The following is a 55,206-nucleotide window of genomic DNA, read 5'->3' as shown; positions in this document are numbered from 1 at the left end:
CGAGCCGCGCGGCATGGCGAGCCCCGTCGCCTCCTCGAAGTCCTGCAGGTTGAGGCGCCCGTCGAGTCCGTCGTCGGCAGAGATGAACACCTCGGCGTCGTACTCGTCGAAGATCTCGCCGACGACCTCCTCCACGAGGTCTTCCAGGGTGACCAGGCCGTCGGTGCCGCCGTATTCGTCGACGACGACGGCGATGTGGTGCCCCTCCGCGCGCATCCGGGTCAGGGCCGGCAGTACCCGGGCGGACGACGGGATGTAGGGGATCTCGCGCATGAGCGCGCTCAGCGGACGGGTCGGGTCGTCGGATGCGGCCTCGAACAGGTCGCGGACATGCACGAATCCGGTGATGTCGTCGATCGAGGTCTCCGAGACGGGGTAGCGCGAGTACGGAAGGTCTCGCACCTGGGCCAGCACCTCGCCGACTCTCGCGGTCTCGTCGAGGGCGACGACCTCGGGGCGCGGTCGCATGACCTCGCTGACCTGCCGGCCCCGCAAGGAGAGAACATCGTCGAGGATCCGTCGCTCGTCGTCCGGCAGTCCCTGATGGCTGGCCACGATGTCGCGCACCTCCTCGTCGGTCATCTCGTCGCTGGTCTTGTGCGGGTCACCGCCGAGCAGCCGCACGAGGGCGTTCGTCGACACCGAGAGCAGCCAGATCACCGGGCGCATGACCGTGGCGAAGCCGTTGAGGGCAGGAGCCACCGCATACGCGAACTGCGCGTTGCGCTGGATCGCGAGCCGCTTGGGCACGAGCTCTCCGAGCACCAGCGACAGGTAGGCGATGACGAGCGTGAGCACGAGCGTCGCGATCGTGAGGGCGAGGGCAGGCGCGAGCCCCCACGACACCAGCACGGGTGCCAGCGACGGCGCTATCGAGGTCGCTCCGTAGGCGGCCGAGGCGAAGCCCGCGACGGTCACGCCGATCTGCACAGCGGAGAGGAAGGTGTTCGGGTTGCGGGCGAGGTCCGCGACCTTCGCCCCTCGGCGTCCGCGCTGGCCGATCGCGTTGATCTGGCTCTCGCGCAGCGTGACGAGTGCCATCTCCGTGGCGGCGAAGACACCGCCGATGAGCACGAACGCGAAGACGAGGGCGATGTTCCAGAGGAGATCGCCCATCAGCGGGCCGCCTCGTCTGTGGTGGGGTGGGCGCCCGGGATGAACCGGGCGCTCGTACTGTCGGAGTCCGAAGAGTCAGAACAGCGCTGCGCGCTCAAGAGTGCTCCTTCTGAGTGATGGTGGGGGTGGTGTCGGTGGGCGTGGCGACGGCATCCGGGGCACGACGCGTCTTGATGAGACTCGCCGCCGTGGCCACCGCGATGGTGGCGCCGATGAACAGCAGCGAGAACCAGATCGGGATCTCCGGCGCCCACTCGACGCCCTGACCGCCGTTGATGAACGGCAGCTCGTTGACGTGCAGCGCGTGCAGGACGAGCTTGACGCCGATGAACCCGAGGATGACCGCGAGTCCCTGGGCCAGGTAGACGAGCCGCTCGAGCAGTCCGCCGATGAGGAAGTACAGCTGGCGCAGACCCATGAGCGCGAAGGCGTTGGCGGTGAAGACGATGTACGCCTGGTCGGTGAGCCCGTAGATCGCGGGGATCGAATCGACGGCGAACACCAGGTCGATGAACCCGATCGCGATGATCGTCAGCAGCATCGGCGTGACGAAGCGCTTGCCGTTCTTGACGACGGTCAGCTTGTCGTCGTTGTACTCATCGCTGACGGGCAGGTGCCGACGGACGAACGTCATGAAGCGTCCGTTCGCCGGGTTGCTCTCGTGGTTGCTGAACGCCTGACGGTAGGCCAACACGAGCAGCAGCGCGCCGAACAGGTAGAAGATCCAGGAGAAGTTCTCGATGAGCGTCGCGCCGACGGCGATGAAGATGCCGCGCAGGATCAGCGCGATCACGATGCCGATCATCAGCACCTTCTGCTGATAGATCTTCGGCACCGCGAAGCCGGTCATCACGATGAGGAAGACGAACAGGTTGTCGATCGACAGCGCCTTCTCGGTCAGGTAGCCGGCGAAGTACTCGCCGCCGAAGGTCCAGCCGGAGAAGACGCCGATGCCGACGCCGAACAGCAGCGCGAGGCTGATGTAGAAGATCGACCAGCGCGCCGACTCCGCGATCGTCGGCTCATGAGGCGTGCGCACGTGCGCGAAGAACTCGTAGACGAAGAAGGCGATCGTGACCGCGATCGTGATGATCCAGATCAGGGGGGTGATATCCAAACGGGTACTCCAGACTCGGGGCGCGAAAGCGCCGCCAAAGTCTTCTCCATTCCTGAACAGGAACCGGTGGCCCGGGATGCGACGTGCATCCGTAATGACGACCCGACCGTATCGGAGTACTCCCCTTGGTTTCTCCAGGCTAGGAGACGACCCTTTGCGGTTCCTGTGGGTTCGCCTGGAACGGCGTGGCTCGGCCGAGTGGGGCTCCTCCGCGGGCGCGCCGGTTCAGCGCGCCCGCGGAGGCCGCCGTCAGTTCAGGGTGAACGTGACCGTCTTCGTGTTGCCCGCCACGTCCCTGACCACCATCGTGTTCAGTCCGGCTACCGCACCGAACACCCCGGGCTTCAGGAAGTTCACGTCGGACCAGGTGTTGTCGACGAGGTCCTTCATGACGCCGTTGATCGTGACGGACGCGACCTTGCCCGCGTCGAAGAGCTTGTAGCTCACCCGGTCGTACGCACCGTCGGCACCCACGGTGAAGGAGGCGCCTTCCTTGATCGTCGCGGTCGGCGCGGTCGTGTCGCCGGGCGCTGCCGCCTGGCCCAGTGCGACCCGGTCGACGACCCAGAACGCGCTGTTGGTGCCGGTGTAGTGGAAGCGGAACTGCGCGGTGCGCGCGCCGGCCGGAACCTCGAACGCGAGCTGCTCGTTCGTGTTCGTGTTCGCGGTGTACGCCTTCAACGACTGCGCCTGGCCGCCGTCGAAGCTCACGAGCACCTCTGCCGACTGCGGGCCGTCTATGAAGTAGTTCGTGGCGTATGACAGGGTCGCCGTCTTCGCGCCGGTGAGCGGGAATGCCGGGCTCACGAGCGTCGAGTCGAACGCCCCGGCGGAGTGCGCCTTGTCGTCCCACTCGTCGGAATCGGCCACCGCGAAGACGTCGCGAGCACGCACCGAGGTCTCCCGACGTTGGCCGAGTTCGACATTCGTCCAGAATTCGTCGGTCGCGAAGGACCAGCCGGACCACTCCTTCACACCACCCGCCGGCATGCGCGAATTGTCGATGCTCCACCCCTCGGGCGCCGCATGGGTCCAGCCGAGCACGTCCGCCCCCGGGCGCGTCTCGTCGGCGCGCGTCTGCAGCGAAGGCCGCAGCGAGTCGAAGGCATCGGGTTTGAGCGACGGCACCGCCGTACCGTCGAGCTTCCACGTCGGGTCGGCGGCGATGCCGACTGCGGAGAGCACGGTAGGCGCGATATCGGAGATCTTCACGTCGTGACGCACACCGGGCTCGATCCCGGGTCCTGCGGCGACCACGAACACCTCGCGCTCCGCCGGGCTGCTGCCGCCGTGTCCGCCCGTCGGGGTGTGGCCGTGGTCGGCGGTCACGACGACCAGCCACTCCTCGTCGTCCGGCCGGGCCTCGACGGCGGCGAGGATCTGCCCGAGCTCCCCGTCTGCCTTCGCCAGTGCGCGCCCGTATGCGGCGGCATTCGTTCCTCCGCTGTGGCCGGCACCGTCGACCTCGTCGAGGTGCACGAACACGTCGTCCGCCCCTGCGGCGATCGTCTCGACTGCCTTGGCCGCCGTGCCGGCATCGCTGCCACCCTGGACACGCGAGTCCACGGCTGAACCGAACACCGTGGTCGCGATCGGAGCCCAGGTGGCGACGACGGCCGTGGAGCGCGCCGGTCGGGAAGCCTCGATGCGCGTGAGGTAGTCGGGGTACAGGTCGTAGCGCGGCGAGGAGAAGTTGTTGTCGACAACGTTGTGCTTGTCGGGCCAGACACCCGTCGCGATGGTCGACCAGCCGGGCCCGGAGATGGTTCCGGCCATCGGCGTTCCGTACAGGTTGCTCGACGAGACCATGCCGCGCGCCATGAGGGCGTCGAGGTTCGGCATGTCCGCATCGTCGAGGAAGTCGAACGCAGCACCGTCGATGCCGACGACCAGCGTCTTGACGGGCGGGGCGTCGGCGGCGACAGCGGCGGGCACGACTGAGAGGGAGGACACGAGACAGGCGGCTGCAGTTGTCACGACAACCGCTCGCTTGCGGAACGAGGACATTTGATCTCCGAGACTGTGGGGTTCACCGGCATGGGGAGGTCCATGCCCGGAGCCCAGTCTCGAACGTCGATCGCCGGCGCTCGCCCTTTCAGACGAAGGTGTCAATACAAGTTGGCACGCCGTTCACTCACGTGTGCCGACGGAGGTACTCATCTCTATGAACGCCGGGAGATGGCGGCGCTCTCGCGGAACTTCAGTCCTCGTTGACCTCGGCGAGACCGGCAGCTTCAGCACGGTCGATCGTCGCGGGGAGCACCTCGTCGAAGAGCGTGACGAGGACGGCCCGGGTCTTGACGGCGTCGCGGGCGATCATCGCATCGCGCATTGCCACGGTGAACGCCTCGACGGCATCCCAGTCGAAGGCGTCTCGCGAGTGCTGACTGAAGCGCCGGATCTGCGGTCCGAGACGTTCGATGATGATCGCACGCGCGGCGTTTCCCTCGATGCGGGCGAACCCGGTGGCGATGGAACGGAGAGCGATGCCGAACCCTGCGACGTCGCGCGTCTTGACCGACCTCGACATCTCGTCGGCGAGATCCGAGAGGTACGCGATGTCGTCGTCCTGGATCACCGGCATGACGTGGCGTACGGAGCCGATCCAGATGTCGCCGAAGAGGTCGACCGCGTTGCGAACTCGATCGAGATCGATCGGCGCCACCCGCGTGTAGCGGTTGCGCTGCATCTCGACCAGGCCGTGATCGGCCAACCGGTCGAGCGCGTGACGGATGGGAGTCTTCGAGGTGCCCAGTCGCTCGGCGAGCTCGTAGTCCCGCAGACGCTCTCCCGGACGCAGCTCGCCGTTGATGATCGCATCCTGCAACCGGGCATATGCCTCGTCGCTCATCGATCTGCGCTCGAGGGGTCCGCCTGAGAGTGCCAATTTTCCTCCACTGAGCCTGAAGCAACGTAGAGCCTGAAGTTCTACCTACCATGCAATGTATCGCATCCAGAGCGGTGTCCCGTGTAAAACCCTCGTTCGATTGTGCGTCGATAGCTGAGAGCGCACGCAGGTTCGCGGCGTAGCCTGACGCTGAACCCACCAGCGAGGGCCGCTTTCGACGACGACCGGGAATCGCTGAGGATCGGTTCGCACAACGGTGCCGCCGTCGAGGTCGGCGCCGGAGAAGAGGTCATCATGGACGGCATCCGTCCGACCATCCGCACTCGCCCGCGTGACAGCGCACCGCGTGCATCGAGTGCCTTCACCGAGTTGGCGCAGCAGGTCCGCAGTCGCGGGCTGCTGCGCCGTCGGTACGGCTACTACTGGACCAAGCTCATCGCCGCCCCCGTGCTCCTGGGCGCCTGCCTCCTCGCCTTCGTCTGGATCGGCGACACCTGGTGGCAGCTGTTCACGGCCGCCGTCCTGGCGGTGGTGTTCACCCAGATCGCTTTCCTCGGGCACGATGCTGCGCACCGGCAGATCTTCGTGTCGGGTCGCTGGAACGACTGGATCAGCCTGATCCTCGGCGACCTCCTCGTCGGAATGAGCTACGGCTGGTGGCAGCACAAGCACACCCGCCACCACGCGAACCCGAACAAGCTGGGCTCCGATCCCGACATCGAACTCCCGGTGATCGCCGTCTCCGCCGAGGCCGCGGCCCGGCACCATGGCCCGGTCATCACCTGGCTGCGCGGACACCAGGGAGTGCTGTTCTTCCCGATCCTGCTCCTCGAGGGGCTGTCGTTGCACGCGTCGAGCGTGCGGCGCATGTTCGCACGCGGGCGGCTGGAACGCCGGTGGGCGGAGATCGTCTTCCTCAGCATCCGCATGATCGGGTACCTGGTGCTGGTGTTCATCGTACTCTCCCCCGGTATCGCGTTCGTCTTCCTCGCAGTGCAACTGGGGCTGTTCGGGTTCTACATGGGCATCGCCTTCGCCCCGAACCACAAAGGGATGCCGGTGGTACCGAGGGAGATGACCCTCGACTTCCTCCGCCGGCAGGTGCTGATGAGTCGCAACGTCCGTGGGAGTCGCTTCCTCGACATCGCGATGGGCGGCCTCAACTATCAGGTCGAACACCACCTGTTCCCGTCGATGCCACGTCCGCACCTGCGCCGGGCCGCCCCGCTCATCGCCGAGTACTGCCGGGCCCACGGGGTGGCCTACACACAGGTCGGCTTGTTCGCCTCGTACGCGATCGTCGTGCGCTACATCAACCGCGTCGGACTCGGCGAGCGCGACGTGTTCGCCTGCCCGCTCGCGGAGCAGCGGCTCGCGATCGGCGTGCCTGTCCGATCCTGAAACTTCCGTGACCAAACCGTTGCATTCGTTATCTCGCCGTTATACAGTGATCACACGGTGAATGTTTGCTGTGGCATACACCGCATGTGATTGCAGGACACTCTTGGTGCAAGGGACAAGGGCCGGTCGGGAGCCTCTCCGACCGGCCCTTTACTGTTCCCACTATTCTGTGAGGATGACCGATCGCAAGCTCGCCCTGGAGGCCTGGGAGAGCCTGTTCCGCGCGCAGCACGAGCTGTTCACCGAGATGATGACGGACTTCGAGCACAGCGACCTGGCTCAGGCCGAGTACGACGTCCTGCTGACCGTGACCCGCTCCCCCGGCATGACCGCGCGGCTGCGAGACATCACCGCGAACATGCTGATCAGCCAGCCGAGCGTCTCGCGCCTGGTCGACCGTATGGTCACGCGCGGGCTCGTGGCGAAGTGCGCCGACCCCGACGACGGCCGCGGCGCCCTGATCCGCGCGACGGATGAAGGTGCACGGGCGTTCCGCTCGCTCGCCACCGTGCACGGACGCTCGATCGCCGACCGGATGTCGCGCCTCGACGACGACGAGCTGCGTGCGCTGCGCGACCTCGCGGAGAAGCTCCGCACCCGCTGACGCACTGCTACGACGCTCCGGCTCGTCCCCGTCGGGAGGAGATCTCGGCGTCGGGCGGAACTATTGCTGCGGAATCTCCTCCTCATCGCGAGTTCTCCGCCCATCAGGAGGCCGCGGGAACGACCCGCTTCCGTTTCTGGCAGGGTGGGGGCGTACGCCTGCACCGCCGCGGGCACGTCAGACCGCCCCCTCGGGGGGAACCAGGGAGGTCATCCATGGAGATCGCCGGAATCGTCGGCATCCTCGTCATCGTCGGTATCGCAGTCGTCGTCGCCGTCGTCCTGCTGCTCATCCTGCTGTTGTTCGCGCGCAGCTGGATCAAGGTCGCCCGAGCCGACGAGGCACTCGTCATCTCGGGGCGCAAGCAGAAGATCCAGCGCGCCGTCATCGCCGCCGACGGGACGACCAGTTCCGAGATGGCCGAATCGCCGGTCACGGTCATCGTGAACGGCAAGTCGCTGGTCAATCCGATCACGCAGCGCCACGAGATCATCTCCCTGCGCTCGCGCCAGGTCTCCCTCAACGCCGAAGCGCAGTCCCTCGACAGCGTGACGCTGAACGTCGACGGCGTCGCGATCGTGAAGATCGGCTCCGACCCCCTTTACGTCCGCCGTGCCGCCGAGCGCTTCGCCTCGCAGGACAAGGCCATCGAGCAGTTCACCACCGAGCAGCTCGAAGGCGCTCTCCGTGGAATCGTCGCGACCCTGTCGGTCGTTGAGCTGATGCGCGAGCGGAAGAAGTTCTCCGACCAGATCGCCGCCGATGTCTCGCAGGAGCTCGCGGAGCAGGGTCTGATCCTGGACTCCTTCCAGATCAAGGGCATCACCGACAAGGTCGGCTACATCCAGTCCCTCGGCGCCCCCGAGATCCAGGCGAAGCGTCAGGCAGCCGAGATCTCGCAGACCAACGCCGACCGCGCGATCAACCAGAAGAACATCGCCAACAAGGAAGCCAACCTGATCGAGCAGACCGCGCTCGACACGAACACGGCGAACTCCGATTCCGGAATCGGTCGTGCCCGCGCCGAGGCGGAGCAGGCCGAGGCCCTCGCCCGCGCCCAGGCCGAGCAGGCCGTTCTGCAGCAGCAGGCAGAGAACAAGCAGGCCCAGCTCGACGCCGACGTCAAGCGCGTCGCCGACGCGCAGCGGTACGAGGCCGAGACCCGCGCACAGGCCGAGCTCTACACGCGCGAGCGCGCCGCCGAGGCAGCCGCGATCGAGCAGGTCAAGCAGGCCGAGGCCCGCACCCGCATCGCCGAGCAGCAGGCACAGGCCGACAAGGCCCGCGCCGACGGTGAGGCCGCGGCCGCGATCGCGAAGGCCAGCGGTGAGGCGAACGCCCTGCGCGCCCAGGCCGAAGCCGAAGCCGAGGCCCGCCGACTGCGTGCCAGCGCCGAAGCCGACGCCATCCGTGCCGAGGGTGATGCCCGTGCTGCAGCACTCGAGGCAGAAGCCAAGGCCATCGCCTCGAACCAGGATGCCTTCCTCTCGCAGCGTGTGCTCGAGGTGCTGCCGTCGATCATGGCCGAGTTCTCGAAGGGCTATGCGGCGATCGGCAACGTGTCGATCATCGGCAGCTCCGGCGAGGACGGCGCCTCCAACGTCGTCGGCGCCGACAGCGCCAAGGCACTGCGCTCGGTGTTCGACAGCGTCCACTCGGCCACGGGGCTCGACCTCGCCGGCATCATCCAGGGGCAGGCCGTCGGCCGCGGCTTCGGGGCCGGAGTCGCGGAAGCCACGCCAGCGGCACCCGCGCCGCGCGTGTCGACGCCGACCACCCCGCCGCCGCCCGCACCGCAGGCTCCCGCAGCGGAGTAGTCGCACCTTCACGACAGCGGATGCCGCGGCCGATCTCGGTCGCGGCATCCGCTGTTTCGTCGGCACGACCGGGCAGACTGGACGGATGACGTCCGCCGCCTTCGACCTCGCCGCCATCGGCGCGGGGCTGTCGTTCGCGGCCGCACTCGACGAGCTGTCGGCGGCACTCGATGCGAGCGGATCGGTCGTCGTCACCGCCCCACCCGGCACGGGCAAGACCACCCTCGTGCCACCGCTCCTCGCCTCACGGAGCACCGGTCGCGTGATCGTCACCCAGCCGCGCCGTGTCGCCGCCCGTGCGGCCGCCCGACGCCTCGCCCACCTCGACGGGTCGCCCCTCGGCTCGCGCGTGGGCTTCACCGTCCGCGGCGAGCGATCGGCAGGGCGCGAGACGCGGGTCGAGTTCGTCACGGCCGGAGTCCTGCTTCGACGGATGCTCGACGACCCGGGGCTCGACGGTGTGGATGCCGTGATCCTCGACGAGGTGCACGAGCGCGCGCTCGAGACAGACCTCCTGATCGGGCTGCTGTCGGAGGTGCGTGAGCTGCGGGACGACCTGGTGGTGATCGCCATGTCGGCCACCCTCGACGCCGCGCGCATCGCCGCCGTGATCGGCACAGACGACTCCCCCGCACCGGTCGTCGACCACGACGTCCCCGCCTTCCCGCTCACCGAGCGCTGGGTCCCGAGCCCCGTGCCGCGCCTCGACGAGCGTGGAGTCACGTGGGGGTTCCTCGATCATGTCGCGCGAGTCACGACATCCGCGGCCCAGGAACTGGTGCGCGAAGACCCCGAGGCGGACGTGCTGGTCTTCGCGCCGGGTGCGCGCGAGGTGTCGGAGATCGCCCGCCGCGTCCGTGATGCGACCGACGCCTTCGATGTGCGGGAACTGCACGGCCAGATCCCGCCGGCCGAGCAGGATGCCGTGATCCGCGGCCGCACACCGCGGGACCTTCCGCGCATCATCGTCACGACATCGCTCGCCGAGTCCTCCCTCACCGTGCCGGGGGTGCGCCTGGTCGTGGACAGCTGCCTGTCGCGGCACCCGCGGCGCGACGCCGTCCGCGGCATGACGGGCCTGGTCACCACCGCGGCCTCGCGTTCGTCGTGCGTGCAGCGGGCGGGACGCGGCACCCGTCAGGGGCCCGGTACGGTCATCCGCTGCGTCGACGAGCGCACCTACGCAGCGGCGCCCGCTCGACAGGTGCCCGAGATCGCGGTGATCGACCTCGCGGATGCCGCGCTGCTTCTCGCCTGCTGGGGCGCCCCGAGCGGCATCGGACTGCGGATGATCGATCCGCTGCCCGCCGAGAACCTGGCCGATGCGATCTCGGTGCTCCGTGGTCTCGGCGCGATCGACGACGAGGGTCGCGCCACCGCCGAGGGCCGCATCCTGGCACGGATTCCGACCGATCCTCGACTCGCCCGGGCGCTCCGTGACGGCAGCCCGGTCGTCGGCAGCCGGCTCGCGGCGGAGGTCGTCGCCCTCCTGGGTGGTGACGTGCGAATCGCGGATGCCGATGTCGCGCAAGCTCTCATCGCGCTGCGAGGCGGTCGGAGCCCGGAGACCCGCCGATGGCGCGACGATGCGAACCGCCTGGAGCGCATGGTCGCGGCGACACCTGGCGTCCGCTCGGACCTCGACGGAGTCGGGCTCGTGATCGCGCTGGCGTTCCCAGAGAGGATCGCGCGTCGCGTCGAGCGCACCGCCGACGGAGCGACGTTCCTGCTGGCATCCGGGACCCGGGCGGGGGTGCGGGGCACGCTCGCCGCAGTGGAATGGCTCGCCGTCGCCGACGTCGCGCGCGCCACCGCGCGCGCGGCAGCCGGGTCCGGCGCGATCATCCGCGCCGCAGCGGTGCTCACCGAAGCGCAGCTGGAGCAGGCCGCGAGCCACCTGATGACCGACCGCGTCGAGGCGGAGTTCGTCGGAGGTCGCGTCCAGGCCCGACGCGAACGGCGCATCGGCGCCATCCTTCGGTCCGCTGCCCCCGTGAAGGCATCGGCGCAGGAGGGCCGCGACGCCGTGCGCCGAGCCCTCCGCCGCGACGGGCTCGGCATGTTCACCTGGTCCGACACCGCAGACGCGCTGCGCCGGAGACTGGCACTGCTGCGGCGGGAGCTCGGCGACCCCTGGCCCGATGTCTCGGACGCTGGGCTGGTCGACTCCCTCGACGCGTGGCTGGCACCTGAGCTCGACCGCCTCGCGGCCGGAACCCCGCCGCACGGCTGGAGCTGTCATCGCCTCTTCGCCGTCTGCTGCCGTGGCCCGAGGCAGCGCGCCTCGATGAGCTCGTACCGGAACGGCTCGAGGTGCCCAGCGGATCCCGCATCCGCATCGCCTATCCGGAGCCCGACGGTGACCCGCACGCACGGCCGGTCGTCGCCGTGAAGCTGCAGGAGTGCTTCGGGTGGGCCGCGACTCCGCGGCTCGTCGACGGACGGGTGCCGGTCCTCTTCCACCTGCTGTCCCCCGCGGGGCGTCCGCTCGCGGTCACCGACGACCTCGCCTCCTTCTGGTCCGGTCCCTACAGCCAGGTGCGCGCCGAGATGCGTGGGCGCTATCCCCGGCATCCGTGGCCCGACGACCCGTGGGCCGCCGTGCCGACCAAGCACACGAAGAACCGCGCGGCGCGCTGAGCCGCGACCGGAGTCGGAGACTCAGCGCGTGCGCCGCCGCAGCGTCAGCGACGCGAGCACGAGGGCGCCCACCGCGAAGGCGACGACGATCAGCAGTGGACCGAACACGTCCCAGCCCTCGTCACCCGCAGCCACCGCGTTGATCGTGTCGATCGCGTAGCTCAACGGGAGCCAGTCCGAGATGGCGTACAGCACATCCGGCATCTGGTCTCGAGGCATGAACAGGCCGCCGAGGATGATCTGCGGGAACACCAGCAGCGGCATGAACTGCACCGCCTGGAACTCGGTCTGCGCGAAGGCACTGGCGAGCAGTCCGAGCGCCGTGCCGAGCAGAGCGTCGACGACCGCGACGAGCCCCAGCTGCCACAGCGGCCCGTCGACGTCGAGCCCGCACACCCCGACCGCGAACGACACCGTGATCGCCGCCTGCAGCAGGGCCATCAGCCCGAACGCGAGCGCATAACCGAGGATGAAGTCGGCCTTCTCGAGGGGCGTCGTCATCAGGCGCTCGAGGGTTCCCGAGCGACGCTCGCGCAGGGTCGTGATCGACGTGATGAGGAACATCACGATGAACGGGAACAGCGCCAGGATCGCGCCGCCGAACTGGTCGAACACCCCCTCCTGGTCGCTGAACAGCCAGGCGAAGAGCCCGACCAGCAGACTCGGCGCGACGAGCATCAGGGCGATCGACCGCGGATCGTGCCGCAGCTGGGCGAGCACGCGCCCCGCGGTGGCGAGCATCCGGCGGCCGTTCATTCTGCGGCCCCCTCGCGGTGTTCCCGCGCTTCACGACGTGTTCGTGGGGTGTCCGCGTCACCGTTGCGGTCCCGCTCTATCAGCGCCAGGAACGCGGACTCGGCGTCGGTCGTGCCGGTGTCGGCCAGGAGCGACGACGGCGTGGTGTCGGCGATGATCCGCCCTTCCCGCATCAGCAACAGCCGGTCGCAGCGGACCGCCTCGTCCATGACGTGGCTGGAGACGATGAGCGTCACTCCGCGGTCGGCGAGACCCCGGAACAGTGCCCACAGCTCGGCGCGCAGCACGGGGTCGAGGCCGACGGTCGGTTCGTCGAGCACGACCAGCTCGGGCGAGCCGATGAGCGCGACCGCGAGCGACACGCGCGTCGCCTGGCCGCCGCTGAGCGCGTCGACGAGCTGCCCCGCCTGGGCCCGCAGCCCGACCTCATCGATGACCCGGTCGACGTCCCCCTTCGGCGCCTTCAGCAGCGAGGCGAAGTACGAGAGGTTCTGGCGCACGCTGAGGTCGCCGTACACTGCGGCCCCTTGCGTGCCGTAGGCGACGCGGTGGCGGAGCTTCCGGGCGCCGCCGGGCTCTCCGAGAACCGTGAGGTCTCCCCCGGCGATCCGCTGCACGCCGACGATCGAGCGCATGAGGGTGGTCTTGCCGCACCCCGACGGCCCGAGCAGACCCGTGATCTGTCCGCGCGGGATCGTGAGGTCGATCCCGTCGAAGACCTGCACTGCTCCACGGTGCACGCGCAGCTGCGCGATCTCGACGGCCGAGTTATTCATCATGTGATGAATTATGCGCCCGCGGATCTATCGCGTCAACGGGATACGCGGGGATCCCACCCCCGCCCGTGCCCACGCTCCGCCCCCGCACAACTTCGGAGATCGGAGCCGACACGCCGGCTGGTCGACCGCCTGCCCCGCGTGTCGGCCGGGGAATCCGAAGTTGTGTCGGCAGATGCCGGGGGAGGGCGGATGCCGGGGGGAGGGCAGATGCCGGAAGAGGGCGGATGCCGGGGGGAGGATGCCGGGGGCCGGCGCGGCGGATCCCGGGGCTGGTCAGTCGAAGAGGTAGCGCTGTACGGTCGGGCCGACGCGGGTGACGAGCTCGTCGACCGACGCCGCGGCGAGCGCGGGGAGCCGCAGCACGTAGCGGGCGATCAGCAGCCCGGCGATCTGCGACGCCACGAGCGATGCCCGTAGATCGGCGTCGTCTGCATCGAGGCTGCGGGCGACACGGGAGAGCAGCTCGCGCGAGAGGAACCCCGCCAGCAACGGGGTCGTGAGACGGCTCCCCAGGGCGGTGCGTATCAGCATGACTCCTCGTCGACGGACCTCCGGCTGTTCGAACGCCTCGAGCACGTAGCGGATCAGCCGCTCACCGACCTCCTCACGCGGACCCGCGAGGATCTTCGGCACGTCGACGTCGGGTCGCAGCGGGATGCCCACAGCCTCCGCGAAGAGATCGGCCTTGGTGCCGAAGTAGTGGTGCACGAGTGCCGAGTCCACGCCGGCTCTAGCGGCGATCGAGCGGACCGTCGCCCCGTCGTACCCCTTCTCGGCGAAGTCGTCGACCGCCGACGCGATGATGCGCGCCCTCGAGTCAGAGCCGCCCCGGGGGCGCCCTCGCCGGCGCGGCGCCTTCTGCTCGGTCATGACCGCCAGCCTATGACGCGTGCCGACGGCGCGGGGCTCGGCCCTCAGTCGAGCAGATGACGCAGGTAGCGCGTCGGATGCTCGAGGAACGAGCGCCAGTGGTTCACGATCTCGAGGTCGCCCCACTCGGCCGGACGGACGCCCCACTCCCCCACCTCGAGGATCTTCGCGCCGGGCAGGGCCGCGAGCACCGGCGAGTGCGTCGCACACAGCACCTGGCCGCCTTCGTCGGCGATGCGTCGGAGCACCGCGATCAGGGCGAGCGTCGAGTTGAACGACAGCGCCGCCTCGGGCTCATCGAGACAGTAGAAACCGGGCTCGTCGAACCGGCTCTCCAACAGCGCCAGGAAGGACTCGCCGTGGCTCATCTCGTGGAACGCGACATCGCCCCGGGGTGAGGGGTTCTCCTCCAGGTAGGTGTAGAAGGAGTGCATCGTCTCGGCGCGGAGGAAGAAGCCCCACCGGTTCGCTCCCACGCCCCGCTGCAGCCGCAGCCAGTCCGACAGCGGAGACTCGGTCGCGCGCGTGGTGTGCCGCGCCTGCCGAGAACCGCCCTCCGGAGAGAGGCCGTAGGCGAGCGCGACCCCTTCGACGAGGGTGGACTTGCCGCTGCCGTTCTCACCCACGAGGAACGTGACCCCGGGGTCGAGATCGATCCCCTCCCGCAGCACCTGGGCGACGGCGGGAATGTTCGTCGGCCATCCCGCTCCGGGCGTCGGTGCGTCGTCGTTCGGGCGCACCGCCACGACCGGCTGCTGCCGTCGGCGCCGAGAGGTCGGCTCCCAGAACTCATCCATCGTGATTCCTCCGCGCACTTCTCGTGGAGGTTACCGGCATCCGCCGACACGGGATCGCGCGGGACCCATCCCCGCGCGGCCGACCCGGCCCTTCATGTGCGAACGGCCCTTCTGCGTGCGTACTCAAGGGGGCGGGTCGCACGCAACGGGGCCGCTCGGCCGACGGGGTGAGGAGGGAGGGGAGAAAGGAAGGAGGGGAGAAAGGATGGAGGTGTCAGCACTCGATGACGTTGACCGCGAGGCCGCCCTCGCTGGTCTCCTTGTACTTGGTCGACATGTCAGCCCCCGTCTGGCGCATCGTCTCGACGACGGCATCCAGCGAGACGTAGTGGCTGCCGTCTCCGCGCAGTGCGAGACGAGCGGCCGTCACCGCCGTCGATGCCGCGATCGCGTTGCGTTCGATGCAGGGGATCTGCACGAGACCGCCGATCGGGTCGCAGGTGAGCCCCAGATGGTGTTCCATCGCGATCTCGGCTGCGTTCTCGATCTGACGGTTCGTTCCGCCCATCACCGCTGTGAGTCCACCGGCCGCCATCGCGCAGGCCGAGCCGACCTCGGCCTGGCACCCGCCCTCGGCTCCCGAGATCGACGCGTTCGCCTTGAACAGCGATCCGAGCGCGGTCGCGGTCAGCAAGAAGCGTCGGATGCCGCGGCGACGGTTGGCCTCGGCGGTCTGCTCCTCGTCGAGGTCGCTCGCGGCATCCAGAGCCCGCACGTCCGGCTCGAACCCCAGCAGCGCACTGCCGACCAGCTCGCCGTACGGGGTGACGGCATTCCCCGCGCCGAGCCCCGAGTCGGCGAGGAACCGCCACCAGTACATGGCGACGGCGGGGAGGATGCCGGCGGCACCGTTCGTCGGCGCGGTGACGACTCGTCCGCCCGCCGCGTTCTCTTCGTTGACGGCCAGCGCGAAGGCGCCGAGCCATTCGCCCGGCAGTTCGCGATGTCCCTCGGCCTCGACCGCTTCGAGCTGGCCGCGGATCACTCCGGCCCGCCGCTTGACCTTGAGGATGCCGGGAAGCGTGCCGTCGGCGTGCAGACCGGCCTCGACGCATCCCGACATCGCGTCCCAGATCGCATCGAGCCCGGCCGCGACCTCCTCCTCGCCGCGGAGCGAGGTCTCGTTGAGCCGCGCGACCTCGGCGATCGACAGTCCGTTCTCGTCGCACAGGGCGAGCAGCGAGGCCGCGTCCCGGTACGAGTAGGGGAACCCCGCGGTCGTGAGCTTCGCGTCCTCCCCGTCCCTGCGGATGAAGCCGCCGCCGACCGAGTAGTAGGTCTCCTCGGCGACGATCCGCCCCTCGGGATCCCACGCCGTGATCGTCATGGCGTTGGGGTGCCCGGGCAGCCGGGTGCGCGGCGCGAAGACGATGTCATCCTTCGCGAACGGGACGTCATGGATGCCGTCGATGGACAGCGCACCACCCGCAGGGAAGTCCGTCCACGCCGACCTCACCTCGGCGGGATCGCACGTCTCCGGTGCGAGTCCGCGGAGCCCGGCGACGACCGCATCCGGTGTGCCGTGGCCGATGCCGGTCGCACCGAGCGACCCGTACAGCGTGCTGCCGACGCGTGCCACGTGCGAGAGGGTGCCGGTCGCGGTGAGCCGTCGCGCGAAGTCGAGGGCCGCCCGCATCGGTCCGACCGTATGGGAGCTCGACGGCCCCACTCCGATGGAGAACAGGTCGAAAGCCGAGACGTACGCAGTCACCCCTCCAGGCTACGCCGCATCCGCGTCCTCGGTTCACCTCGATTAACTCGGCGCCGCGTCAAGCCCCTTCAGCCACAGCAGCCGACGAGGCATCCTGAGCGGACGACACCATGAAAGGGGCCATCATGACAAACGCCACCCCCGGCCAGGATCCCGCCGACGAACTCTCGCCCGAGGCGCAGACCCCGACCCCCACTCCAGCCTCCGACACGAGCGAGGGCGAGGCGACGACCCCCGCCGAGGCCGAATCGCCCGAAGACGCCGACCCGAGCGAGGTGCCCAGCACCGAGGAGCTCGAGGAGCCGAGCACCGAGAAGGACCCCGGGCAGGAGCCGAAGGCGCCGAAGCGCGAAGAGCCCGAGCCCGACCACGAGGCCGTCGGCATCGGCGTGATCGACACGGAGGAACCGCAGGCCGACTGAGCACCTCGCTGAGACCCCGGGTCACCGCCGAGACCCCGCCCTGCAGACATCAGCAGGGCGGGGTCTCGGCGCGAAGTCGGGGTCTCGGCGGAGCTACTCGACGAGCTTGCCCTCGGTGTCGACCTCACGCATGAGCTCGGCGATCTCGGGCGAGATCTCGGGAATCTCCTCGCGCGTGACGCCCGCCGTCGGCGACCACACCAGGTTCACCTGCAGGGTCGGGTCGGTGTCGGGGAAGTCACTGCGGTTGTGGCATCCGCGCGTCTCCCGGCGCTCCAGCGCGGCCTCGAGCGTGGCACGAGCGGCGAGCGCCGAGGCCTTGAGGTCGAACGCGTGGGCGAGGTCCTGGAACCCGGCGATGTCCGGGTGGATCCCCACGTCTTCCATGCGCCCCTCGATCATGTCGAGGTCGGCGAGTCCGGCGCGCAGCCCGTCTTCCGAGCGGACGACACCCGCGTACTCGGTCATGAGGTTGCGGATGGCACGCTGCAGGGCGCGGACGTTCTCGCGCCCTTCCGCGGCGAGAAGGTCGTCGATCTCGGCGCGTGCGGCGGCGACGGCCTCCGCCGACCGGCGCTGTGCGTCGAGACCGGCCGCGTGCTCCATGGCCGCCTGCCCGACGATGCGCCCGTAGACCAGCAACTCGATGAGCGAGTTGCCGCCGAGCCGGTTCGCTCCGTGCAGCCCGCTCGAGGCCTCGCCGATCGCGTACAGCCCTTCGACGTCGGTCTGGTGATCCTCCGGGCGAACCCACACGCCACCCATCGAGTAGTGCGCGGTGGGGGCGATCTCGATCGGGTCGGTGGTGATGTCGAGCATCTGCAGCTCCATCATCGTCTGGTAGACGCGCGGCAGCCGGGTCATGATCGTCTCGCGCGGCAGGTGCGACACGTCGAGCCAGACGCCGCCGTTCTCGGTGCCGCGTCCTTCCTTGATCTCGGTGTACGCGGCGAGCGCGACGCGGTCGCGGGTCGACAGCTCCATGCGCTCGGGGTCGTACTTCTCCATGAACCGCTCACCGAGGGCGTTGCGGAGGATGCCGCCCTCCCCGCGTGCCGCCTCGGAGATCAAGGTGCCGGCGGCGTTCTCCGGCTCGATGATGCCCGACGGGTGGAACTGCACGAGCTCGGGGTCGCGCAGGCGTGCGCCGGCGTCGACCGCGAGACGGAAGGAGTCGCCGGTGTTCTCGTCGCGACGGGACGACGTGCGGCGCCAGATGCGGTTGTGCCCGCCGGCTGCGAGGATCACCGCATCCGCGTGGATCAGATAGCGGGTGCCATCGGCCTGGTCGAAGCCGTACGCGCCGAACACGACGTTGTCGCGCACGAGCAGACGGGTGATGTAGACGTGATCGAGGATCGGGACCTCGAGCTGCTCGGCCTTGCGCACGAGGGTGCGCTGGATCTCGAGGCCGGTGTAGTCGCCGGCGAACGCGGTGCGGCGGAAGGTGTGCGCACCGAAGAACCGCTGCGAGATGCGGCCGTCGTCTTCGCGGGCGAAGTCCATGCCCCACCGCTCGAGGTCGCGGATGCCGCGCTCGGCGCCCTGGGTGACGATCTCGACCGTGTGCGGGTTGGCGAGCAGGTAGCTCTCCTTGATGGTGTCGGCCGCGTGCTGTTGCCAGCTGTCCTCCGCGTCCATGGTGCCCAGTGCCGCGTTGATGCCGCCGGCCGCGAGGGACGTATGAGCGTCTTGACGCGGGCGCTTGCCGACGGCGAGCACGTCGACGCCGTGTTCGGCGATCTCGATCGCCGCGCGCAGGCCGGAGCCGCCGGTTCCGATGACGAGGACGGTGGTGGATATCTGACGTTCGGGGGTAGACATACGATTCACGCTAATTAGGCGACCCTAATAACTCCAATGCATAGTTCGAGTGGAAACGATGCCGGTAGGCTATGGGCCATGAACCTCGAGCAGCTCCGCGGGTTCGTCGAGGTCGCACGCCTCGGACACTTCACCCGCGCCTCCGAGCACCTGCACCTGGCACAGCCGTCGCTGAGCCGCCAGATCTCGACCCTCGAGCGCGAACTCGGCGCCGAACTGTTCCACCGCGCACGCGGCCACATCGCGCTCACCGCCGCAGGAGAGACCCTCCTCCCCCGCGCTCAGCGCATGCTCGCCGAAGCCGACGCCATCAAGGACGAGATGGGCGAGCTGGCCGGCCTCCGCCGGGGACGGGTGCGGCTGGGCGCGCCGCCGACCCTCTGCATCAGCCTCGTCGCCGAGGCGATCAGCGTGTTCCATTCGAGCCATCCCGGCGTCGATCTGCACCTGACCGAGAGCGGCTCCCGTCGACTCGTCGAGCAGTTGGCCGTGGGCGCCGTCGACATCGCCCTCATCACCGAGTCCGACGGTCCGCCGCCGTCGGGCTTCAGCCTCACGCGCATGCCGCTGCTCGCCGAAGAGCTCGTCGTCATCTCGGCCGCGACAGAGCCGCCCGTCTCGACCATGCCCGCGATGAGCCTCGCCCACCTGGCCACACTCCCGCTCATCGCTCTCGACGAGACATACGAACTCCGCGCGACCACCGACGCCGCCTTCCGCGCGGAGGGCCTCGTGCCCACCCACGTGCTCGAGGGGGCCGAAATGGATGCCGTGCTGCGCTTCGTCGAGCGTGGTGTCGGCGTCGCGGTGGTGCCGGCGATGGTGCTGCTCGATCGTCCCGCGCTGCGGTCGGTCCGACTGACGCACCCGATGATGACCCGCACCGTGAGCCTCGCCCACCGGGCGGACGTCACTCCCGCGGTCGCAGTCGCGGCCATCCGCGAGGTCATCGTGGCCACGGCCGCGGAGGTCGCCCGTCGCGACCCCGCGATCACGAGCCTGCTCTGAGCGGAGCGGATACGGTGACGTCATGAACTCCCGCACCTCCGCCCCGACGAGCATCATCGGTCTCTTTCTCGTTTTCGGATTGACCGGATGCCAGTTCGGCGAGTACACCATGTACGCGGATTGTGAAGCGCTCTCCGAAGAGGTCAGCGACGTGGTGCGCAGCACACTGGATGTCGAGCCGGAGATCGATGAGTTCTGGGCGGGTGAGAGCGAGTACTGGTGCTCGTTCGTCGTGGTCACGGATCTCGATCTGGACAGCACGGATGTGATGCGCCAGGACGTCGGTGATCAGATCGACATACTCCTCGAACCGCATGGGCGAGGCATCGACATCCGCGTGACGTACAACGATCAATCGGACCCGTTCTCGACCGGCCTCGGACCCGGCTACTGACCCTGCGGCGACGAGTGCGCGACGGCGTGCCACCTCGAACGCCGCCCGCTTTCACCGGTGCGTGCACAACGCAGAAACGGCCCCCACCGAAGTGGAAGCCGTTTCTCACTGTCTCAACACAGTGTGCGCCCGAAGGGACTCGAACCCCTAACCTTCTGATCCGTAGTCAGATGCTCTATCCATTGAGCTACGGGCGCCCAGCCCGCTCAGCGGGCCGTGGAACAGCCTACAACAGTCCTGACGCGAAAGCGAAACGAGCGCTCAGTCGCTCGCCGCCTCGGCTTTCTGCTGCTTCTTGCGCCGCTTGGCCTTCGCACGCTGCTCGGACGAGAGCGCCTGCAGGTCGACGAGTCGCAGGGCCTGCATGCGTGCTTCGCGCATGCGGTTGTAGTCGGGATCCTGATCGGGACGCATGCCCTCGACCCGCAGTCGACGGTCGAGATTGTGGCGCACGTCGGCCCAGGCGGCGTCGCGCGCCTCTTCGACGATCTGCGCCAGACGTTCCCGGTCTTCCATCATCTCGCGCAGGCGCTGGCCGACTCCGGTGGACTGCTTGGCCCGGCGGCGCAGGTTTCGCACATCGCGGTCGCGGTAGTCGTGCGTGCCCACGGGATCGGAGTGTCTGCCCCTCGCCCGCTTGCGCAGCGCGGTGACGTTGGCGGCCGCCTCTTCCGACTCCTCGGCCATCGCGCGCAGCGCCTCCCGCGCGTCGTCGATGTACTTCTCCATGTCGAAGACGCCGTCTTCGGCGATGGTGCCGATGAGGATGTGATTCTTCACCGCGAGGCGCGCGGCAGCCGTCGCGATCGCGACACCTTCGGCGATGGCATCCGCTGTCCGTCCCACCGGCACCTCCTCTCCACGAGCGTACCGGTATCACTGGGGCCCGGTGTCGGCCAGAATGGTTCCGGATCAGCATGCCCCACCCCTCCGACATCCGCCCCCACGGCCCCGGATCGCGCACCGCAGGAGACTCATGAAACACCTCGATCTCGCCGGCAGCACCACCGTGATCACGGGAGCGGCGAACGGCATGGGCGCCGACATCGCCCGACTGCTGACAGCCCGCGGCACGCACCTCGCGCTGATCGATCACGACGGCGCCGCGCTCGCGCGCATCGCCGCGGAACTGGACGGCTCGACGGTCACCACGCACGTGGTCGATCTCCGCGACGACGACGCCGTGTTCGCCGCAACCGACGAGATCACCTCGGCGCATCCGCGGATCAACGCCCTGATCACCTGCGCGGGGTCGTCGATGCTCGGGAACCTCGACCAGCTCACGATGGAGGAGATGCGCTGGCTCACCGACGTGAACCTCTGGGGCACGGTGTCGATCACCAAGGCGCTGCTCCCCGCCCTGCGCGCCGCGCCCGCCGCACACATCACCCACTTCGCGAGCGTGTACGCGCTCGCCGCTCCGGCGGGGCGCATCCCCTACGCGATGAGCAAGTTCGCCGTGCGGGGGTTCTCCGAGGCGCTGCGGCACGAGCTGGAGGGCACCACGGTCAGCGTCGGCGCCGTCTACCCGGCCGGCGTCCGCACCGGCATCATCCTGCACGGCCGCTACGCTGCCGCGATCGATCCGGACGTCGCTGCTCGTGCCGCCGCGGCACAGGCCGCGATGTACCACACCGATCCGGCGGATGCCGCGGCCCGGATCGTCCGAGCGACCGAGCGAAGGGCTGCGCGCACGATGGTCGGACGCGAGGCGCGGCTGATCGACGTGCTCACGCGCATCGCCCCGTCGTCGTACTGGCGCGTGATGCGGCGCCCGCTGCGCGCGGCCGTCGACACGACCACACCGGTCGCCTGACCGCACCGGGGCGGCGTCAGCGGACCGCGCCCACCCAGATGCCCGAGGCCCAGGCCTGCTGATCGCCGTTGCACCCGACCGAGCCGGGGTAGCCGCGGACGACGGCCATGCAGTTGGCGAGGAACTCCGGGTCGCTGCCGAACATCGAGGCGTATGCGCTCGACGACGTGAGAGCGCCCCAGACCCGGAACTGGTAGATATGCGCGAGCTCGTGCGCCATGGCCCAGTTCAACCGACCGGCGCTCCAGTTCACGATGTCGGCGCGGTACTTGATGTAGCCGTTGCTGTTGGCGCAGGCCGGTGCGTTGCCACCCGCGCACGAGGACGACTCGTACAGCCCGACGCCCCCGCCGCCGACGAGGTCGAGCGCCGCCCGCACCCGCGCGTAGCCTTCGGGCCCGCTCGATGACCAGGCCGGGCCGCCCGGTCCTGCGCTCTGCGCGGCCTGCACGGAGGCGACCTGGGTGCCGACCTTCTCGGCGAGTGCGTGCACCGTGGCCGTCGCCGCGGTGACGACCGCGGGGTCGTCCGACTCGGCCAGAACGGTCTGCTGCGCCGACAGCGCGGCCGCCCGATGCGCGGCGGTGTCGACCATCCCCTCCGCGTTGTCGAAGGCACGGCTCAGCGCGGCAATCTCGGCGACGAACGCCGGACGGACGGCGAGCACCGAGGCGCGATCAGCGGTGACCTGCTCCGCCTGCTCGATCGTCGCCTGGAGATATTCGGTGCGCTGGGTGGCCGCGTGGTACTGCTGCGAAAGGGTGCCGAACTCCGCCACGACCGCGATGCGCTCCCGTTCGAGGCCGTCCGCCCTCGCGAGCACTCCGGCGGAGAGCACGGTCGCCGCCGCGAGCGTGACCGCAAGCACCCGGCGCATCACCGGAGGAACCCCGTGGTGTCGCCGATCTCGGAATCCTGCTCGGCGATCTGCGACCGCAGCGCGGTGAGCTTCTGCGCGAGCTCGAGATTCTCCCCGTGGGACTCGTCCAGAGCGCGCTCGACGCGCACGATCTCCGCTTTGACGGCGGTGATGTCCGCTACCCGCTCCTGATCGGCGATCGCGACCAGCGCGACTCCCCCCAGAAGCAGCAGGCACCCGACCGCGACAGCAAGACTCCGCATCTCGCTCCCCAGAACAGCGCAACGTTTCCGGACCGACTCCGACCGGTCCAATATACAACTGCACTCATCGTCGGTGTCCCCCAATGTGCGCGAGCGGGACGCCGGGGTTCAGACGAGCAGGTCGCTGCCGTCGGCGAGGCGCCGCTCCGCCGCCGACTGGCCGCTGGCGAGGTGAGCAGGAATGATGCGGCGGAGCGCCGCCGTATCGCGTGCGACCATCGCCTCGAGGATGATGCGGTGCTCGTCGGCCATGGCGAGCAGATCGTCGTGCTGTCCGAACAGCCACCGCAGACGGGTGAGGAACACCGCGATCAGCTCCCCGAGCATCTCGTTCCCGGCGAGTTCGACCGCGACCTCGTGGAACTCCGCCGCCGCGATCCGCGCCGCCTCCGAGTCGTCGGCTTCGGCCGCCGCAAGCTCGCGCTCGTAGGCCGCCGTAATCCGGGCGATACCCGCCTCGTCGTGCCGTTCGGCGGCGAAGACGAAGATGAGTGTCTCGATGGCCTCGCGCACCTCGGCGAAGTCCTGGATGTCGCGGGGGGTGAACTCGCGCACGACCGCCCAGGTGCGAGGGCGTGCGACGACGACTCCTTCGGCGACGAGGGCGCGGATGGCCTCACGCACCGGGAGGCGGGAGACGTTCAGCTCGGCCGCGATGTCGCGCTCGACCAGACGCGACCCCGGCACCCGTCGCCCCAGCACGATGTCGTCGCGCAGGATGCGCGTGACCCTGACCGATTCGAGTTCGCCGCTTGTCCCCATAGCCCCCGCCATCTGGGCATTCTCGCATCACGGGCCGGGTTACTCAACTTTTGGTATCCCAACACGCCCGGGATGCCCCGGTCCGGGACGAGCGCGCTCGCCGCCGTCGCGCTCGCCCCGCGGCGCTCAGGGCAGACGGTTCGCGATCGCGATGTTCGCGGTCAGCTCCTCGGCGTTCTGCCGCACGACGTACGCCGGGCGATCGCGCTCGACCCGCCACGACTCGCTCAGCGACCCGACGTTGACCGTGTCGAAGCCGGCCTCGTCGTAGAAGCGCGTCGCGAAGGCGACGGCCTCGGCGTCGTCACCGGCGGTGGCCAGCGCGCGGCGGTCCGGGGCTCCAGCCGGCTTGCCGTCGCTCGTGATCTCCGAGGCGTAGATGTGGTTGAACGCCTTCGCGATCTTCGAGTCCGGGAGCGCGCGCTGCACCAGCTCCGACGTCGTCGTCTCCCCCTTGTCGAGTGCCTCGATGTGACCGTCGCGCTCGAAGTAGTAGTTGTTCGTGTCGAGCACGATCTTGCCGGCGAGCTGTGCGGAGGGGAGCGCGTCGATCGCGCGGAGCGGGACGGTCACGACCGCGACATCCGCGGCTGCCGCGGCGTCTTCCGCCGTCGCAGCCTTCGCGCGGGGCCCGAGCTCCTCCACGAGGGCCGCGAGCGTCTCCGGCCCACGCGAGTTGGCGATCACGACGTCGTAGCCGTTCGCCACCGCGACGCGCGCGACCTGGCTGCCGATGTGTCCTGCACCGATGATTCCGAGAGTTGTCATGTTGGGGGCAACGTCGAGCACACCGCACTATTCCCTTCGTGTCATCCCGTGACCGAGCATCACAGTTCGCGGAGCAGCGTCTCCTCGGTGCGCCGGTAGCCGAGGCTTTCGTACAGCTCGACGGCGGCGGAGTTGAAGCCGAACACGTGCAGCCCGATCGAGTCGGCGCCGAGCCGGAGAGCCTCACGTTCGGCGGCGTGCATGAGCTCGCGCCCGTACCCCCTGCGGCGCTGATCCACGGTGACCTCGATGTCGAGCACGAACGCATGCGGGCGTCCATCGCGCTCGCGCATGCCGAGCCAGAGGATGCCGACCTCGACACCGTCGACCGCGGCCGTGAAGAGCTCCTGCCCCGGGGTGGCCAGTCCGTCCGGCAGCTCCTCGACCAGCTGACGGTGGGACTCGGCGGCGGCTTCCTCCGGCGAGTAGCGGCCGGATTCCACGAGGTCGCGTGCGAACCCCTCTTCGGATGCCGCGAGGAACCGGGGGAAGTAAGAGTCGGACATCGGGGCCACGACGACATGCGACGAGACCTCACGCACCGGCACCGGCTCGAGCACCATCTGGATCGATGCGACCCCGAAGCCGCGACCGTCGAGCAGCGCATGGGCCGCGACCGCCTGCGGGAAGACGGGTGCGCTGATCTGCGTCGCGCCCATGTCGCGCGCGATGGTCTCGATCCGTGCGACCAGCTCATCGTTCTGGGTGCCGGTCAGCTCGGCCTCGACGGCGAGGTCGAGGAGGAACAGCTTCGCGCCTGCGAGCACCAGCCACAGGGTTCCGAGCTCGCGCTGTTCCGCGTCGACGATCCGCATGACCCGCGCCGTCGGCGTCGCCGCCCCGTGCGGCAGCAGCTCGTCGAGGTACTCGTCGGCGAATGCGACCGCATCATCCCCGACGCGCCTCCCCGAAGCCCGGTTGCCGTCGATGAGGCGCCGCCTCGCCGCGGCCCGCCACTCGTCGAAGCGTCCGGCGGGCAACGGCTTCAGATGCACGGGCATGCGTCCATCCTGCACCTCAGCTGCGGGTGAGGGCGTCCTCCGCGGCGACCCACGCGAGCATGGCGCACTTGACCCGCGCCACGTACTTCGACACCCCACCGAGGGCTGCGGCGTCGCCGAGCAGCTCCTCGTCGGGCTCGATCTTGCCGCGCGAGCGCATCGCCTCGCGGAACGCCGCGATGCGCACCTCGAGCTCCTCGACGGTGAGCCCCTCGGCGAGCTCGGCGAGGAGGGAGGCGGATGCCTGCGAGATCGCGCAGCCGTGTCCCTCCCAGGCGATCGCCTCGACGCCCCCGTCGGAGCCGCGGTGCACCTGCAGCGTGATCTCATCGCCGCAGGTCGGGTTCAGCTGGTGCGACTGGGCCGCGATCTCCTCGCGCAGACCGTAGCCGTGCGGGGTGCGCGAGTGGTCCAGGATCAGCTCCTGGTACAGGTTCTGCAGGTCGCTCATGCGCCCCTCCGGAAGAAGTCGATCGCCCCGGCGACGCCGTCGATCACGGCATCCACCTCGGCCTCGGTCGTGTACAGGTAGGTGCTCGCCCTGGTCGACGAGGTGACGCCCAGGCGCCGGTGCAGCGGCTGCGCGCAGTGGTGCCCGACGCGCACGGCGATCCCGAGGTCGTCGAGGAACTGCCCCACATCGTGCGAGTGGATGCCGGCGACATCGAAGCTCGCGAGCCCCACGCGCGGAAGATCGATGCCGGCACCGAGCACCCGCACCCCGTCGATCGCGCTCAGTCCGTCGACGAGACGGCGTCCGAAGGCGGCCTCGTGCGCGGCGATGCGCGGCATCCCCACCTCGGTCAGATAGTCCACGGCCGCGGCGAGCGCGATGGCCTGCGACACCCGCTGCGTGCCGGCCTCGAACCGCTGCGGCGGCGGCAGGTACTCGGCTTCGGTCGTCGTGACGGTGGTGATCATCGAACCGCCCGTGAGGAACGGAGGCATCGCGGCCAGGACCTCGCGGCGCCCGTAGAGCGCCCCGATACCGGTGGGGCCGAGCATCTTGTGGCCGGACAGCACGGCGAAGTCGACGCCGAGCGCGCGCACGTCGAGCGGCAGGTGCGGTGCCGACTGGCAGGCGTCGAGCAGGGTCAGGGCGCCCACCTCGCGGGCGAGCGCGACCAGACGCTCGACCGGGTTGATCACGCCGAGCACGTTGGAGACGTGCGTGAACGCCACGAGCTTCGTCCGCGCGGTGATGAGGTCGGCGGCGACATCGAGGCGCAGTGCACCGTCGTCGTCGAGCGGGATGACCTTGAGCGTCGCCCCGGTGCGGGCCGCGAGCTCCTGCCACGGGATGAGGTTCGCGTGGTGCTCCATCTCGGTCGTGACGATCTCGTCGCCCTCACGCAGCCGGAGCCCCTCGGCAGCCGCTCCCCCGCGCCCGCGCGATGCGTTCGACAGCGAGTAGGCGACCAGGTTGATCGCCTCGGTCGCGTTCGAGGTCCACACGACCTCGTCGTCGTGCGCCCCGATGAAGCGCGCGACACTGCTGCGAGCATCCTCGAACAGCTCGGTCGCCTCGGCGGCGAGCGTGTGCGCCCCGCGGTGCACGGCCGAGTTCATGGTGGTCGAGAACTCGCGCTCGGCATCTAGCACGGCCGACGGCCGCTGCGACGTCGCCCCCGAGTCGAGGTACACGAGCGGGTGCCCCTGCACCTGCGTGTGCAGGATCGGGAAGTCCTCGCGGATGCGCTGCACCTCGGTCTCGCTCAGAGGGGCGATCACGTCGACACCGGAAGAAACGCTCATCGTTCCAGTTTCCCACCTGTGAGCCGGGGGTGGGCCCGCGGGTCAGCGCCCGTCGAGCGTCTTCGCGTCGGCGACCTCGTCGTAGCGGTCCTGCGCGTCGAGCACATCCTCCACGTGGGACTCCGCCCAGACCTGCAGCGCCCGGAGCGGTTCATGCAGGCTCCGCCCGAGCGGGGTGAGCAGGTAGCGCGAATGGCCGTCGTCGCCGATGGCGCGCTCCAGCATCCCGTCGCGTTCGAGGGCACGGAGGGTGTCGACGAGCACCTTCTTCGTGATCCCGTCCATCCGGGTGTGCAGCTCACCGAAGCGCAGCGGCTGCTCGTGCAGGAGGACGACGATCATCGCGGTCCACTTGTTCGCGATGCGGGCGAGTGACGCCCGAGACGGGCAGCTGGCGGAGAACACCGTCCACGTGCGCGACATGCGCTGCTCCTCCCGGTGACGTTGAAGTAACCGCGCCCTCGGCGAGACGCTGGATGCTCCAGAGTACCGACCACAGAGAAGGAGCATCATGTCGGCGATCGACGTTGTAGGACAGTACGGTGCGGCCCTGGCCGCGGGAGACATGGGGGCACTGGCGGCCACCTTCCATCCGGATGCCGTGTGGCATCAGCCCGGCGCCAACCAGGCATCCGGCGACCACGTCGGCCCCGACGCGATCCTCGCGCACCTCGGCCGCTTCATGGAGCTCAGCGGTGGCACGTTCGTGCTCGAGACCGACTCGGCGACCGAGAGCGGCGACCTCGTGTCCGCGACCGTGCGCTTCCGTGCGCAGCGTGCCGGACACGACGACCTCGACCAGCACGGGGTCGACGTCTTCCGCGTCGCCGGCGACCGCATCGCCGAGGTCTGGCTCATCAGCGAGGACCAGGAGGCCGAGGACCGCTTCTGGGGTCCGGCCTGACCGACCGGCGTCGGGCGGCCGCACTCTCGACCGCCCGGCGTCCGCGCCCTGCTCACATGCGGGCGTAGCGCGACCGGGCGATGCAGAAGACCCCGTAGATCGCGAAGCCCGCTCCGACCGCACCCAGGACGAGTCCGCCGAGAGGCAGCTCGAGCAGACTGCGCAACGCCGCATCGAGCCCCGCACCCTTCTCCGGATCCTGCGTGACCGCGGCGACGACGAACAGCACGCCGGTCACGGCCACCGCGATGCCCTTGCCGAAGTAGCCGATCACTCCGAGCGTCACGATGCCCCCGCGTGCGACGCCCGTCGGCAGGTCGAGCAGCTTCTTGAAACCGCGCGTGAAGCCGCCGACGATGAAGCCGATCCCCACGCCCACCACGGACAGTCCGATGACGACGAGCAGAGCGACGCCGCCCGGAGCAGACAGCACCACCGCGCTCAGGGTCTTCGACGCGGTCTCCGACTCGGCGTCGCCGCCCAGCGCATAGATGAGCGCCATGCCCGCGACCACGAGGTAGGCGAGCGCGATGCCGAAGAGCTTGACGCGCTGCCCCCACTTCTTCGTCTCGGCGGGGTCGGCCGCGAGGAACGCGCTCGCGATCTGCCACACGGCCAGAGCTATCAGCCCGGTGGCGACGAGCACGAGCAGCAATCCGCCGACCGGGTTGTTCCGGAGCTGCTCCATCGCGCCGTCCTGGTCGGCGTCTCCCGAAGCCCCTGCGGCCATGGTGATGGCGATGGCGCCGATGATGACGTGGATCAGACCGAGGACGACGAACCCGACACGGGCGATGCGACGGAAGGCCGTGGACCCCTGGGCGACGCGCGCAGCGTGCTTGACCGTGCTCATCGTTGAAGAGTATCGCCGACGGCCGACCCGGTGGAGGGGCTTGCTTTCCCGACGCCTTCTGCCCTCAGGCGCTCCGCGACACCGGCTGCCGGAGGATGGTGCGCAGCTTCGCCGGGTCGGTGCGACGCAGGTCGCTCAGGTAGATCTCGTGGTGCAGCCCGCTCATCGTCAGACCGTTCTCGGGGATGAAGCGGTGATGCAGGTCGTCGAGGACGGGCCCTTCGTCGTCGAACGGACCGACGTGCAGAGTCTGCACGCTCGTCCCCTCGTCGAGGGTCTCCAGCCGCACGGATCCGAGTGCGGGCACCGGCTCTTTCTTCTTCGCGGCCTTCTGCGCCACGGACTCCACCGCATCGGCGAACATCGGTGCGGTGATGTGGTCGCCGACCATGATCAGCAGCGTCCACTGCCAGGCCGACTTGTCGCGACGTGTGGTGAAGGTCGCCATGTCCGACGCGTGCCAGAGCCCCTCGAGGGGCATCACGACCGTGTCGATGCCGAGCTCGTTGCGGCTCGCGAACTTGAGCGTGTAGGCCAGGGGGAACAGCGCCGAGACGGCCTCCGTATAGGCCGGAGAGGTGTTCGGATCGCCCGCGCCGTCGACCATCAGGTACTGCATCGGCGGCACCTCGACGATGCGGAACTCACCGCGTTTCGCCCGGTATGTATCGATCGTCTTCTTGGGGTCGATCGCCGCCATGACGTGCCTCCCTGGTCCGTGCGATCAGTGTCGCACGAGGCGCTGACAGTGGCTTCTCCAGTCCGGTTTACCTTCGAGTCTCGAAGCTAAACCCCACCCCTTCGCGCTCCATCTCCGCAAAATCCCCGTGCTCGAGAAGAAATCCGGGAACGAAGCCGCCTCGTACTCATCATCACGAATCGATCACGTTTCCTTGACTTCGAGTCTCGAACTCAAGAAAGTGATCCGAGGCGGATCCCGAATGGCCGGGGACGCTGACCCTCCGGACTTCGGCCGGGGGACGCATTGCACAGCAAAGGAGCTCGGAATGAAGAAGAAGTATGCACTCGCGGCCCTCGGCCTCGCGGGAGTCCTCGCCCTCGCCGGTTGCGGTGGAGGTGGAGCAGGCGCCGCAGGCGGCGGCGAGAAGGCCTCCGGCGACAAGGGCGATCTCCTGATCGGCGTCTCCATGCCGACCCAGACCTCGGAGCGCTGGATCGCCGACGGCGAGGCCGTGCAGGACGGCCTCGAAGAAGCCGGCTACCAGGTCGAACTGCAGTACGCCGGCGACGACATCCCGACGCAGGGCCAGCAGATCGACCAGATGATCACCAAGGGCGCAGACCTCCTCATCATCGCCGCGATCGACGGCACCGCGCTGTCTTCGCAGCTCGACGCGGCCGCCGCAGCGAACATCCCCGTGATCTCCTACGACCGTCTCATCCGCGACAGCGAGAACGTCGACTTCTACGTGACGTTCGACAACTACAAGGTCGGCGTGCAGCAGGCCACCTCGCTGCTGGTCGGCCTCGGCGTGCTCGACCAGGACGGCAAGGACACCGGAGAGAAGGGTCCGTTCAACATCGAGCTCTTCGCCGGCTCGCTCGACGACAACAACGCCCACTTCTTCTGGCAGGGAGCGATGGACACGCTGCAGCCCTACATCGACGAGGGCGTGCTCACGGTGCCGTCGGGTCAGACCGACATCGAGCAGGCGGCGATCCTGCGGTGGCAGCAGGAGACGGCGCAGAAGCGCATGGAGGATCTGCTCACCTCGACCTACGGCGGCGGCACGAAGCTCGACGGAGTGCTCTCCCCCTACGACGGGATCTCACGCGGCATCATCACGGCGCTGCAGGGCACCGGCGGTCTCGGCGGGACCATCGCGGACGGGCTCCCGATCGTCACCGGACAGGATGCCGAGATCGGATCGATCGCCCTGATCGACCAGGGCGTGCAGTTCGCGTCGATCTTCAAGGACACGCGCAAGCTCGCCGAGCAGTCGGTCGTCGTGGCCGAGGACATGCTCGAGGGTGAGGAGCCCGAGGCGAACGACACGGAGACCTACGACAACGGTGTGAAGGTCGTGCCGTCGTACCTCCTGCAGTCGGACATCGTCTACAAGGACAACATCACCTCGCTGCTGGTCGACTCCGGTTACTGGACTCAGGCCGAGGTCGACTCCGGCGTCGCCGAGTAGTCATCGCTCCGGGGGCGTGACGTCGACACGACGTCACGCCCCTCTCGACGGAAAGGACCCGGTTCATGACGACACCGGTACTGCAGATGCGGGAGATCGAGAAGAGCTTCCCCGGAGTCAAGGCGCTCCAGGGCGTCGACCTCGATGTCCGCCGCGGCGAGATCCACGCGATCTGCGGCGAGAACGGCGCGGGCAAGTCCACCCTCATGAAGGTGCTGTCGGGTGTCTACCCGCACGGCGCGTACGAGGGTGAGATCGTCTACGAGGGCGAGGAGGCGAAGTTCGGATCCATCAGCGACTCCGAGCAGGTGGGCATCGTGATCATCCATCAGGAACTCGCGCTGATCCCCTACCTCAGCGTCGCCGAGAACATCTTCCTCGGCAACGAGCGTCGCGGCGCAGGCGGGCTCATCGACTGGGACCGCGCGAACTCCGAGGCCTCCCAACTGCTCGCCCAGGTCGGTCTCGACGAGAACCCCGCCACGCCGGTCGGCCAGCTCGGCGTGGGCAAGCAGCAGCTCGTCGAGATCGCGAAGGCACTGTCGAAGAACGTGCGTCTGCTCATCCTCGACGAGCCGACCGCGGCGCTCAACGACACCGACTCGGCGCATCTGCTCGACCTGCTCCGGCGCCTGCGCGACGGCGGGATGACGTCGATCATCATCTCGCACAAGCTGAACGAGATCGATGCGATCGCCGACCGCACCACGATCCTCCGCGACGGCCGGTCCATCGAGACTCTCGACATGAGCGATCCGGCCTCCACGCAGGACCGGATCATCCGCGGCATGGTCGGCCGCGACCTCGCCCATCGTTTCCCGGAGCGGGTACCGGAACTCGGCGAGGAGGTGCTGCGGATCGAGAACTGGACCGTGCATCACCCGACCCAGCCGGGACGGATCATGGTCGACGACGCCTCCCTCACCGTGCGTGCGGGAGAGGTGGTGGGCATCGCGGGGCTGATGGGTGCTGGGCGCACGGAGCTCGCCATGAGCGTCTTCGGCCGCACCTACGGACGGAACGCGAAGGGGCGGGTCCTCGTCCGCGGCAAAGAGGTCGACACGTCGACCACGAGCGCGGCCATCCGTGCCGGGATCGCCTACGCGACCGAGGATCGCAAGAAGTTCGGGCTGAACCTCATCGACGACATCCGCCACAACATCACGCTCGCCTCGCTGCGGATGATCAGCCCCGGCGGCTGGATCGACGCGAACCGGGAACTCCGGATCGCGGAGCAGTACCGGGCCGAGATGAACATCAAGACGCCCAGTGTGCTCCAGCTCGTGGGCAACCTCTCCGGCGGCAACCAGCAGAAGGTCGTGCTCAGCAAGTGGATCCAGACGGAGCCCGACGTGCTGATCCTCGATGAGCCCACCCGCGGCATCGACATCGGCGCCAAGTACGAGATCTACACGATCATCAACCGCCTGGTCGCGGCCGGGAAGGGCGTGCTCGTCATCTCGTCCGAGCTGCCCGAGCTGCTGGGCATCTGCGACCGCATCTACACCCTGGCCTTCGGCAGGATCACCGGTGAGCTGCCGGCCGCCGAGGCCACCCAGGAGAACCTCATGCAACTCATGACTGTCGAAAGGACGGCCGAACGATGACCGGCGTCACCAACCTGTTGAGCCTCGCCACGCGCAACCTGCGCCAGAGCGGCATCCTCGTCGCCTTCGTCGCGATCGTGGCGTTCTTCGCCATCCTGAACCCGACGTTCCTCTCGCCCGGGAACCTCACGAACATCGTGCTGCAGTACTCCTATATCCTCATCCTCGCGATCGGCATGGTGATCGTCATCATCGCCGGTCACATCGATCTCTCGGTCGGCTCGGTCGTCGCCCTCACCGGTGCCACGGCCGCGGTCCTCGTGATCCGGATGCAGCTGCCGTGGTGGGTCGGCGTCATCGCCGCGCTGGTGGTCGGCCTCCTGGTCGGCGCATGGCAAGGCTTCTGGGTGGCGTTCGTCGGCATCCCCGCGTTCATCGTGACCCTCGCCGGCATGCTGCTCTTCCGTGGCCTGACCTTCATCGTGCTGGGCAACGTCTCGCTGTCGCCCTTCGGCGGCACCTACTACTCGATAGCCAACGGATTCTTCAACGGTCTCTTCGGCGGCTACGGGGTCGACGTGTTCACCCTCGTGATCTTCGCCATCGGCGTGGGCGGTTACGCGGTGTGGCAGGTGCGCAGCCGCCGATCGAAGGTCGCGCACCAGCAGTCGGTCGAGGCCCTGGGATGGTTCATCGCGAAGATCGTCCTGATCGCGGCCGTCGTGATGTGGTTCGGTTACCAGCTGTCCACCAGCCGGGGCCTCCCCTTCGTGCTGATCCTCCTCGCGGTCCTGATCATCGCCTACTCGGTCATCACACAGAAGAGCGTGTTCGGGCGTCACGTCTACGCCATCGGCGGCAACCTGCACGCCGCACTGCTGAGCGGCGTGAACGTGCGTCGGGTCAACTTCTGGATCTTCGTGAACATGGGGCTCCTCGCCGGCGTCGCCGGCGTCGTGTTCTCCTCGCGCACGAACGGCGCACAGCCGGGAGCGGGGAACATGTTCGAGCTCGACGCGATCGCTGCCTGCTTCATCGGCGGGGCCGCCGTCACCGGCGGTGTGGGACGCGTCGGCGGAGCGATCGTCGGCGGTCTCATCATGGCGGTGATGAGCAACGGCATGCAGCTCATGGGTCTCGACCAGGCGACGCAGCAGGTCGTGAAGGGTCTGGTGCTCCTGATCGCCGTGGCGTTCGACGTCTGGAACAAGCGCCGGGCGGGGGCCGCACGCTGACCCCGGCGGTGCCGATCCGAGGCGATATGCTCCCGCTATGAGCAGATGGTCGAGCGGTTCCCAGTCGGGATTGCGCGAGGCCAACACGGCCAAGATCGTCGATGCGGTCAAGCGCTTCGGCGGGCTCACCCAGGTCGAGCTCGCCGAAGCGACCAGCCTGTCCACCGCGACGGTGTCGGCGATCGTGAAGGAGCTGTCGCTCTCCGGCCTCGTGGAGACGCACCCCACCTCGCGGAGCGGCCGGCGCGCACAGCTCGTCACCATCGCCCGGCGTGCGGGCCTCGTGGCCGCCGTCCACATCGGAAGTCGCAGCATGCGGGTGCGTCTCAACGACGTGGGGCAGTCCGTGCTCGCCGACCGCTCGATGCCGCTGCCGGCGAATCACGCCGAGGACACGGTGCTCGATCGCATCACCCTCCTCATCGTCGAGATGCTCGAGATGATCGCGGCGCAGGCCGACGAACTGATCGGCATCTGCATCGCGGTTCCGGCGCCCATCGACCCCGACTCCGGTCTGGTCTCGTATGCCGGCGTCATGAGGCGGTGGGAATCGCAGCCCATCGCCACGGTCGTCGAACAGCGTCTCGGATGCCCCGTGCTGGTGGAGAAGGACGCCAATCTCGCCGCTCTCGCCGAGGCGACGCTCGGTACCGCACGCGACGTCTCGGACAGCCTGTTCATCAGCGCCTCGTACACGACGAGCGCCGGCGTGATCCTCGATTCGAGGCTCTACCGCGGACGCGGAGGCACGGCGGGCGAGATCGGACACGTGCAGGTGGACCCCGCCGGATCCATCTGCCCCTGCGGCCAGCGCGGCTGCCTCGAGACCGTCGTCGGAGCCGAGGCCGTCACCGCGCCGCTGCGCGCCACGTACGGGCAGGTCACCTTCAAGGACGTCATCGCCCGGGCCGCCGCCGGAGACCCCGGCTGCGCGCGAGTCGTCTCCGATGCCGGCGCGACGCTCGGACGCGTGGTCGCGGGTGTCTGTCAGACCCTCGACCCCGAGATCATCACGATCGGCGGCGAGCTGACCGACGCCGGCCCGGTCTTCTTGCTGCCGTTCGCTGCGGCCCTGCGCGAGCACGCGCCGCAACGTCGCGCTCCTCGACGCGAGCCGATTCCCGCCTCCTTCGGCAAGGACACGGTTCTCGTCGGCGCGACCATCCACATCCTGCAGTCGACAGACCCGTCCCAGCTTCTCGAGGGCCGCTCATGACTCTCTCGGCGTCGCAGGCCGAGCCACTGCTCACCCTGCGCGGGATCACGAAGCGCTTCGGCGCCGTCGAAGCCCTCACCGACGTCGATTTCACCGTGAACGCCCGCGAGGTGGTCGGCCTCGTCGGCGACAACGCCGCGGGCAAGTCGACGCTGGCCAAGGTCATCGCCGGTGCCCTCACACCCACGTCCGGCGAGATCCGCATCAACGGCGAGCGCGTCGACATCTCCTCCCCCGCCGAAGCCAACCGACTCGGCATCGCGACGGTCTTCCAGGACCTCGCGGTCTGCGAGAACCTCGACGTCACCGCGAACGTCTTCCTCGGACGCGAGCTGCGCACCTCCAAGGGGATGCTGCGCGAGGGCGAGATGGAGAATGCGACCAGGCAGGCTTTGAGCGATCTCGCTGCCAACATCCCCTCGACCCGCACTCCGCTCAACGCCCTCTCCGGTGGTCAGCGACAGGCCGTGGCGATCGCGCGCACCCTCATCAGCCAGCCTCGACTGGTCGTGCTGGACGAGCCGACCGCTTCGCTCAGCGTCGCTCAGACCGCCGACGTGCTCACCCACATCGAGCAGCTCCGCGAACTCGGGCTCGGTGTCGTGTTCATCAGCCACAACATCGCCGACGTGCAGGCGGTGTCCGACCGGGTCGAGGTGCTGCGACACGGCCGCAACAACGGCAGCTTCTCCAGTCAGGATGCTGCCTACTCCGACCTCATCGCCGCGATCATCGGCACCTATCGCCCGCCGATGAAGGGCGATGCCCCGCGCTGAGCGATCTCCGCGCGGTGCACCGGGTTCAGCCCTGTTCGACCGGCAGCCAGAGCTCGCACGATGCGAAGTCGCCGGTGAACTCGAGGTAGCGGACGATCGAGGGTCCGGGCCGCAGTCGCCAGGGGTTCGAGGGGAACCACTCGGTCGCCGTGGCCGCCCACAGGTTCTGCAGCGTCGCCGGGAACGGCCCCCGCGCGGCGAAGACCGCCCAGGACCCTTCGTCGAGGCGCAGGGAATCGAGGTCGTCGGGCACCGCGGTGCTGTCCTGCAGCGCGACGCCGTGCAGATACGCGAGCAGCGTGCCCTCCGGCGCATCCGGCTCGACGTCGGCCGTGACCGCGAGGATCCCCGCTGGTTCGGCGTCGCCGAGCGCCTTGAGGCGCGCATGCTCCTCGGGCGGAATCGCGGCGATGTGCGCCTGGATGTGCGGGTTGACGCCCTCGTGGATCAGCGGGACCTCGGCGGCGTGACCGGCGAGGACGAATGCCGGACGGTGGGTGATGGTGACGTCCATCGGGATGCTCCCTTCGACGCTCAGGCGGAACCGGAGCGTGGGTTGTGTACGGAGAGGACCCCCTTCTCGGCGCGCGTCGGCCGGGCCGATGCCGTGCACCGCACGGAAGGCGCGGCCGAAAGCCTCGACCGAGCCGTACCCGTGGCGCACAGCCACATCGAGCAGGCTCGAGGCACCGGCGGCGAGTTCCGCACCGGCGAGCGTCATGCGACGCCGCCGCACATACTCCGACAGCGGCATGCCGGCCAGCGCCGAGAACATCCGACGCAGGTGATACTCCGTCGTGCCGTGTTCGCGCGCGAACCCGGCGACGTCGATCTCGTCGGAGCCGGTGGCTTCGACCAGGTCTACCAGGGCGTTGAGCGTTCCGATCATGAGGTCCTCCTTTCCCCACCATCGTCGCCGCGCCCCGGCCATCGGAACCCGACTTCTCGAGTCCGATTCGATCGGCTCGGGCTCCTGCCGCCCGGGCCGGCCACGCGGGCGAGACTATCGGAAGGTTGCGGCCGTCGCAGTGCCCTGAGCGGCATCGAGCGGCGCTCCGGAAGCCCCGTTCACACGCGGCGCACAGAGTATGTGAACCGCGATCACATATTCTCGAAGGGTCGGGGGACTGGGGAGACGATTCGACATGATGGTTAACGACCTGCTCATCGGCGTCCCCGGCGAGCTACCGCCGCTCCCGCGCGAGGAGAATCCGTTCCTGAACACGGACGCTCTCGTCGGCGCACAGATCACCCGGATCCTCGTCGATGTCCTGGGCGGAGTCGTGGGCGTCCTGCTCGAGCTGCGACAGTCCTCGCGTCTCCGCGGCACCACCGCCCTGCTGCGGGTGACCGGTGTGGTGCAGCAGAACTGGCTGAGCACGCGCACGGCGAACGAGTTCACCGCCTGGTCGATCTCCGGAGCCGCCGTGCACCAGGGCGAGAAGGAGTTCCAGCTCGTGGTCGACTGCCTCCCGGTCGGGACGCTCCGCGTCGTCGGCTCCGCGGCCGATTTCACCCTTCTCCAGGCCAGCGCGCTCGATGTGCCGCCTCCGGACTACCGGTCTGATCCACGCGCGCTGATCCGGTTCGGCATCGCCAACGAGTCGACGGAGGTCGAGCCCATCGGCGTCGCCCGCTCCGCAGGAAGTCGCTGAGATAACGAGATCGATGCGTCACGTGCTCGAGATCAGCGCGGCGGCGAGTTGCCGAAGTCCGTCGAATCGACCATCGAACGTGTCTGTCGAAGTCGGCGGGTCGCCCACCGGGCGTTGCACATACGCGGTTCGCATGCCGATCGATTGCGCACCCCGCAGATCCCAGGCATGGGCCGCGACCATCAGCACTCTCGACGGATCGCCGGCCGCCGCCTCCACCGCCAGAGCATAGACCTCGGGGGCAGGTTTGTAGGCGCGCACGGCGTCAGCCGACAGCGCCAGATCCCATTCCAGCCCGGCGTGCTCTGCCAGCCGATGCAGCGTCTTCGTCGTCGCATTCGACAGCCCGAATACACGGAACCGCTGCACGAGTCGCGCGACACCGTCGGCGGAGTCGTCCCAGGGCGGAAGCCGCTCAGCCGCCGACGCCAGGCGGCCGATGAGGGCCTGGTCGTCGATCCCCGCCGTTTCAGCCACCCGCAGAGCCGCCTCGCGATCGAGAGTCTCCGTGTCGGCGTAGTCGCGTTCGCCCCTCGCGATGCGCGCCTGCTCTTGGTCGATGTGACTTTGCCAGATGCCGAGCAGCGCCTCAGTGTCGCGGGCGGTGCCCACCGCTTCGGCGATGGCGGTACGGAGACCGCGGGGCTCGTCGACGAGAGTGCCGAGCACGTCGAAGACGACGGTCGTGATGTCGCGGAACATGCTCTCGAGTCTGCCGTGGACGGCGACGACCAGGGTCGCGAGCGAAGAAAGAAAGTGCGGAGACAGCTCGAGGATTTTCGCTCTCGAGCATTGAGCATTCACATCAGTCAGCTTCTTGTGGTGGATCGGCAGGAGATTCCGCTCTACCCACCGCGCTTCGGCAACCAGCCAGTTCCGTGGCGCACGGAACTGGTAGAGCTGCTGCAGGGCGTCTCACGCTACGTGCGAAGCACGCTGCGCAATCTGGATCTCGTGCACGCCGTCATCCAATCAGGCGAGGATGACTTCTATTTCCTTGAGTAGAGGTGTGACCGCATCGGGAGAGTGCGCTGTCGCGTCTTCGTGCCCGGACCCGGGTTGAGACTATAGGCCCGGTCCGAGCTCGCGCATGGTGTCGAGGATCCGGTCGAGCATGCGTGGCTCGAGTTCCCGTTCGGACGCGCTGCTGTTGATCGCGAGGAACTGCAGTGCGTACGGGTCCTTGGCCGTTGGACATTCGAGTCCTCGTCCGGCCAGGCCTCCGCGAAGCTACGCAGGATTGTGCGACCCGAGGCGCCACCAGAGCCGGAGCAACTCGTTGTTGACCCTCCGCTGCACCTCCTGGCGTGCTGCGTGCACCCGCTTCTTGAGGTCGTCCAGCGTCGCGGCGTAGGAGTCGGGCACCAGATCATCCATCATGTCCTCCACCGCACGACCGAGCGCCAAGAGTCCAACGGCCGTTGGACAAAGGATCCGCATGGTGCCTCTGCGACCAGCCGGCAGCCATATCAACTCAAAGCATCGACCGGGTCGACTCGTTCTCTGAGTTTCGCGCTGGGACCGCCCCATGTCTGAGTAAGAAAAGCCCATTGACCAGCCACGATGCCGGATGAAACGCCAAGCTCTTCTGCCAACAAGCGGATACCTTGGACCGTTGTGATCGTGGCGAGTCTGTCTCCATAGGGCGAAGGGCGTTTGGGTTTCGGCAGGGGGTTTCGGCGGATCATCTTTCGGCGTGTCGTGCTTCTGCGTGTGGGAGCCGACCAGCCTGCCGTAAACGATCGTTTCCGCCACGGGATGACGTCAGAACGACATGAGGATGATTCTCGGCGAAACTCCTCCTTGTCGCGTCCAGACGCGACAAGGAGGAGCGGACGCCTGTTCCGACGTCCGCTCCCCCACCTCGATCGGCGTGGCCCGCTTGCGAGTCGAGTCAGGGCACTAAGTGGTGCGACCCGCGGGACGACGCACCCTAGCGAACATTGCGCCCGCTGCGATCAGCAGCATCGCCACGGCGACCACTGTCAGCGGCACCGTACCTCCGGTGGCAGGAAGTGCTCCAGCGACTACAGACGGATTGCTCGCCTGCGTGACCTCGAGGCTCGCCCATCCGATGAGTGAGCCCTCCGAGTCGAACACCGCCAGGCGATGCTCCCCCGGCACCGCATCAAGGGGGATACGGACCTCGATGGAACCCGCCCTGTCGGCCTGTACCCAATCGCCGCCGAGAAGTGCCGGGGTGGAGAACAGCCAGGCTGCCACCCAGGCGTCGGCCTGTCCGGCCCCGAGCTCAACGGTGAGCCGATCCCCCGGTGCCACCGCCATCGAGCCGAGCGCGATCCCGCCCGCCGAGACATCCTCGAGGATTTCGGCATTCTGATCTCGCGGCGCTGCATCAGGTTTCGTTTGCCCCGGGGGCATTGTCGCATCGGTCACCGCCACGGTCACTGGCGCGGATGGGCCGTAGGCCAGCGCGCCTCCGGGCTTGACGACGGCGACACTGAGTTCGGCGCCGTCTTGCGGAGAAGTCGCGACGAACTCGTAGGTGGCTTCGTTCGCCCCCGGGATGGGTACGGCTTCCGCTTCGCCGGGCGAAGTGAGGAACCACTGGAAGGAGTTGAGGACGGTGCCATTTGCGACGTCGCTCGACACGGTAACCGAATCGCCCTCCGCCGCGGTGAGGATGTCGCCGCCGACCTGGCTTCCGGTGATGGTGACCTTTTGTCGTGCCGGCGAGCCGTGATCGTCGACCTGGATGGTGACAGGATCCGCGACCAGCTCATCGGCGCCGTTCGCGAACTCGAGCACGGCGCGAACCTCGACGCCGTGCATCGCCTGCTCAGCTACCAGCGTGTGGTTCATGCCGGACGCGCCGGGGAGAGCGGCCCATTCCTCAGTGTCAGGCCATTTCCACTGCCATGCGATGGTGTCGCCGTCGGCGAGGGCAGGGTCCGCCATCAGATTGAGATTTACGTCGTACCCCTGGTGGTAGTGCTCGCCGAGGGCTTCGAAGAAGAGTAGCTGCGTATCCGGGGAGCTGTCGGATACGTTCAGCACCTGACTGAAGGCACCGACCTGGGTCGCGCCGGAGGTGTGCCCCTCGGGGAGGCTGGGCATGAAGGCGAGGCTCCAGCCCTGATGCTCTACCCCGATGGGCAGCTCCACGGACAGATCGGATTCCGCCGAGCCCTGTTTGATTATGCGCTCTTCGAAGTACGGCGCCTCGGACAGCGACCTCTGCAGCGACCACGTGTAGATGAGCCCCTCGATCTCGGGGTACACCCGTGCCGTAGTGCGAAGAGTCTGACCCACGCGGTAGACGCCCTGAAGACCTTCGACATGCACTTCTCGGAGCACGACGTCCTTGGCGACCGGGACTGATTGTGCGACGACCACTCCGTCACGAACCGTTTGAATCGTCCACGACACCCCCGTGGACTGCCAGGTGGGCCTGAGGTTGAGCGTGTCCGCATCCGTCTGGACGTAGTCGGAGAATCCGAACCACGGCCCCGCTGTCCCCCGCTGGGCCACCTGGATAGTGTCGCCGTCGGCGAGCGCACCATCCAGCTCGACGAAGATCTCATCTCCGAGGTAGATCTCGCCGTCAGGGAAGCTGGCGGTCAGGGGCTGGACCGCGGAGCGCACCTTCATCGGCACCCATGATGACTGCGCGACAGCCGTGTTCCCCTGGCGCACTTGGACACTGACTTCATAGTCGTTGTGGGTCATGTCCACGGGCAGCGTCAGACGTCCCTGGGCCTCCTCGCCTCCGCCGCGAAGCACGTAGGCGGATTCTGTGCCGATCTGCCGCCAGACCCACCGGTAGGTCTGGTCTGCGCTCGGGGTGTGTCCCACGACGCGGGCGCTCAGCGTCTCGCCCGGCGCGTAGAGCGGTTCGATGCCCGCGATCCCGAACTGTACGCCCGATCCGTCGGTCACCGTAACGGCCACGGGGGGAGAGGTGGATGCGGCGGTGAAGTTAGCCACGGTCGGCACGTAGCTGGCGGTCAGCGAGTGCGTCCCGACTGCGGGAGCGGCCGCGGTAAAGTTCGCTGCTCCATCGCTCACAGGTTCGTGTCCGAGGACTGTCGTTCCGTCGCGGAACTCGATGAACCCCTCGACATCCGCCGGGGTGACACGTGCGCTCAGAGTCAGAGGATCTCCACTCAAGAGCATGGTGCCGGATGCGGACAGCGCTGTTGTCGTTGTTGTCGGCTCCTCGAGGTCGCCGACAACGACGGTGTATGTCGCGGACGCGGTCTGGTCTGCACCGTTCACGGTAACGGTGCTGTTGACTCCGAGGCGGTATGTTCCGGCTGCGGTGAACGCCCAATTGGCATGCATGTGAGTTCGGCCGATGTCGAACGTGCGGATACTGGGGTCCTGTGAGGACCACAGGCGGTTCAGGGGGTCGCTTCCACCGCCGGTGTACACCTCAAGTTCGCCGGGGCCTTCGAAAGTGGCGAGAGAGAATTCCGTGGTGTCGTTGTCGATGGCGCCTCGCCCGACCGATTCGGTGTTGAACCCGGGCCAGAGCCGACCCGCCCCCGGGTTGACCTCCGATGCGAGCCACACGGTGGAGCCCTCGGTCGCGATGAACTCGTATCCTGCCGGCACGGACTGCTGTGCCGTGTTCTCAAGTTGGAACCACACCTCTTGTGCGTCGAAGCGCGTGCCGGCGCCTTCGGGCACATCGGCTTTGGTTCCGAGAGTCAGCTGGTCGTCGTCCAGGAAAGTCGACACCATGTCAACGTGCGCACCTGCGAGCACGCGATACTCCGTCGGCTGCGGCGCAACACCTTCGGCGGCGGTCGCTGCGGTGGGTAGGAGCAGTGATCCGGCCGCGACCGCTAGAGCGAGGATGGCCGCGATGCGTCGCGGCGGTGAGTGTGTAGTCAAGGTCTTCCCTCTCGTTCTCTCAAAGATTTCGGTTTGTGCTGCTCAGAGGCCGCTGGTCGCGTAGTGGCTCGCGGCTTCGGCGACGCTCGACTCGCGGGGTCGCGCGTCGGAACGTGTCGGGGCGTCAGAAGCTCCCGTAGTGCTCCGCTGCTTCGGCGACGAGGTTGTTGTATTCGACTGTCGGGTTGTAGGCGTGGACTGCGGCGATCCACCTGTCCGCGTCGTTGAGGTTTCCGCCGATGCTGCAGAGGTACCGGGCAGCGGAAAGTGCGCTGTCGTCGATGTTCTGGGGGTCGGCCTTGCCGTCGCCGTTGCCGTCGGTGCCCCATTCCGCCCATGTCGTGGGGATGAACTGCATCGGTCCGACCGCGCGGTCCCATACGGTGTCGCCATCGAGTTCGCCGTGGTCGGTGTCTCGGATGGCTTGGGTTGTTTCGCCGGTGAGCGGGATGCCGATGATCGCCGGCGATGCAACGCCATCGTGATCGATGGTCGAACCGTAGATTGTTCCGTGGTGGGATTCGACGTGCCCGATGCCGGCGAGGGTATTCCAGCCAAGTGCGCAGTCAGGGAACTCCGTAGCGACGTGCAGGGATGCGCCAGCATAGGCAGACAGCGCACGAGCCGGTATCCCTGTTATCTCGGCGTATTCCTGGACCCACGTCTGGTCGATCAGGCTTTGCGGCGATCCTTTCTCCTGGCTGAGGAGTGTGGGTGCGGATGAGGGCTCCGCGGTGACGCCCTCTTCACTCGATGGTGTCGCCCCTACGGGTACGCTCTCGGGCGCATCCGTCGAGGACACGGCGGAGACGCTGGCGATGAGGAGGATCGTTCCCGCCGCGAAGCTGGCGGCCGCCCCGAGGATCATCCACCTATATCGCGCATGTGGCGTAATGTTCTCGTGCGCCGGCGGCGTCGTTTCCGCATCCTCTCCCGCGAGGAGTGCGCCGAAGGCCGTTCGTCGTTCGGTGCTCATCCGCTGGCCTTCGTTGGCGCCGCGGGGGCGGGCACAGCGCGGAGACGGCGCAGGTACCAGGCGGCGGCGCCGATGATGCCGCCGATGATCAGCACTCCGCCTGCGACGATCCCGAGCACGATGGGGAGCTCCTGTTCAGCGATCACCGGACCCGCGGTCGTCTCGTTCGAGTCGGTGAACTCACGCTTGCGTCCTTCAAGGAGCTCCGTCGAGGTCCCCGAGACGGCGGCTGCTTGTGCCGCTGCGACAGCTTCGGCGGCCGCTGCGTCGACGGCAGCGTTCACTTCCTTCGCGGCGCTGGCATCGGCGGAGCTCAGCCCGCAGAACGCATCGCCCAGGGGCACGTCGCCGACCTGGAAGACGTACGTGTGAGCGGCCGTTCGGAGGGATGCTCCGGTCTTCGGATTGGTGGCGACCGCATGCACGGTGAGCTTGTAGATTCCTTTCTCCGAGAAGACCCACTGGGCGTGGGTGTGAGCGGGCTCGGGAACGCGGATGACGCCGGGAAGCGAATACCCGCCTCCGGCAAGGAGTGACTCGATGCCTCCGAAGGATCCTTGGCTGGACAGGTACACCCGGCCCGGGCCGTTGACCCCGGAGACGTGGATGGAAACATCGCTGTAGCCGCTGGCGGCGGTGCGGTTCGTGTCCCAGCCGGGCCAGATGAGGCCTGGGTTCTGTGTCAGCGGTAGCACGTAGCCGGCAGGCGCCCCTGGGGTGCCGCTGGGGATGTTGCTGCGGTAGGCCGACTCCTTCACTCGCAGCAGTACGTTCTCGGCCTCCCTGACCACGCGGTGGCCCGTCACGTCTTCCATGAGCTGCAGTACGGCTTTGCCGTTCGCTGCGGACACGAAGAAGGCGTCGATGTGTCCTGATTCGAGCACCACTCCCGGCACGCACTGCTGGCTGGGGGCTGTGGGTGCCGGTCCGATCGGCACCGGGGGTGGCGGTGGCACCGGTGTCTGACCGCCTCCGCCAATCCCGGTCACGGTGAACTCATCCCAACCGAGGAATGTGCCGTCGTCGAGCTCGACCGCCAACCGATGGGCGCCGAGGCGGATGCCGGCGGGGAGGTCGATGGTGAGACTGCCCCGCAAGTCAGCTTGGACCCAGCCTTGCCATTCGGGCTTCTGTCCAGGCATCCAGACCGACAGCCAACGCCCAGCTGCAGTGGTGTGTGTGACGCGGGCCGAAAGAGTTCCCTTCGACAGCGCCTTGCCGGGGGTCGTGATGACCAGCCCTTCCCCGGCAAGGTTCCTATCGAAGTCGGCGTCGAGGGGCGGGGTGCGGTCGTCGAAGTCAGGCTTCGGGAGAACTTCACCGTCGACCGTCACCTCCGCCGGAGGCGAGCTGGAACTCGAATGATCCGTGCTCCAGGTGGGAACGAACTCCGCGACCAGACGGTGTTCTCCCGGCGTGAGCGCGGTGGCCAGGAACGCGGCCTCCCCGTCGACGAGTGGCGTGTGGCCGAGCACGCGGTTGCTGACCGTGTCGCCGAACTGCACGGCCCCGGTCGCATCGGACGGTGTGACCTTCGCGCTGAGCAGGACCGCCTGCCCTGAGGATGCGGCTGCTGTGGAGGCGGTGAGCGTAGTGGTTGTGGTTCGGGTGTGGTCATCGATGTCGCCGACGATGAAGGTGTAGTCGTTCTGGGCCGACTGCGCGCGTCCGCTGACCGTGCCGGACATCTCGAACGTCAGCGTGTAGGTGCCGGATCGCGTGAACGCCCAGTTCATGTGCGTGTGCTGGGGAACCCCGGTCGACCACGCGGGCAGCGATGAAGTGGAGCTGAATACGCGGTTCACCGTGGGGCCGTTCTGCAGGTAGACCTCCAGTTCGCCGGGACCGTGCGCGTCGAGCAGGCGGACATCGAGCGTGTCACCCTGCACCTGCCCGTCGAGTCGCGGGTCCTCTGTGCTGAAGCCCGGCCAGATGATTTCGCGGTTCTGTGTCTGCGGCGCCAACCAGATGGTGTCTCCGGGCTGTCCGAGGAATGCGTAGGACGGAAGGTTAGGGACCTGCGTTCGTGCCTTTTCGCTCAGGTGGAACAGCACGTCGCTCGTCGCGAGGCGGGTCCCCAAGTCGACGATGCCGTCACCGTTGACGTCCATGTCTGCCTTGGTGTCGAGAACGAGGTTGTCGCCGTCGAGGTAAGCAGAGACGGTGTCGGTGTGCACATTCTCAACGATCGTCTTTTCCCGGCTCGGGGGCGCCGGTTCGTCGGATTGATTCTCGGGCAGCGGGATGCCGGGGTTCTCGGGTAGCGGCGGATCCGGGTCTGGGTCCGCACCGGGTGCGGGTGCCGGGTCAGGAGCAGGGGCGGGAACCGGATGGGGAACAGGTGCGGGAGCCTCGACCTGGAACGAGACAGTGTGAGGCTGGCTCGTGTGCAGCGATACGCCGGCCTCGTCGAGGAGTGTCGCCGTCGCGGTGATGGTGTAGTCGCCGGGTGCGGTGAAGCGCCATGATGTGGCCAGCCGCTCGCCCGCCGCGATCTGCAGACTCTGTGGAGCGTCTGTCCCCGAGCCCAGCAGCACCGTGCTGTCATCCGCGGAGGTGACGATGACCTGTGCGCCCTCCGCATCGGTCCGCCCGGGAGCCGCGCTTCCTGGAAGTGCGACCGTGGTCCACTCGACCAGCACGGCGCTCGATTCAAGGGGCACGCCGGTTGCGTCGAAGGCAGCTGGAAAGGGGTCGGTCGAAGAAACACGGAATGCGGATGGTGAGGCGACGGGAGTGCCCGTGCTGTCCGCGGCGCCGATCATCAGCGGGCCGTCATCGGTCTGGCCTATCTGAAGCAGCGTGGCATCGATCGCCGAGGGCGCGTCGGCTGCCGTCGCACCCGCTGGTACGAGCATGGTGAGGGTGAGCGCCAGGAGCGCCCCGATGGATGCGAGGCGGACCGGACGACGAGGTGAGTGCAGCCGGGTCATCGGAGCGCCCCTTCGGGGACCGGTGTGGTGGCGTCGTCGATGATGGGCTGGGTCGTGCCCGGTTCCGCGATCTGCTCTGCGCGGGTGCGGCGGCGCAGGTACTTCATCAGCAGTCCGTGTCGGGGTGCGAAGAACCAAGCGAGGAGGAAGACCGCTGTGGCGACGAGGACGATCATTCCACCGACCGGAAGGTCGAAGCTCCAGGACACGTACAGCCCGATCAGAGCGGAGGTGGCACCGATCACCGGGGCGAGGATCATCATCGCGATGAGCCTGTCCGTAAGGAGTCTCGCTGCGGCGGCCGGAGTGATCAACAGCGCGAGCACGAGGATGTTTCCGATCGTCTGGATGGAGATGACGATCGCGACGGCCACCATCACGTACAGCACGAGATCGAGGATGAAGACGGGGACGCCGGTGGAGCGCGCCATTTCTCGGTCGAGGGTGACGGCGACGAACTCTTTGTGGAAGAGGAAGACGATGAGCAGCAGGAGCACGCCGGTGATCGCGACGGTGTAGATGTCTTCGTCGGGGATGCCGGTGATCGATCCGAAGAGGAACTGCTGCAGGGAGCCGGCATACCCGGGCGCTTGTGAGATGACGACAATGCCGAGGGCGAAGGCGGCCACGAAGAAGACGCCGATGATCGAGTCCTCTTTGATACGGCGGTTCTGCGAGAACACGGCGACGAGGATCGCGGTGAGCACACCGGCGACGGCCCCACCGAGCACCAGGTTGCCCTGGATCACGAAGGCGACAGCGAGGCCGGGGAAAACAGCATGGGCAACCGCGTCGCCGATGAAAGCCATGCCACGGAGCACGACGTAGCATCCGATGACGCCGCAGACGACGCTCGACATCATCGCGATGATGAGCGCCTTCGGAAGGAATCCCAGGTCCGGGTTCAGCAGATCTTGAATGAAATCGATCGGGGAGAGCATCAGGCGGAGACCCCCAAGGTCTTCAGCAGCGGGTTCGTGGCCTTCACGTCGAACGTATGCATCCAGACCTCCGGGTCGACGAGATCGGATGGCGGCGCGTCGGCGATCACGGTGCGGTTGAGCAGGCAGAGTCGTGAGCATTCATGCATGGCGCCGACCAGGTCGTGAGTGGTCATCAGCACGGCCTTGTCCTCGCTTGCGAGTTCGCGGAACAGCTCGATCAGCAACTCCTGCGTGGGCATGTCGAGACCCGTGAAGGGTTCGTCGAGCAGCAGCAGTCTGGGCCGCAGGGCGAGCGCACGCGCCACGAGGACGCGCTGTCGTTGACCGCCCGACAGTTCACCCACGGGTCGTGTGCGCAGGTGGTCCATGTGCACGCGCTCGAGCGCTTCAGCAGCAGCATCGAAGTCCGAGACGCCGGGTCGGCGCAGCCAACCGATCCGCCGTATGCGCCCGGTCATGACGGCGTCTTCGACCGAGATCGGGAAGTCCCAGGCGAACTCGTGACGCTGCGGCACGTAACCCACTCGGGAACGAGCCTGCGCTCCGGTTCGACCGTCGACGTGGACGCGCCCGTGTTCGGTGCGGATGAGGCCAAGGATGGATCGAAGCAGTGTGGTCTTGCCTGCACCGTTCGGACCGATCAGGCCGACGAACTCTCCGGTGTCGATGCGCAGGTTCACGTCATGGAGCACGCGTCGTCCGCCCAGCTGGACGGTGAGGTCGGTGACGTCGAGGGTGTTCATTCGTTTCCCTCTGACTGGCGGCGAGCGGCGAACGCTCGGGACTTGGCCCGACGGGTCGCAGTTCCGACCACGACAAGGGCGGCGATGAGGACGACGGCCACTCCGCCGACAACAACCCAGACGATGACGCCCAGCTCGTTGGAGTCGTCCGACATCGCGGTTGCATCGCTGGGCTCCGACGGCACCGCTGACGGAATCTCCGTCTGCGCGAACGTCATCCCGAAAGCCTCCTGCGGGTCTGTGGCATCGCCGACCGCGAATCGCAGCGTGTCTCGGGCGGAGGCTGCTTCACCCGTGTTGAGCTCGGCGTCGAACTGGATCTCCACGAGGTAGATTCCTGGTTCGGTGAACACCCAGTTGGCATGAGTGTGCGTGTTGACCTCGATCCACGTCTGCTGCGGGAACGGCTCATGTGTCGACCACAGCGGCTGCGGATCTCCGAAGTTGCCGCTCTGGAGATAGACGGACACGTCTCCCGGACCTTCCACACCCAAGATGTTGAGTGTGGTGCCCAGGTTCAGCGAATCCAGCACGTTCGGTTCCTGGGTGTTCCAGCCCGTCCAGATCACACCGGTTTTCTGCGTCTGCGGCACGACCCACACCTCAGTGCCGGGCTCTTCGGCGAGGAAGCTGTACGCCTCGGCATCCGGTACGGGGAGGATCGATGCGTCGTTGACCTTCATGACGACATCTTCGAGGTGACGCCAATAGGACGGCGACTCGGTGTCGTCGTGGATCTGGATGATCCACTCGCCCGTGTTGAGCGTTGGTCCGAAGTCGACGTGCCCCGCGTCGCGGACGACCTGGCCGGTACCCTGCGACTGGTCCGGGTCGATCGTCTGATCGAGAGGGTCAACTTCTTCGGCAGAGGCGACGGTCGGTGCGAGGAGTGCCGCAAAGGCCAGGATCAGCGCCGGGGCGGTGGCGCGTCGGAGACGGGTCTGTCGGGGGATCATGCTCATTCTCTTTCAGTGCTGCCGAGGCAGTCGCGGAGGCTTTGCGCGTTGAATCGCATCATGTCGATGTAGGTGGTGACGGTCTCGCTGAAGGCATCGCCGTAGATCGGGCACACGGCGATGCCCTGCTCTTTCGCCACCTCCACGAGGGTGGATGACCGGCTCGCCAGGTTGGGTTCGAGGAACACGGCGGGAACGCCGAGGTTGCGGATGGTCTCGGTCAGGCGCTTGCGTTCCGCGAGCGAGGGTTCGATGGCCGGGTTGGGCGTGACGAAGCCCGAGATGGTGACGTCGTACGCCTGAGCCAGATACCCGAACGCATCGTGGGTGGTCACGAGGGTGCGATCGGCCTTAGGTATCTCGGCGATCGTCTCCGTGACCTCGGCGTCGAGTGCCGCCAGCTGCTCGAGGTAGGACGCCGCATTTCGGGTGTACTCCGGGGCTCCCTCGGGATCGACCTCGATGAGCGTGTCCCGGATGATCTCGACGTAAGCCATGGAGTTGCGCACGTTCTGCCACAGGTGCGGATCGATCTCGCCATGGACGTGCTTGCCGAGCACGGCCTGCGGCAACTGGTAGATCGGCGCACCGGCCCGTCCGAGGAAACGGTAGGCAGGATCTCCCGGAATCTCGTGCAGGGCCTTGTTCGGGACCTCGACGACGACGTCGTCGAGGGGGAAGATCTCTTGGTGGATATCGCCCGAACCGTGTTCGTGGTCGAGCAGCACCTCAAATGCCCGGGAGTCGAGGTTCAGGGTCAGGTCGGAGTGCCCGGCGTCGAGGACGACAGGATCCGACTTCCCCGGCACATCGTAGGGGTCGACGCCGACCGCGAAGGTCACCTGTCCGGTCGCGACCTCTATCGGCTTCTGGTCGTTCGAGACCTGCAGCTTCGCCTGTAGGTCGAGTGTGTAGATTCCCGGTTCCGTGAAAGCCCAGCTGAGGTGTGTGTGGGCATCCGGGGGGATGCTCACCGAGTCGTCGCGGTAGCCGCCGGCTTCATCGAAGCCGTCGGCTGAGTCGAAGTAGATGTCGACATCGCCGAAGCTTCCGGTCAGGTATGCCACGAGGGAGCCGGGCCCCTGGACCGCGGTCGCGGAGAGGTGCACGTCGGATGTCCGGCTCGCCCCCAGCGCTGCGCCGTCGCCGGCGACACGCAGCCCGAGCCAGATCGTGTCGAGCGAGACGTCTTCGACGAGCGGGATGATCTCGGCCGCGTACTTCACCGCCTCTTCGGCGAGGGAGATGTTCGGCACGCCGTCCGGGAGGTTGGTGTCGAGCGCCTTGATGAGGCTCTGCTCCTCCAGCATCAGGTAGTTCGAGAAGGCGACGTCGGTGTACACGATGTCGCGCACGTCGCGCAGGGAGGGTTCGTGGCTGTGGGGGTCTCCGCCCTCGGGGACCAGGGAGATCACGTCTGCGCGATCACCGGCGACGTTGCGGGCGAGATCCGCGAGGATGCCGGTGGTCGTCATCACCTGGATGCGGCCGTCGTCCTGGCGGCCGTCGTCCTGGCGGCCCGGCTGAGCAGAGCATCCGACGACGACGGATGCCGCGGCGAGCACGGCGGCACACCGGAGAAGACGATTCGGCACGGGGGATTTCCTTGTCGTTCTGAAGGGGGTGCCGCAGCGCGGCGGAGGACTCCGGGGAATCCGTCCGCCGCGCTGCGGCAGGTGTTCACTCGGTGCTGTCGACCATCGCCGCCGCGCGGCGGCGATGGACGAGCAGGACGCCCGCACCGACCAGGAGCAGGATCGCTCCCGTGGTGAGGTATCCCCCGAACTCGGCACCGGTCACGGCGAGGTCGCCGCTCGGCGACTCGCCCGCTCCGGCTCCGGCCGCTCCCACCTGCAGCTGCTGCCAGCCGATGAGGGTGCCTGACGCGTCGAACACGGCGAGCCGGTGGGCGCCTGCGGGGGTTCCGGCGGGGATCGTGACCGCGATGGTGCCGTCGGCCGCGACCTGGATCCAGTCGCCGCTCAGCAGCACCGGCTCAGAGAACAGCCACGCGGCCACCCACTCGCCGGCGTACTCGGTCCCCTCACCCATCTGCACCGTGATGACCTGGCCCGCGACGACCGAGCTGCTGGACGGCGTGATGCCGCCGGCCTGGACGCCCTCGAGCGACGCCTCCGTCTGCGCGGTCGGTGCCGTGGTCGGCTTCGGAGAGCCCGGGAGCACGGTGATCGTGACCGGGGCCGACTCTGCGATGACCTGGTGGTCGTGGTTGTACAGCTTCGCCACGATCTGCGCACCGGCATCCGACTCGGCGACCTCGTGGGCGAGGCTGCCGGTGAGCGCACCGGAGATCACGGAGAAGTCCGCGTCGCCGGAGCGCTTGATGAACCAGTGGTGGTGGTCCTCACCCGTCGCGGGGTTCTGCACGGCCGCGAGGGAGGCTGTCTCACCGACGTGATATCCGCTCGCCGCGCCCGAGATGGTGAGTTCGGTCACCGGGTCGGGGTCGGTTCCGCTGTCCGTCACGGTGAGCGTGTGCGGTGCGGATTCGGCGATGATCGCGTGAGTGTCGTCGAACATGCGGATCACGAGCTGTGCGCCGGCGTCCTCTGCGGTCACCGCGTAGTCGAGATCCTTGTCCCTGGACTGATCGACCCACACGAAGTCGGAGGCCCCGGCGCGCTTCACGTACCAGTGGTAGTGCGCGTGATCGGTCTGCGGCGTCTGGGCGGAGGTGAGGCGGGCGGTGTCGCCCGGCTCGTACGACTGCTTGTCCGCGCTCACGGTGAGCGTGGTGACGACCGGACGCTGCTGCGCGGTGATCGTGACCGCTGCGGACTCGGCGTGGATCTCGCCGTCGTGCAGCAGCTGCACCTTGACCTGTACTCCGCTGTTGGCGAGGGTCGGCTTGAACTTGTACTCGGCAGCCGTCTGACCGTCGACAGCGGTGAACTCCGTCGCGCCGGGCAGCTTCGCCAGCCAGCGGTGGTCGGTGAGACCGGTCGGCGTGGACTGCGCGGCGGTCAGAGTTGCCGTCTGTCCGGTCCAGTAGTCGTCGGCATCGCGGTTCGTCTCGATCGTCAGGTCGGTGGCCGGGATCTCGTTGTGGTCGTCGACCTTCACGATGACGGGTGCCGATTCGACGTAGGAGCGACCGTCGTCGTAGGTCAGTCGAGCGATCACCGCTGCACCAGCGAACCGGTCGGTGACCTCGAAGGAGTACTCCGCGCCGTTCTCGTCCGCGACGAGCGTCGGCGTGGTCTCGCCCTCCTCCTGTACGTACCACTCGTACCGCGTGAGCACCGAAGCGGGTGCGACGGCTGCACTGAGGGTGGCGGTGTCGCCGGTGTGATAATGGTCGGAGATGCCCTTGACGGCGATCTTCTGCAGCGGCGCCGCGCCGTGATCGTCGACGTCGATGGTGAGGACAGGAGCCGTCGCGACGGCCTTGCCGTCTTCCCCAAGAAGCTCGGCGGAGACCTTCGCACCGTGCAACGCCTGCTCAGCGGTGAGGCGGTGCGTCGGACCGGTGGCGCTAGTGATGACGACGGGAGAGTCCTGATCCTCACGCTGGAGGTACCACCGGATCTCGCCGTTCAGAGCTTCCGGCGTGGTGGTGGTGAGCGACAGGTCGATCGGTGAGCCGCTGTGATAGTGGTGCGAGAGCGGAGCGATCGCGATGGTCGGGACCACCGGTTCTGGTGTGATCGCCACGGCTACCGGCTGCGAGGTCACCGTCAGCGGCACCGAGGCTCCGGTGGAGAAGTCCTGTCCGCCGGAGACGAGCGCGCGGTACTGCGCACCCTCGAGGGCCGCGACCGTCAGGGTAGCGGCGGTCGCACCGGCGACGTCGGCCCATTCGGCCTCAGCGGATGCTCGCGTCTGCCACCGGTAAGCGGAGAAGGTCGAGTCCGCTGGCGTCTGCGCTGCCGTGAGGGTCAGCTCGCTTCCGGCGTCGACGGGGTTCTCTGCACCGGTGACGGTCAGCGACTCCGGGGCTGGCGCCACCGTGAACGTGTAGGTCGCGGTGTTCGACGTCGACGTTTTGGTCCCGTCCGCGCTTGCCACCCTCGCGGTGACGTCGAAGGAGTACGAGCCGGGTTCGGTGAAGCCCCAGTTGGCGTGGGTGTGAGCCGGGAAAGGCTGGCTGATGCTCGCGGGGAGCGAGTAGCCGCCGCCGACGAGGAGCGACTTGGGGTCTCCGAACGCGCCCTGCGACCAGAGATAGACATCGCCCGGGCCGTCGACCGTCACGTCGAACTCGGTCTTCGCACCGGGATACACGGCCTGGATCGACTGCGTATCCCATCCCGGCCACAGCAGGTCATGATCCTGGGTGATGGGCAGATGGTAGAGCGTCGACGGTGCTCCCGGCGGCAGAGCCACCTCAGGGAACCCGGCGATGATCGACTGGCTCTTCACGAAGAGATCCACCGACTCCGGGGTGCGCAGCACGTGAGAGCCGGTGACGTCCTCCTTGAGCACGAGACGAACGCTGTCGTCTTCGTTGAGAACGAGGTTGAAGGCGTCGATGTGCCCGGTATCGAAACGGATCGGATCGTCGCTCACCACGGGCGCATCTGCTGCGAACGCCATGGTGGGGACGGCCAATCCGGCTGCGAGCACGAATGCGCTGACGAGCGCACTGCCTCGCAGACGGGATGAAACAGACATGGGTATGGCCCTTTCTGACGGAACGCGGGAAGGAGTCAGCAACGGACGCACCCTTACTGATAATGGTTATCATTATTCATAAGAGCGGACAATGATGCAACTGGAGGTCCGGGTGGACGTTGATCAGCTCACGCCGATAGTCGTCGAGGACGCGACCGGGATGCCGCGGCGTCGTTCAGCGCATGCTGAATCCATCCGCGCCGCCCTGGAGGCGGCGGATGGATTCATCTCCGCACAATCGCTGAGAGATCTACTGCTCACTCGCGGGGGATCCGCGTCGCTGCCGACGGTGTACCGCCAGCTGTTGGCGCTCGTATCGTCAGGGGCAGCCGACACCATTGCGTACGGCGGACGCCAGCTGTACCGCGCGTGCCGATCCCATCCCGATCACCTGCATCTCATCTGCGAGTCCTGCGGAAGCACCGCCACCGTCAGTCCACCCACAGACGACTGGATCACTAAGGCGGCGGCCGCTCATGGGTACGCCGTGAACAGCGTCGCGATGAACGCCTTCGGTCGTTGCGCAGATTGCCGACCCGCCGCATATGCACCCTGACGCATCCTGCGCGCGGCTGTGGATGAGCATCAGTTAGATAAACGCATTGCGATTTGTTTATGCGTTGCGATGAACTAGGTGCATGGACACGGAGCAAGGACTCGACGCGACTGCTGACCTGTTCAAGGTCCTCGGCTCGAAGTCACGGCTCTTTCTGCTCCGTTTACTGGCGACCGAGCCGGCCGGTGTCAGCGCGCTGACCGCCCGGAGCGGCCTCTCGCAACCGCTCGTGTCGCAGCACTTGCGAACCCTGCGGCTTGCCGGAATCGTCACCGTGTCCCGCACCGGACGAGAGGCCGTTTACCAACTGGCCGACCACCACATCGCCCACGTCGTGGACGATGCGCTCGCCCACGTCTTGGAAGAGAAACCGATTCACGAAGGAGCATCCGATGAGCACCATTGAGATCCACGCCGAGCACTCGGTCACCGAGCACGAGCACGGCAGCGACTGCGGCCACGAGGCGGTTCAGCACGACGGCCACGTCGACTACGTGCACGGCACGCACCACCACGCCCTGCACGAAGACCACTACGACGAGCACGAAAGCGTTGCCGAGCACTCCGTCGACGCCCACACGCACGGCGCGGATTGCGGCCACGAGACCGTCGAGCACGATGGTCACATCGACTATCTGCACGATGGACACAAGCACGCCGAGCACGGCAGTCACTACGACGAGCACTGAGCGGCGACAGCCGGATAGACCAGGGGGGCCGACGGATGTTTTCCGCCGGCCCCTCCTGGTGTTGTGCTCAGCCCTGACGTCCCTTGAAGCGCGGGTTGAGCTTGTTGATCACGAAGACCCTTCCCCGACGACGCACGACCTGAGCGCCCGGCTGACTCTTCAGCGACTTGAGCGATGCACGAACCTTCATGACGAACTCCTTATTGATAATTCTTCTCATTAACAGACTAGGGTGGGAGCG

At 67.9% G+C, this 55,206-nt stretch carries 51 protein-coding genes, 1 tRNA gene and 1 pseudogene (1 of these 53 running past the window's edge); 19 read left to right on the top strand and 34 right to left on the bottom strand.

Going from position 1 to position 55,206, the window contains the following annotated elements; all coding sequences use genetic code 11:
- The 4 genes from AC6CHX_RS11275 to AC6CHX_RS11260 all read right to left on the bottom strand — a co-directional run.
- Nucleotides 1-1,116: the 5' portion of a hemolysin family protein gene (locus AC6CHX_RS11275; protein WP_498272892.1), read on the bottom strand. Its footprint begins 165 nt before the window's first position; only the first 1,116 of its 1,281 coding nucleotides appear in the window; its start codon is at nucleotides 1,114-1,116; its stop codon lies off the left edge, out of view.
- 94 nt (nucleotides 1,117-1,210) lie between these two features.
- Nucleotides 1,211-2,233: a TerC family protein gene (locus AC6CHX_RS11270; protein WP_498272891.1), complete on the bottom strand. Its 1,023-nt coding sequence runs from the start codon at nucleotides 2,231-2,233 to the stop codon at nucleotides 1,211-1,213.
- Nucleotides 2,234-2,482: 249 nt separating this feature from the next.
- Nucleotides 2,483-4,168: an alkaline phosphatase family protein gene (locus AC6CHX_RS11265; protein WP_498272890.1), complete on the bottom strand. Its 1,686-nt coding sequence runs from the start codon at nucleotides 4,166-4,168 to the stop codon at nucleotides 2,483-2,485.
- A 265-nt stretch (nucleotides 4,169-4,433) separates the two neighbouring features.
- Nucleotides 4,434-5,084 (bottom strand): GntR family transcriptional regulator, encoded by a 651-nt coding sequence (locus AC6CHX_RS11260; protein ID WP_498272889.1) that lies wholly within the window; start codon nucleotides 5,082-5,084, stop codon nucleotides 4,434-4,436.
- A gap of 291 nt (nucleotides 5,085-5,375) precedes the next feature.
- Between AC6CHX_RS11260 and AC6CHX_RS11255 the strand changes: the two genes are divergently transcribed.
- The 4 genes and pseudogenes from AC6CHX_RS11255 (at nucleotide 5,376) to hrpB (ending at nucleotide 11,543) form a co-directional block, all read left to right on the top strand.
- On the top strand, nucleotides 5,376-6,482 hold the full coding sequence (locus tag AC6CHX_RS11255) for a fatty acid desaturase family protein (protein ID WP_498272888.1): 1,107 nt from the start codon (nucleotides 5,376-5,378) through the stop codon (nucleotides 6,480-6,482).
- A 175-nt stretch (nucleotides 6,483-6,657) separates the two neighbouring features.
- Nucleotides 6,658-7,086, top strand: coding sequence for a MarR family winged helix-turn-helix transcriptional regulator (locus AC6CHX_RS11250; protein WP_136043041.1), 429 nt, complete (start codon nucleotides 6,658-6,660; stop codon nucleotides 7,084-7,086).
- Between the two features lie 215 nt (nucleotides 7,087-7,301).
- Nucleotides 7,302-8,903 (top strand): SPFH domain-containing protein, encoded by a 1,602-nt coding sequence (locus AC6CHX_RS11245; RefSeq protein WP_498272887.1) that lies wholly within the window; start codon nucleotides 7,302-7,304, stop codon nucleotides 8,901-8,903.
- Nucleotides 8,904-8,988: 85 nt separating this feature from the next.
- Nucleotides 8,989-11,543, top strand: a pseudogene (gene hrpB / locus AC6CHX_RS11240) (ATP-dependent helicase HrpB).
- Nucleotides 11,544-11,564: 21 nt separating this feature from the next.
- Here hrpB and AC6CHX_RS11235 read toward each other — a convergent pair.
- The 5 genes from AC6CHX_RS11235 to AC6CHX_RS11215 form a co-directional block, all read right to left on the bottom strand.
- Nucleotides 11,565-12,299, bottom strand: coding sequence for an ABC transporter permease (locus AC6CHX_RS11235; protein WP_498272886.1), 735 nt, complete (start codon nucleotides 12,297-12,299; stop codon nucleotides 11,565-11,567).
- Nucleotides 12,296-13,078, bottom strand: coding sequence for an ABC transporter ATP-binding protein (locus AC6CHX_RS11230; RefSeq protein WP_498272885.1), 783 nt, complete (start codon nucleotides 13,076-13,078; stop codon nucleotides 12,296-12,298). The genes AC6CHX_RS11235 and AC6CHX_RS11230 overlap by 4 nt, the downstream gene beginning before the upstream one ends.
- Nucleotides 13,079-13,351: 273 nt before the next feature.
- Nucleotides 13,352-13,948: a TetR/AcrR family transcriptional regulator gene (locus AC6CHX_RS11225; RefSeq protein ID WP_498272884.1), complete on the bottom strand. Its 597-nt coding sequence runs from the start codon at nucleotides 13,946-13,948 to the stop codon at nucleotides 13,352-13,354.
- Between the two features lie 44 nt (nucleotides 13,949-13,992).
- On the bottom strand, nucleotides 13,993-14,745 hold the full coding sequence (locus AC6CHX_RS11220) for an AAA family ATPase (RefSeq protein WP_498272883.1): 753 nt from the start codon (nucleotides 14,743-14,745) through the stop codon (nucleotides 13,993-13,995).
- A gap of 214 nt (nucleotides 14,746-14,959) precedes the next feature.
- Complete coding sequence (locus AC6CHX_RS11215) at nucleotides 14,960-16,456, bottom strand: L-serine ammonia-lyase, iron-sulfur-dependent, subunit alpha (protein ID WP_498272882.1); 1,497 nt, start codon at nucleotides 16,454-16,456, stop codon at nucleotides 14,960-14,962.
- Between the two features lie 125 nt (nucleotides 16,457-16,581).
- On the opposite strand from AC6CHX_RS11215, the gene AC6CHX_RS11210 reads away from it, so the two are divergent.
- Nucleotides 16,582-16,878 carry a hypothetical protein gene (locus tag AC6CHX_RS11210; protein WP_498272881.1) on the top strand — a complete coding sequence of 99 codons (297 nt, stop codon included), beginning with the start codon at nucleotides 16,582-16,584 and terminating at the stop codon, nucleotides 16,876-16,878.
- A gap of 93 nt (nucleotides 16,879-16,971) precedes the next feature.
- Here the strand turns inward: AC6CHX_RS11210 and AC6CHX_RS11205 are convergent, their stop codons facing one another.
- The gene (locus AC6CHX_RS11205) at nucleotides 16,972-18,702 is read right to left on the bottom strand and encodes an L-aspartate oxidase (RefSeq protein ID WP_376103265.1); all 1,731 of its coding nucleotides are present in this window, start codon (nucleotides 18,700-18,702) and stop codon (nucleotides 16,972-16,974) included.
- A gap of 78 nt (nucleotides 18,703-18,780) precedes the next feature.
- Between AC6CHX_RS11205 and AC6CHX_RS11200 the strand changes: the two genes are divergently transcribed.
- The gene (locus AC6CHX_RS11200; protein WP_498272880.1) at nucleotides 18,781-19,710 is read left to right on the top strand and encodes a LysR family transcriptional regulator; all 930 of its coding nucleotides are present in this window, start codon (nucleotides 18,781-18,783) and stop codon (nucleotides 19,708-19,710) included.
- Nucleotides 19,711-19,732: 22 nt separating this feature from the next.
- Nucleotides 19,733-20,104: a hypothetical protein gene (locus tag AC6CHX_RS11195; RefSeq protein ID WP_498272879.1), complete on the top strand. Its 372-nt coding sequence runs from the start codon at nucleotides 19,733-19,735 to the stop codon at nucleotides 20,102-20,104.
- Between the two features lie 124 nt (nucleotides 20,105-20,228).
- Here AC6CHX_RS11195 and AC6CHX_RS11190 read toward each other — a convergent pair.
- Both AC6CHX_RS11190 and AC6CHX_RS11185 read right to left on the bottom strand, forming a co-directional pair.
- A tRNA-Arg gene (locus AC6CHX_RS11190) sits at nucleotides 20,229-20,301 on the bottom strand.
- A gap of 64 nt (nucleotides 20,302-20,365) precedes the next feature.
- Nucleotides 20,366-20,950: an asparagine synthase gene (locus AC6CHX_RS11185; RefSeq protein WP_452327041.1), complete on the bottom strand. Its 585-nt coding sequence runs from the start codon at nucleotides 20,948-20,950 to the stop codon at nucleotides 20,366-20,368.
- 130 nt (nucleotides 20,951-21,080) lie between these two features.
- On the opposite strand from AC6CHX_RS11185, the gene AC6CHX_RS11180 reads away from it, so the two are divergent.
- Nucleotides 21,081-21,920, top strand: coding sequence for an SDR family NAD(P)-dependent oxidoreductase (locus AC6CHX_RS11180; RefSeq protein ID WP_498272878.1), 840 nt, complete (start codon nucleotides 21,081-21,083; stop codon nucleotides 21,918-21,920).
- Nucleotides 21,921-21,936: 16 nt separating this feature from the next.
- Here the strand turns inward: AC6CHX_RS11180 and AC6CHX_RS11175 are convergent, their stop codons facing one another.
- The 8 genes from AC6CHX_RS11175 to AC6CHX_RS11140 form a co-directional block, all read right to left on the bottom strand.
- Nucleotides 21,937-22,797: a hypothetical protein gene (locus tag AC6CHX_RS11175; RefSeq protein WP_498272877.1), complete on the bottom strand. Its 861-nt coding sequence runs from the start codon at nucleotides 22,795-22,797 to the stop codon at nucleotides 21,937-21,939.
- Entirely contained in the window at nucleotides 22,797-23,042 is a 246-nt protein-coding gene (locus AC6CHX_RS11170; protein WP_136043055.1) for a hypothetical protein, read from the bottom strand. The genes AC6CHX_RS11175 and AC6CHX_RS11170 overlap by 1 nt, the downstream gene beginning before the upstream one ends.
- Nucleotides 23,043-23,150: 108 nt before the next feature.
- Nucleotides 23,151-23,804, bottom strand: a complete 654-nt coding sequence (locus tag AC6CHX_RS11165; RefSeq protein ID WP_498272876.1) for a GntR family transcriptional regulator — start codon at nucleotides 23,802-23,804, stop codon at nucleotides 23,151-23,153.
- 126 nt (nucleotides 23,805-23,930) lie between these two features.
- Nucleotides 23,931-24,572, bottom strand: a complete 642-nt coding sequence (locus AC6CHX_RS11160) for an NADPH-dependent F420 reductase (RefSeq protein ID WP_498272875.1) — start codon at nucleotides 24,570-24,572, stop codon at nucleotides 23,931-23,933.
- Between the two features lie 59 nt (nucleotides 24,573-24,631).
- Nucleotides 24,632-25,573 carry a GNAT family N-acetyltransferase gene (locus tag AC6CHX_RS11155; protein WP_498272874.1) on the bottom strand — a complete coding sequence of 314 codons (942 nt, stop codon included), beginning with the start codon at nucleotides 25,571-25,573 and terminating at the stop codon, nucleotides 24,632-24,634.
- A 16-nt stretch (nucleotides 25,574-25,589) separates the two neighbouring features.
- Nucleotides 25,590-26,024 carry a Fe-S cluster assembly sulfur transfer protein SufU gene (sufU, locus tag AC6CHX_RS11150; protein WP_136043059.1) on the bottom strand — a complete coding sequence of 145 codons (435 nt, stop codon included), beginning with the start codon at nucleotides 26,022-26,024 and terminating at the stop codon, nucleotides 25,590-25,592.
- Complete coding sequence (locus tag AC6CHX_RS11145; RefSeq protein WP_498272873.1) at nucleotides 26,021-27,328, bottom strand: aminotransferase class V-fold PLP-dependent enzyme; 1,308 nt, start codon at nucleotides 27,326-27,328, stop codon at nucleotides 26,021-26,023. The genes sufU and AC6CHX_RS11145 overlap by 4 nt, the downstream gene beginning before the upstream one ends.
- Before the next feature lie 42 nt (nucleotides 27,329-27,370).
- The gene (locus AC6CHX_RS11140; RefSeq protein WP_498272872.1) at nucleotides 27,371-27,751 is read right to left on the bottom strand and encodes a winged helix-turn-helix transcriptional regulator; all 381 of its coding nucleotides are present in this window, start codon (nucleotides 27,749-27,751) and stop codon (nucleotides 27,371-27,373) included.
- Between the two features lie 88 nt (nucleotides 27,752-27,839).
- On the opposite strand from AC6CHX_RS11140, the gene AC6CHX_RS11135 reads away from it, so the two are divergent.
- On the top strand, nucleotides 27,840-28,232 hold the full coding sequence (locus tag AC6CHX_RS11135; protein WP_136043062.1) for a nuclear transport factor 2 family protein: 393 nt from the start codon (nucleotides 27,840-27,842) through the stop codon (nucleotides 28,230-28,232).
- Between the two features lie 52 nt (nucleotides 28,233-28,284).
- Here AC6CHX_RS11135 and AC6CHX_RS11130 read toward each other — a convergent pair whose 3' ends face one another.
- Together AC6CHX_RS11130 and AC6CHX_RS11125 are read right to left on the bottom strand one after the other, a co-directional pair.
- A complete protein-coding gene (locus tag AC6CHX_RS11130; protein ID WP_498272871.1) occupies nucleotides 28,285-29,085 on the bottom strand; it encodes a DUF1206 domain-containing protein in 801 nt (266 codons plus the stop codon).
- A gap of 64 nt (nucleotides 29,086-29,149) precedes the next feature.
- Nucleotides 29,150-29,785, bottom strand: a complete 636-nt coding sequence (locus AC6CHX_RS11125) for a GyrI-like domain-containing protein (protein ID WP_498272870.1) — start codon at nucleotides 29,783-29,785, stop codon at nucleotides 29,150-29,152.
- A gap of 307 nt (nucleotides 29,786-30,092) precedes the next feature.
- Between AC6CHX_RS11125 and chvE the strand changes: the two genes are divergently transcribed.
- From chvE to AC6CHX_RS11100, 5 genes are all read left to right on the top strand, one after another.
- The gene (gene chvE / locus AC6CHX_RS11120; RefSeq protein WP_498272869.1) at nucleotides 30,093-31,244 is read left to right on the top strand and encodes a multiple monosaccharide ABC transporter substrate-binding protein; all 1,152 of its coding nucleotides are present in this window, start codon (nucleotides 30,093-30,095) and stop codon (nucleotides 31,242-31,244) included.
- A gap of 65 nt (nucleotides 31,245-31,309) precedes the next feature.
- The gene (mmsA, locus tag AC6CHX_RS11115) at nucleotides 31,310-32,851 is read left to right on the top strand and encodes a multiple monosaccharide ABC transporter ATP-binding protein (protein WP_136043066.1); all 1,542 of its coding nucleotides are present in this window, start codon (nucleotides 31,310-31,312) and stop codon (nucleotides 32,849-32,851) included.
- Nucleotides 32,848-34,026 (top strand): multiple monosaccharide ABC transporter permease, encoded by a 1,179-nt coding sequence (gene mmsB / locus AC6CHX_RS11110; RefSeq protein WP_136043067.1) that lies wholly within the window; start codon nucleotides 32,848-32,850, stop codon nucleotides 34,024-34,026. The genes mmsA and mmsB overlap by 4 nt, the downstream gene beginning before the upstream one ends.
- 37 nt (nucleotides 34,027-34,063) lie before the next feature.
- Complete coding sequence (locus AC6CHX_RS11105) at nucleotides 34,064-35,242, top strand: ROK family transcriptional regulator (protein ID WP_498272868.1); 1,179 nt, start codon at nucleotides 34,064-34,066, stop codon at nucleotides 35,240-35,242.
- A complete protein-coding gene (locus AC6CHX_RS11100) occupies nucleotides 35,239-36,018 on the top strand; it encodes an ATP-binding cassette domain-containing protein (protein ID WP_498272867.1) in 780 nt (259 codons plus the stop codon). Before AC6CHX_RS11105 ends, AC6CHX_RS11100 begins: the two co-directional genes overlap by 4 nt.
- Before the next feature lie 25 nt (nucleotides 36,019-36,043).
- Here AC6CHX_RS11100 and AC6CHX_RS11095 read toward each other — a convergent pair whose 3' ends face one another.
- On the bottom strand, nucleotides 36,044-36,907 hold the full coding sequence (locus AC6CHX_RS11095; RefSeq protein ID WP_498272866.1) for an AraC family transcriptional regulator: 864 nt from the start codon (nucleotides 36,905-36,907) through the stop codon (nucleotides 36,044-36,046).
- A gap of 256 nt (nucleotides 36,908-37,163) precedes the next feature.
- Between AC6CHX_RS11095 and AC6CHX_RS11090 the strand changes: the two genes are divergently transcribed.
- Nucleotides 37,164-37,673 (top strand): hypothetical protein, encoded by a 510-nt coding sequence (locus AC6CHX_RS11090; protein WP_498272865.1) that lies wholly within the window; start codon nucleotides 37,164-37,166, stop codon nucleotides 37,671-37,673.
- An 18-nt stretch (nucleotides 37,674-37,691) separates the two neighbouring features.
- Here the strand turns inward: AC6CHX_RS11090 and AC6CHX_RS11085 are convergent, their stop codons facing one another.
- Nucleotides 37,692-38,375, bottom strand: a complete 684-nt coding sequence (locus AC6CHX_RS11085; protein WP_498272864.1) for a haloacid dehalogenase type II — start codon at nucleotides 38,373-38,375, stop codon at nucleotides 37,692-37,694.
- 15 nt (nucleotides 38,376-38,390) lie between these two features.
- Here AC6CHX_RS11085 and AC6CHX_RS11080 point away from each other — a divergent pair, with 15 nt between their 5' ends.
- Nucleotides 38,391-38,678, top strand: a complete 288-nt coding sequence (locus tag AC6CHX_RS11080; RefSeq protein ID WP_498272863.1) for a hypothetical protein — start codon at nucleotides 38,391-38,393, stop codon at nucleotides 38,676-38,678.
- Nucleotides 38,679-38,903: 225 nt separating this feature from the next.
- On the opposite strand, the gene AC6CHX_RS11075 is transcribed toward AC6CHX_RS11080, so the two are convergent.
- From AC6CHX_RS11075 to AC6CHX_RS11035, 9 genes are all read right to left on the bottom strand, one after another.
- Complete coding sequence (locus tag AC6CHX_RS11075; RefSeq protein ID WP_498272862.1) at nucleotides 38,904-39,050, bottom strand: hypothetical protein; 147 nt, start codon at nucleotides 39,048-39,050, stop codon at nucleotides 38,904-38,906.
- Nucleotides 39,051-39,575: 525 nt separating this feature from the next.
- Nucleotides 39,576-42,533: a choice-of-anchor M domain-containing protein gene (locus AC6CHX_RS11070; protein ID WP_498272861.1), complete on the bottom strand. Its 2,958-nt coding sequence runs from the start codon at nucleotides 42,531-42,533 to the stop codon at nucleotides 39,576-39,578.
- A gap of 124 nt (nucleotides 42,534-42,657) precedes the next feature.
- A complete protein-coding gene (locus tag AC6CHX_RS11065) occupies nucleotides 42,658-43,509 on the bottom strand; it encodes a lytic transglycosylase domain-containing protein (protein WP_498272860.1) in 852 nt (283 codons plus the stop codon).
- Entirely contained in the window at nucleotides 43,506-46,442 is a 2,937-nt protein-coding gene (locus AC6CHX_RS11060) for a choice-of-anchor M domain-containing protein (protein ID WP_498272859.1), read from the bottom strand. Before AC6CHX_RS11060 ends, AC6CHX_RS11065 begins: the two co-directional genes overlap by 4 nt.
- Nucleotides 46,439-47,383, bottom strand: coding sequence for an anchored repeat-type ABC transporter permease subunit (locus AC6CHX_RS11055; protein WP_498272858.1), 945 nt, complete (start codon nucleotides 47,381-47,383; stop codon nucleotides 46,439-46,441). The genes AC6CHX_RS11060 and AC6CHX_RS11055 overlap by 4 nt, the downstream gene beginning before the upstream one ends.
- A complete protein-coding gene (locus tag AC6CHX_RS11050) occupies nucleotides 47,383-48,129 on the bottom strand; it encodes an anchored repeat-type ABC transporter ATP-binding subunit (RefSeq protein ID WP_498272857.1) in 747 nt (248 codons plus the stop codon). Before AC6CHX_RS11050 ends, AC6CHX_RS11055 begins: the two co-directional genes overlap by 1 nt.
- Nucleotides 48,126-49,085: a choice-of-anchor M domain-containing protein gene (locus AC6CHX_RS11045; RefSeq protein ID WP_498272856.1), complete on the bottom strand. Its 960-nt coding sequence runs from the start codon at nucleotides 49,083-49,085 to the stop codon at nucleotides 48,126-48,128. Before AC6CHX_RS11045 ends, AC6CHX_RS11050 begins: the two co-directional genes overlap by 4 nt.
- Before the next feature lie 2 nt (nucleotides 49,086-49,087).
- A complete protein-coding gene (locus tag AC6CHX_RS11040; RefSeq protein ID WP_498272855.1) occupies nucleotides 49,088-50,680 on the bottom strand; it encodes an anchored repeat ABC transporter, substrate-binding protein in 1,593 nt (530 codons plus the stop codon).
- An 85-nt stretch (nucleotides 50,681-50,765) separates the two neighbouring features.
- Nucleotides 50,766-53,720, bottom strand: a complete 2,955-nt coding sequence (locus tag AC6CHX_RS11035; protein WP_498272854.1) for a choice-of-anchor M domain-containing protein — start codon at nucleotides 53,718-53,720, stop codon at nucleotides 50,766-50,768.
- 91 nt (nucleotides 53,721-53,811) lie between these two features.
- Between AC6CHX_RS11035 and AC6CHX_RS11030 the strand changes: the two genes are divergently transcribed.
- The 3 genes from AC6CHX_RS11030 to AC6CHX_RS11020 all read left to right on the top strand — a co-directional run bounded on the left by AC6CHX_RS11030 (nucleotide 53,812) and on the right by AC6CHX_RS11020 (nucleotide 54,965).
- Complete coding sequence (locus tag AC6CHX_RS11030) at nucleotides 53,812-54,276, top strand: Fur family transcriptional regulator (protein ID WP_498272853.1); 465 nt, start codon at nucleotides 53,812-53,814, stop codon at nucleotides 54,274-54,276.
- Nucleotides 54,277-54,358: 82 nt separating this feature from the next.
- Complete coding sequence (locus tag AC6CHX_RS11025) at nucleotides 54,359-54,682, top strand: ArsR/SmtB family transcription factor (protein ID WP_498272852.1); 324 nt, start codon at nucleotides 54,359-54,361, stop codon at nucleotides 54,680-54,682.
- Nucleotides 54,669-54,965 (top strand): hypothetical protein, encoded by a 297-nt coding sequence (locus AC6CHX_RS11020; protein WP_498272851.1) that lies wholly within the window; start codon nucleotides 54,669-54,671, stop codon nucleotides 54,963-54,965. Before AC6CHX_RS11025 ends, AC6CHX_RS11020 begins: the two co-directional genes overlap by 14 nt.
- 67 nt (nucleotides 54,966-55,032) lie before the next feature.
- Here the strand turns inward: AC6CHX_RS11020 and ykgO are convergent, their stop codons facing one another.
- Entirely contained in the window at nucleotides 55,033-55,155 is a 123-nt protein-coding gene (gene ykgO / locus AC6CHX_RS11015) for a type B 50S ribosomal protein L36 (protein ID WP_124291916.1), read from the bottom strand.
- Between the last annotated feature and the right edge of the window lie 51 nt (nucleotides 55,156-55,206).

The organism is Microbacterium sp. GQ128, from assembly GCF_059758615.1.
The sequence above is the reverse complement of the archived record's forward strand: the minus strand, read 5'-3'. Positions and strand labels throughout refer to the sequence as shown.

What these genes read in the sequence shown, in the direction of transcription:
- AC6CHX_RS11030 (WP_498272853.1), top strand. Translation starts at nt 53,812, where the DNA reads ATGATGCAACTGGAGGTCCGGGTGGACGTTGATCAGCTCACGCCGATA.
- AC6CHX_RS11050 (WP_498272857.1), bottom strand. Translation starts at nt 48,129, where the DNA reads ATGAACACCCTCGACGTCACCGACCTCACCGTCCAGCTGGGCGGACGA.
- AC6CHX_RS11125 (WP_498272870.1), bottom strand. Translation starts at nt 29,785, where the DNA reads ATGGCGGCGATCGACCCCAAGAAGACGATCGATACATACCGGGCGAAA.
- AC6CHX_RS11090 (WP_498272865.1), top strand. Translation starts at nt 37,164, where the DNA reads ATGATGGTTAACGACCTGCTCATCGGCGTCCCCGGCGAGCTACCGCCG.
- mmsA (WP_136043066.1), top strand. Translation starts at nt 31,310, where the DNA reads ATGACGACACCGGTACTGCAGATGCGGGAGATCGAGAAGAGCTTCCCC.
- sufU (WP_136043059.1), bottom strand. Translation starts at nt 26,024, where the DNA reads ATGAGCGACCTGCAGAACCTGTACCAGGAGCTGATCCTGGACCACTCG.
- AC6CHX_RS11255 (WP_498272888.1), top strand. Translation starts at nt 5,376, where the DNA reads ATGGACGGCATCCGTCCGACCATCCGCACTCGCCCGCGTGACAGCGCA.
- AC6CHX_RS11100 (WP_498272867.1), top strand. Translation starts at nt 35,239, where the DNA reads ATGACTCTCTCGGCGTCGCAGGCCGAGCCACTGCTCACCCTGCGCGGG.
- AC6CHX_RS11035 (WP_498272854.1), bottom strand. Translation starts at nt 53,720, where the DNA reads ATGTCTGTTTCATCCCGTCTGCGAGGCAGTGCGCTCGTCAGCGCATTC.
- AC6CHX_RS11060 (WP_498272859.1), bottom strand. Translation starts at nt 46,442, where the DNA reads ATGACCCGGCTGCACTCACCTCGTCGTCCGGTCCGCCTCGCATCCATC.
- AC6CHX_RS11025 (WP_498272852.1), top strand. Translation starts at nt 54,359, where the DNA reads ATGGACACGGAGCAAGGACTCGACGCGACTGCTGACCTGTTCAAGGTC.
- AC6CHX_RS11140 (WP_498272872.1), bottom strand. Translation starts at nt 27,751, where the DNA reads ATGTCGCGCACGTGGACGGTGTTCTCCGCCAGCTGCCCGTCTCGGGCG.
- AC6CHX_RS11220 (WP_498272883.1), bottom strand. Translation starts at nt 14,745, where the DNA reads ATGGATGAGTTCTGGGAGCCGACCTCTCGGCGCCGACGGCAGCAGCCG.
- AC6CHX_RS11210 (WP_498272881.1), top strand. Translation starts at nt 16,582, where the DNA reads ATGACAAACGCCACCCCCGGCCAGGATCCCGCCGACGAACTCTCGCCC.
- AC6CHX_RS11260 (WP_498272889.1), bottom strand. Translation starts at nt 5,084, where the DNA reads ATGAGCGACGAGGCATATGCCCGGTTGCAGGATGCGATCATCAACGGC.
- AC6CHX_RS11200 (WP_498272880.1), top strand. Translation starts at nt 18,781, where the DNA reads ATGAACCTCGAGCAGCTCCGCGGGTTCGTCGAGGTCGCACGCCTCGGA.
- AC6CHX_RS11020 (WP_498272851.1), top strand. Translation starts at nt 54,669, where the DNA reads ATGAGCACCATTGAGATCCACGCCGAGCACTCGGTCACCGAGCACGAG.
- AC6CHX_RS11045 (WP_498272856.1), bottom strand. Translation starts at nt 49,085, where the DNA reads ATGATCCCCCGACAGACCCGTCTCCGACGCGCCACCGCCCCGGCGCTG.
- AC6CHX_RS11235 (WP_498272886.1), bottom strand. Translation starts at nt 12,299, where the DNA reads ATGAACGGCCGCCGGATGCTCGCCACCGCGGGGCGCGTGCTCGCCCAG.
- ykgO (WP_124291916.1), bottom strand. Translation starts at nt 55,155, where the DNA reads ATGAAGGTTCGTGCATCGCTCAAGTCGCTGAAGAGTCAGCCGGGCGCT.
- AC6CHX_RS11130 (WP_498272871.1), bottom strand. Translation starts at nt 29,085, where the DNA reads ATGAGCACGGTCAAGCACGCTGCGCGCGTCGCCCAGGGGTCCACGGCC.
- AC6CHX_RS11175 (WP_498272877.1), bottom strand. Translation starts at nt 22,797, where the DNA reads ATGCGCCGGGTGCTTGCGGTCACGCTCGCGGCGGCGACCGTGCTCTCC.
- AC6CHX_RS11095 (WP_498272866.1), bottom strand. Translation starts at nt 36,907, where the DNA reads ATGATCGGAACGCTCAACGCCCTGGTAGACCTGGTCGAAGCCACCGGC.
- AC6CHX_RS11250 (WP_136043041.1), top strand. Translation starts at nt 6,658, where the DNA reads ATGACCGATCGCAAGCTCGCCCTGGAGGCCTGGGAGAGCCTGTTCCGC.
- AC6CHX_RS11105 (WP_498272868.1), top strand. Translation starts at nt 34,064, where the DNA reads ATGAGCAGATGGTCGAGCGGTTCCCAGTCGGGATTGCGCGAGGCCAAC.
- chvE (WP_498272869.1), top strand. Translation starts at nt 30,093, where the DNA reads ATGAAGAAGAAGTATGCACTCGCGGCCCTCGGCCTCGCGGGAGTCCTC.
- AC6CHX_RS11135 (WP_136043062.1), top strand. Translation starts at nt 27,840, where the DNA reads ATGTCGGCGATCGACGTTGTAGGACAGTACGGTGCGGCCCTGGCCGCG.
- AC6CHX_RS11145 (WP_498272873.1), bottom strand. Translation starts at nt 27,328, where the DNA reads ATGAGCGTTTCTTCCGGTGTCGACGTGATCGCCCCTCTGAGCGAGACC.
- AC6CHX_RS11205 (WP_376103265.1), bottom strand. Translation starts at nt 18,702, where the DNA reads ATGTCTACCCCCGAACGTCAGATATCCACCACCGTCCTCGTCATCGGA.
- AC6CHX_RS11155 (WP_498272874.1), bottom strand. Translation starts at nt 25,573, where the DNA reads ATGCCCGTGCATCTGAAGCCGTTGCCCGCCGGACGCTTCGACGAGTGG.
- AC6CHX_RS11245 (WP_498272887.1), top strand. Translation starts at nt 7,302, where the DNA reads ATGGAGATCGCCGGAATCGTCGGCATCCTCGTCATCGTCGGTATCGCA.
- AC6CHX_RS11055 (WP_498272858.1), bottom strand. Translation starts at nt 47,383, where the DNA reads ATGCTCTCCCCGATCGATTTCATTCAAGATCTGCTGAACCCGGACCTG.
- AC6CHX_RS11195 (WP_498272879.1), top strand. Translation starts at nt 19,733, where the DNA reads ATGAACTCCCGCACCTCCGCCCCGACGAGCATCATCGGTCTCTTTCTC.
- AC6CHX_RS11225 (WP_498272884.1), bottom strand. Translation starts at nt 13,948, where the DNA reads ATGACCGAGCAGAAGGCGCCGCGCCGGCGAGGGCGCCCCCGGGGCGGC.
- AC6CHX_RS11160 (WP_498272875.1), bottom strand. Translation starts at nt 24,572, where the DNA reads ATGACAACTCTCGGAATCATCGGTGCAGGACACATCGGCAGCCAGGTC.
- AC6CHX_RS11075 (WP_498272862.1), bottom strand. Translation starts at nt 39,050, where the DNA reads ATGGATGATCTGGTGCCCGACTCCTACGCCGCGACGCTGGACGACCTC.
- AC6CHX_RS11230 (WP_498272885.1), bottom strand. Translation starts at nt 13,078, where the DNA reads ATGATGAATAACTCGGCCGTCGAGATCGCGCAGCTGCGCGTGCACCGT.
- AC6CHX_RS11170 (WP_136043055.1), bottom strand. Translation starts at nt 23,042, where the DNA reads ATGCGGAGTCTTGCTGTCGCGGTCGGGTGCCTGCTGCTTCTGGGGGGA.
- mmsB (WP_136043067.1), top strand. Translation starts at nt 32,848, where the DNA reads ATGACCGGCGTCACCAACCTGTTGAGCCTCGCCACGCGCAACCTGCGC.
- AC6CHX_RS11085 (WP_498272864.1), bottom strand. Translation starts at nt 38,375, where the DNA reads ATGTTCCGCGACATCACGACCGTCGTCTTCGACGTGCTCGGCACTCTC.
- AC6CHX_RS11165 (WP_498272876.1), bottom strand. Translation starts at nt 23,804, where the DNA reads ATGGGGACAAGCGGCGAACTCGAATCGGTCAGGGTCACGCGCATCCTG.
- AC6CHX_RS11180 (WP_498272878.1), top strand. Translation starts at nt 21,081, where the DNA reads ATGAAACACCTCGATCTCGCCGGCAGCACCACCGTGATCACGGGAGCG.
- AC6CHX_RS11065 (WP_498272860.1), bottom strand. Translation starts at nt 43,509, where the DNA reads ATGAGCACCGAACGACGAACGGCCTTCGGCGCACTCCTCGCGGGAGAG.